This window comes from Microbacterium schleiferi, from assembly GCF_020781975.1.
Classification (GTDB): domain Bacteria; phylum Actinomycetota; class Actinomycetes; order Actinomycetales; family Microbacteriaceae; genus Microbacterium.
Genome location: NZ_JAJGNI010000002.1, coordinates 115344 through 171346, shown reverse-complemented (window position 1 = coordinate 171346; position 56003 = coordinate 115344). Strand labels below are relative to the sequence as shown.

Genomic DNA, 56003 nt, shown 5'->3' with positions numbered 1-56003 from the left:
GCAGGCGGAACTCGATCAGCAGGCTGCCCGTAACCGCGCCCGCAGCTACCGGCCGGCAGAAGGCCTTGAACCCGAGTTCGAGGGTCTGCCGCTGGACCCTGATCCGGTTCCCGGTGCTCCGTTCCTGTTCACGATCTCGGGTCTTGCCGACGAGGCGGACGCCGATGTTCCGGCGCTTCCGCCCCTGAGCCCCGAGGCGAAGGCGGCGCTGCGCCAAGAGGTCGGGCTGGCCGACGACTATGCCAACATGATCGGGCGGGATGTCTGCACGATCCTGCTCCATCATCGACTGCGCATCCAACAGGGAGTCAGCCAGTACGTCGAGCCGCAGATCACGGCGATGCTCGACGATCTCGCCCGGTCGCTGGACGCGCCCTTCGATCCTCGTGACGCCGTCGGGGAGTGATGGCTCTACGGTGACCGGACGCGTCGTCGCGCATGGCTGCGGCCTAGGGTGGATGCCATGACCGACGGCACAGCGATGAATCAGGCGCTGATTCTGTTGATCCCCGTCTCGGTGACGATGATCGCCCTGTACGTCTGGTGCGCCCTCGCACTCGGGGCTGTCTTCGCGAAGTCGGGTGAGCCGCGTTGGAAAGCGTGGGTCCCGTTCCTGAACATCGCAGCGTTGCTCGTTCTGGGAGGCATTCCGGGATGGTGGGTCCTGCTGCTGGTGGTCCCGGGGTTCGGCGCTGTCGCTGTCTGGGTTCTCATGATCGTCGCCGCGCATCGCATCGGACTCTCCTTCGGGTATGGGGGAGGGATGACGGTGCTGGCGGCTCTGCTGCTGCCCGTGTGGGCGACGGTGCTCGGTTTCGGATCAGCGCGCTGGATCGGACGGGAAGGCCGCCGCCGTCGTGGCACGGCAGCCGATGCTGGAGTGTTCGGTGCCTCCGACGCTGGCGGGGGGAGAGCGGCGTCAGCGCCACCGCCTCCACCAGCCCCGCCTGCCGTCTCCCCGTTCGCCCCACCGCCCCTCGAGCCTTCTGCGCCCGTGGAATACGCTGACTCGCGATCGCATGCGGAGGAGTCCCGCGCCGACGACGACGGATGGGACCTGCTCTCCGCGTTCGCCGAGGCCGAGCAGAGTCCGCCGGCATTGGTGCCTCCCGTCGCGCCGGCTGCGTCGCCGTCGGCAGAGGTGCCCGAGGAGGCACGGCAGGTGCCGGCATCCAATACGCGGGAGCCGGCGCCATCCGCTCCCGACGAGCCGGCAGCACGGGACGAACCCGCTGCTGCCCCTGAACCCGCCGCTGCCCCCGAACCGTTCGCGCCGCCCGCGCGTGCTGCGCGACCTCCCGAGACCGGTGCTACGGGCCTGGCGCCGGCGGCCGACGCGGATGCCCCCGGCCGCGTGCCGGCGGGTGAGCCGATCGATGATGTGACGGATGCCGTTCCCGGCGCACCGGCGCCGGTTTCGGCGGTCAGCGGTCGGTCGCCCTATGAGGACGCGCCCCTGTTCCCGCCGGTTGCCGACGGCGAACACTGGGCGACGGGGCCGGACGCAGAGCCCTTCCCCGAGACCTCGGGTGCAGTTTCGGCGATCGTCGGTTCCCCGGTGGCGGGATCGCCGCGAATGGCGCGATCGGCGGTGTCATCATCCGCTGACGCCGACGGTGACTTCGACGCGACGCTGCTGGCCCACCGCAATCGTCAGCGGTGGTCGCTCGTGACGGCGGCGGGCGACGAGTTCGAGTTGCGCGCGCAGGTCGTCATCCTCGGGCGGCGCCCGTCACCCGACCCTGCTCACTCGGGCGCGCAGCTCGTGGCACTCGATGACGTCACGGTCTCCAAGACACACGCTCGGTTGGAGTTGCGCGGCGAACAGTGGCACGTCGTCGATCTCGGGTCCACGAACGGCGTCGTTGTGATTTCGGTCACGGGGAGCGAGCTCGAACTCGCTGCCGGAGGGGAAGCTCCGGCCGGGGAACGGATGCTGCTCGGCGACCTTGAGTTGCGACTGGTCCGCGCGTCGCGTTGACAGCAGGGTCGAGAATGTTCTGCGTTTGACCGACCTCCGAAAACCCGCGTATCATTGATCGGGTGTGCGCCTGCGCGCCACTTGTGCTGCGCCTCGGTGTATCGCAAGGCAAGCGCGGTCCGCACATCAGGGAACGGCCTGCGAACAGGCCACCCCCACGGCATATCCACCACACGACTCGCGACAGACTTCTGGCGCGCCGGTGGATCTGTGGTGAAACCACGAGCTGTCACCGTGCAGCACAACCAAGGAGAAAACGTGCCAACCATTCAGCAGTTGGTTCGAAAGGGACGGTCGCCCAAGGTCAGCAAGACCAAGGCCCCCGCACTGAAGTCGAACCCGCAGCAGGCCGGGGTCTGCACCCGCGTCTACACCACCACCCCCAAGAAGCCGAACTCGGCGATGCGCAAGGTCGCTCGTGTGAAGCTGCGTAACGGCACCGAGGTGACCGCCTACATCCCCGGCGAGGGCCACAACCTGCAGGAGCACTCGCTCGTGCTGGTGCGCGGCGGCCGTGTGAAGGACCTTCCCGGTGTGCGCTACAAGATCGTCCGCGGCGCCCTGGACACCCAGGCTGTCAAGAACCGCAAGCAGGCCCGTAGTCGCTACGGCGCGAAGAAGGGCTGAGAAAAATGCCTCGTAAGGGTCCCGCCCCCAAGCGCCCCGTCGTCAACGACCCGGTCTACGGCGCTCCGATCGTCACCCAGCTGGTCAACAAGATCCTCGTCGACGGCAAGAAGTCGCTCGCCGAGTCGATCGTGTACGGCGCTCTGTCGGGTGTCGAGTCCAAGAACGGCCAGGACGCTGTTGCCACCCTCAAGAAGGCGCTCGACAACGTGCGCCCCACCCTCGAGGTCAAGAGCCGCCGCGTCGGTGGTTCCACCTACCAGGTTCCCGTTGAGGTCAAGCCGCACCGTGCGAACACCCTCGCGCTGCGCTGGCTTGTCAGCTACGCGAAGGGTCGTCGTGAGAAGACGATGACCGAGCGCCTGCAGAACGAAATCCTGGATGCCTCGAACGGCCTCGGTGCCGCGGTCAAGCGCCGCGAAGACACCCACAAGATGGCCGAGTCGAACCGCGCATTCGCCCACTACCGCTGGTAACACCCCTCCGCCGTTCCCGCAGGCCACGAACCTGCGGGAACGGCAGAGTCCGCGACATCCCTCACCACACGTAAGGACATCCCGTGGCACAAGAAGTGCTCACCGACCTGAACAAGGTCCGCAACATCGGCATCATGGCTCACATCGACGCCGGCAAGACGACGACGACCGAGCGCATCCTCTTCTACACGGGTGTCAACCACAAGATCGGTGAAACTCACGACGGCGCTGCCACCACCGACTGGATGGAGCAGGAGCAGGAGCGCGGGATCACGATCACCTCCGCGGCAGTCACCTGCTTCTGGGAGGGCAACCAGATCAACATCATCGACACGCCGGGTCACGTCGACTTCACCGTCGAGGTGGAGCGCTCGCTGCGCGTCCTCGATGGCGCAGTCGCCGTCTTCGACGGCAAGGAGGGCGTTGAGCCCCAGTCCGAGACGGTGTGGCGTCAGGCCGACAAGTACAACGTCCCCCGCATCTGCTTCGTCAACAAGATGGACAAGCTCGGCGCGGACTTCTACTTCACCGTCGACACGATCGTCAGCCGCCTCAAGGCCAAGCCGCTCGTGCTGCAGATCCCGATCGGGGTCGAGAACGACTTCGTCGGTGTCATCGACCTCATCTACAAGCGTGCGCTGGTGTGGCCCGGTGACGCCAAGGGTGACGTGACGATGGGCGCGAAGTACGAGATCCAGGAGATCCCGGCCGACCTCGTCGAGAAGGCCGAGGAGTACCGCGCGAAGCTGCTCGAGGCCGTCGCCGAGACCGACGACGAGCTGCTCGAGAAGTACTTCGGTGGCGAGGAGCTCACCCCCGAAGAGATCAAGGGTGCTGTTCGCAAGCTCACGATCGCCGGTGAGGCCTACCCGGTGCTCTGTGGTTCCGCGTTCAAGAACCGCGGTGTGCAGCCGATGCTCGACGCTGTCGTGGACTACCTCCCCTCGCCCCTGGACGTCCCCTCGATCGAGGCCCACGACCCCAAGGACGAAGAGAAGATCATCGAGCGTCACGCCGACCGCGAGGAGCCGTTCGCTGCTCTCGCGTTCAAGGTCGTTTCGCACCCGTTCTTCGGACGCCTGACCTACATCCGCGTGTACTCCGGTCACCTCGACTCCGGTTCTGCCGTCGTCAACTCGACGAAGGGCAAGAAGGAGCGCGTCGGGAAGATCTTCCAGATGCACGCGAACAAGGAGAACCCGGTCGAGTCGGTCACCGCTGGTCACATCTACGCGGTCATCGGCCTGAAGGACACGACGACCGGTGACACCCTGTCGGATGCCGACAACCAGGTCGTCCTCGAGTCGATGACGTTCCCGGAGCCGGTTATCGAGGTCGCCATCGAGCCCAAGACGAAGGCCGACCAGGAGAAGCTGGGTCTCGCGATCCAGAAGCTCGCCGAAGAGGACCCCACGTTCCGCGTCGAGCAGAACTCGGAGACGGGTCAGACCGTCATCAAGGGGATGGGGGAGCTTCACCTCGACATCCTCGTTGACCGCATGAAGCGCGAGTTCAAGGTCGAGGCCAACGTCGGCAAGCCGCAGGTGGCCTACCGCGAGACGATCCGCAAGGCCGTCGAGCGTCACGACTACACGCACAAGAAGCAGACCGGTGGATCGGGTCAGTTCGCGAAGATCCAGTTTGCGCTCGAGCCCCTCGAGGTCACTGCCGAGAAGATCTACGAGTTCGAGAACAAGGTCACCGGTGGCCGCATCCCGCGCGAGTACATCGAGCCCACCAACCAGGGCTTCCAGGACGCGATGAACGTCGGTGTCCTGGCCGGCTACCCCATGGTCGGCATCAAGGCGATCCTGAACGACGGCGCGTCGCACGACGTCGACTCGTCGGAAATGGCGTTCAAGATCGCCGGTTCGATGGGCTTCAAGGAGGCCGTCCGCAAGGCGAACCCCGTCATCCTCGAGCCGCTCATGGCGGTCGAGGTGCGTACTCCCGAGGAGTACATGGGTGACGTCATCGGTGACCTGAACTCCCGTCGCGGCCAGATCCAGTCCATGGAGGATGCCGCGGGCGTCAAGGTCGTCCGTGCCCTGGTTCCCCTGTCGGAGATGTTCGGCTACATCGGCGACCTGCGCTCGAAGACCTCGGGCCGCGCGGTCTACTCGATGGAGTTCGACAGCTACGCGGAGGTCCCCAAGGCCGTCGCCGACGAAATCGTCCAGAAGAACAAGGGCGAGTGATCGCCCACGGATGCCGCGCCCGCGGCATCCGGTTCTTCGGGGTTACAACTTCACACCAGAAACACACACACCCTCTCGCCTAGACTGAGAGACATCCCCGTAGAGTGCCGGTCGCAATCCAGCGCCCGGAGCTTCTACATGACCGTCCTGAGGAGGACCCAGTGGCTAAGGCCAAGTTCGAGCGGACCAAGCCGCACGTGAACATCGGAACGATCGGTCACGTTGACCACGGCAAGACGACGCTCACCGCGGCGATCTCGAAGGTGCTCGCCGACAAGTACCCGTCGGCCACCAACGTGCAGCGTGACTTCGCGTCGATCGACTCGGCTCCCGAGGAGCGTCAGCGCGGTATCACGATCAACATCTCGCACGTCGAGTACGAGACCCCGAAGCGTCACTACGCACACGTTGACGCCCCGGGTCACGCTGACTACATCAAGAACATGATCACCGGTGCTGCCCAGATGGACGGCGCGATCCTCGTGGTCGCCGCCACCGACGGCCCGATGGCTCAGACCCGTGAGCACGTTCTGCTCGCCAAGCAGGTCGGTGTTCCTTACCTGCTCGTTGCGCTGAACAAGGCTGACATGGTCGACGACGAGGAGATCCTGGAGCTCGTCGAGCTCGAGGTCCGCGAGCTGCTCTCGAGCCAGGACTTCGACGGTGACAACGCTCCCGTCATCCGTGTCTCGGGCCTGAAGGCTCTCGAGGGTGACGAGCAGTGGGTCAACTCGATCGTCGAGCTCATGGAGGCCGTCGACGAGTCCATCCCCGACCCGGTGCGTGACAAGGACAAGCCGTTCCTCATGCCCATCGAGGACGTCTTCACCATCACCGGTCGTGGCACCGTCGTCACGGGCCGCGCCGAGCGTGGCACTCTCGCGATCAACTCCGAGGTCGAGATCGTCGGCATCCGCCCGACGCAGAAGACCACGGTTACCGGTATCGAGATGTTCCACAAGCAGCTCGACGAGGCGTGGGCCGGCGAGAACTGTGGTCTGCTTCTTCGCGGCACCAAGCGCGAGGACGTGGAGCGCGGCCAGGTCGTCGTGAAGCCCGGTTCGGTTACCCCTCACACCAACTTCGAGGGCACGGCGTACATCCTGTCCAAGGACGAGGGTGGCCGTCACAACCCGTTCTTCACGAACTACCGCCCGCAGTTCTACTTCCGCACCACCGACGTGACCGGCGTCATCACGCTGCCCGAGGGCACCGAGATGGTCATGCCCGGTGACACCACCGACATGACGGTCGAGCTGATCCAGCCCATCGCCATGGAAGAGGGCCTCGGCTTTGCGATCCGTGAGGGTGGCCGCACCGTCGGCGCCGGCACGGTCACGAAGATCCTGAAGTAATCTTCGGAATCTCTCGACAGGGGTCGCTCGCGTCATGCGGGCGGCCCCTGTCGTCATACTGGAAACCCCCTGCTTCGGGGGTTGTGTCTCGGGGAGCACTTTGTTTCGAACCGGTGAACATTGCGTCCCGTTTCACGGCTCCGATTGTGGTATTCGCGAAACTGTGGGTAGCCTGGGAACAACTCGGGGAGGACGAGGGCTGTTCCAGGCAGCGATGGCCTCCGCGCAAAACGCCCCCCACGCCGCATGTCGGCAATAAACCAAACAGACTTTTTCTACGTCGGGGAGACACTATGAAGAGCCTACGTACCAAGATCGCGGCGGTCGCAATCGCTATCGTCGCTCTCGTTGCCGCACCTACGGCAGCGATGGCCTACACGCCCGTTGGGCCGTCCGGCGCGACGACAACGATTCCGGCCGGCGGGTCGGCGACGTTCCTGTTCGACTTCAGCGGCACCGGCACCGTCACCTACACCCTGACCGGTGAGGGCGTCGGGCCGGGCAGCCTCGCCATGGTGAAGGCTGCGCCGACCTCTACCCAGGTTTCCAAGGCCGTGGGCGAGACCGTCACCGTCACGCTTCCGTCGAACGCCACGGGGACCTACACGCTTGTCGGCACGCTCGGCAGCGAGTCCATCACCCTCACGATCAACGCGACGCTCGCCACGACAGGTTTCGACGCGAGCTCGATGCTCGGCGTCTGGATCGGTGGCGGCGTACTGCTGCTCGGCGGTGTGCTCGTCACGGTCTTCGCGGCTCGCCGCGAGCGTCAGGACGCCTAACCGCAAAGCTTTGCCCAAGAAGCCCCCGCACTTCGGTGTGGGGGCTTCCTGCATCCCCATCACTTTCCCGCGAGTTGTCCTTCGCTGACGCGAGTTGTCCCTGGCTGACGCGAGTTGTCCCTGGCTGACGCCAGTTGTCCTTTGCTGACGCGAGTTGTCCTTTGCTGACGCGAGTTGTCCCTCGCTGACGCGAGTTGTCCCTGGCTGACCGGCCCGAGTAGGTCGACGAGCCGTCCCCGATCAGCTCCTCCCCACCTGCAGCCCCAGCGGCAATACTTCTCGCGCGTGGCGCACTCCCGCGCGAGTGGGTAACGACGGTGCACCGTGGATGCCATGACTCGTCGCCGTCCACCAGCGCAGCTGTTCAGCCTCTCGGATACGGACATCGGGCTGCCGCGTCGCGGGGTGGCAGGGAAGCGCCTCGCTTCCCTGCGTCCTGGCGCGCTCGTCCTGGCTTCCGATTGGGATGCCGTCTACGCGGAAGAGCGCCTTCGTTTGCGCGCGCTGGCCGTCGACGGCCGTCGACGTACGCGATCGGGAGCTTGGTCACACGCCACCGCTGCTGCTCTTCACGGGCTTCCGCTCTACCGGACCGGCACGAATCGGGTTTCGATGACCCTGTTCGGTGAACATCCGCGCCGGAACGGATCCGACGTGACGTGGCACTTCGCGCCGCTCGACGAGAGCGAGATCGTTGAGCGGGAGGGGATGCGCGTCACGAGTCTCGATCGAACTGTCTATGACGTCATCCGCACGGAGTCGTTAGAAACCGCCGTGGCTTGCTTCGATGCGGCGCTCCGGCTGGCCGGGTGGGATGAGACAACGAACGAATATGACCACGCCGCCGCCGAGGAATGCCGCGCCCTCGTCCGCGCTCGTGTCTTCGCCAACCCGGGCGCCCGCGGCATCATCCAGGCGCGATTCGTCACGCGCTTTGCGGACGGACGTGCCCAACTTCCGGGCGAGAGCGTGAGCAGGCTCTGGATGGCTCAGCTCGGCATCCGCAAACCCGAACTGCAATACCGGGTGGCACTGGGCGGTGGGAAGTACGCGTTGCTCGACTTCGCGTGGCCGGATGCCGGGCTCTGGTGCGAGTTCGACGGTGAGGTGAAGTACAGCGATGGCGACATCCTGCGGGGCCGTCACCGCGACGACGTTCTTGCTGCGCAGGCGGAGCGTGAGCGCAAGATTCGAGCGGCGACCGGATGGCAGCCATACCGGTGGGGCTTCGAACAGATGCAGTGCTTCGACGAGTTCGTGGAGTATCTGCGGGAGATCCGGCTCTACCCGGCACTTCGCGCAGAGTGACAGCGCGGCTGACTCAAGGACAACTCGCCTGGGTGAGTGACAACTCGGCTGAGCGAAGGACAACTCGGCCGGGGGAGGGACAACTCGGCTGGGGGAGGGACAACTCGGCTGGGAAGGTTTCGAGCTCACGGATCGAATCCGGCGCGAGTTTGCGACACGCCCGGGATGCACGTAGACTGTTCAGGTTCCACATTCCGGTGCGCACTGCTGTGCGCCTGGATCACTGCCAGGGCAGTGCATAGAACGCGCGGAAGCGCAGAGTCTAGGCCGCGGGCAGCAGAACACGTTTCCCACACAGCATCCCTGCTTGCCAGGGTGACACGCGTGCGTGTCGTGCGGGACCGGATGCGCGAGCGTCCGGGTTGACATCAGAACAGCGGTGCAGCATCCGCAACATGCATCCCCATGCAGCGGAGTGAAGTGCCACGGCGTGCAAGCGCCACGGTGCGTCCAATGCCCGTGCCCCGAACCGATCGGGGTTCAGAGGTAAGACGCGAGAAAGAGAGTGAGCAGACAATGGCGGGACAGAAGATCCGCATTCGCCTGAAGTCGTACGACCACGCGGGGCTTGACAGCTCGGCGCGCAAGATCGTCGACACCGTGACCCGAGCGGGCGCGACGGTCGTAGGACCCGTGCCGCTTCCGACCGAGAAGAACGTCGTGTGCGTCATCCGGTCGCCCCACAAGTACAAGGACAGCCGCGAGCACTTCGAGATGCGCACCCACAAGCGTCTGATCGACATCATCGACCCGACGCCCAAGGCCGTCGACTCGCTGATGCGCCTTGACCTGCCGGCCGACGTCAACATCGAGATCAAGCTCTGAGGACCTCGACCATGGCACACATCAACGAAAAGGTTTCCAAGGGCCTGCTGGGCACCAAGCTCGGCATGACCCAGGTCTGGGACGAGAACGGCAAGCTCGTTCCCGTCACGGTCATCGAGGTGGCCCCCAACGTGGTCACCCAGGTTCGCACGCCCGAGAAGGACGGCTACAACGCCGTGCAGATCGCGTACGGCCAGATCGACCCCCGCAAGGTGAACAAGCCGCTCTCGGCTCACTTCGAGGCCGCCGGCGTCACCCCGCGCCGCCACCTCGCCGAGGTGCGCACGGCGGATGCTGCTGACTACTCACTCGGTCAGGAGCTCACCGTCGACGGCGTGTTCGAGGCGGGCCAGCTCGTCGACGTCGTCGGCACGAGCAAGGGCAAGGGCACCGCGGGTGTCATGAAGCGTCACAACTTCAAGGGCGTCTCGGCCTCGCACGGTGCGCACCGTAACCACCGCAAGCCCGGTTCGATCGGCGCCTCCTCGACCCCCAGCCGCGTGTTCAAGGGCATGCGGATGGCAGGTCGCATGGGTGGCGATCGTGTCACCGTGCTCAACCTCACCGTCCACGCAGTCGACGCCGAGAAGGGTCTGCTGCTCGTCAAGGGCGCTGTCCCCGGTGCGCGTGGTCGCATCGTCTACGTCCGCAACGCAGTGAAGGGTGCCTGATCATGGCTGACTCGACTCTCGCGCTCGACGTCCACAAGGCTGACGGCAAGAAGGCCGGCTCGGTTGAGCTGCCCGCCGCCCTGTTCGACGTCAAGACGAACATTCCGCTCATCCACCAGGTCGTCGTTGCGCAGCGCGCCGCGGCTCGCCAGGGAACACACTCGACCAAGCGTCGCGGTGAGGTCTCGGGTGCCGGTCGCAAGCCCTTCAAGCAGAAGGGCACGGGTAACGCCCGTCAGGGTTCGATCCGCGCGCCGCACATGACCGGTGGTGGCATCGTCCACGGCCCCAAGCCCCGCGACTACGGCCAGCGCACGCCCAAGAAGATGATCGCCGCCGCGCTCCTCGGTGCGCTGAGCGATCGCGCTCGCGGTGACCGCCTGCACATCGTCGACTCGTTCGGCATCGAAGGCGCTCCGTCCACGAAGGCTGCTGTCGCGGTCCTCGGCAACCTCGCCCCGGCGAAGAACGTGCTCGTGGTCGTCACCCGCGACGACGAGACCAGCATCCTGAGCGTCCGCAACCTCGCGTACGTGCACGTGCTCTACGTCGACCAGCTCAACGCCTACGACGTGCTCGTCTCGGACGACATCGTCTTCACCAAGGCTGCCTACGACGCGTTCGTCGCGTCGAAGACCGTCTCCACCCAGGAGGTCTCCGCATGACCGCTGTCAACAAGGACCCGCGCGACATCATCCTGAAGCCGGTCGTCTCCGAGAAGAGCTACTCGCTCATCGACGAGGGCAAGTACACGTTCCTCGTGGACCCGCGTGCGACCAAGACCGAGATCAAGCTCGCGATCGAGAAGATCTTCGGCGTCAAGGTGGCGTCGGTCAACACGATCAACCGCGTCGGCAAGGCCCGTCGCACCCGTTTCGGCATGGGCAAGCGCAAGGACACCAAGCGCGCCATCGTCACGCTGAAGTCGGGCTCCATCGACATCTTCACGGCAGTCGGCTGACAGTCGGGATAGAGGACTAGAGACATGGCAATTCGCAAGTACAAGCCCACGACCCCCGGTCGCCGCGGCTCGTCGGTGGCGGACTTCGCTGAGATCACCCGATCGACGCCCGAGAAGTCGCTCCTTCGTCCCATCGCGAAGACCGGTGGCCGCAACAACCAGGGCCGCATCACCACGCGTCACATCGGTGGCGGACACAAGCGTCAGTACCGCGTGATCGACTTCCGTCGTAACGACAAGGACGGCATCAACGCCAAGGTCGCGCACATCGAGTACGACCCCAACCGCACCGCGCGCATCGCGCTGCTGCACTACGTCGACGGCGAGAAGCGTTACATCCTCGCTCCGAACAAGCTGCAGCAGGGTGACATCGTGGAGTCGGGCGCCTCGGCCGACATCAAGCCCGGCAACAACCTGCCCCTGCGCAACATCCCGACCGGTACCGTCGTGCACGCCATCGAGCTGCGCCCCGGCGGCGGCGCGAAGATGGCCCGCTCGGCAGGAGCAGCGGTTCGCCTTGTCGCCAAGGACGGCCCGTACGCGCAGCTTCGTCTGCCCTCGGGTGAGATCCGCAACGTCGACGCACGCTGCCGCGCAACCATCGGCGAGGTCGGCAACGCCGAACAGTCGAACATCAACTGGGGTAAGGCCGGCCGCAAGCGCTGGAAGGGCGTGCGCCCGACCGTCCGCGGTGTCGCGATGAACCCGGTCGACCACCCGCACGGTGGTGGTGAGGGCAAGACCTCTGGTGGTCGTCACCCCGTGAGCCCGTGGGGTCAGGCGGAGGGCCGTACGCGCCACGCCAACAAGGAAAGCGACAAGCTCATCGTCCGCCGCCGCACGGCCGGCAAGAAGCGCAAGTAGGTAGGAACAGAAGATGCCACGCAGTCTCAAGAAGGGCCCCTTCGTCGACGAGCACCTGCTTCGCAAGGTCGTCTCCCAGAACGAATCGGGTTCGAAGAACGTCATCAAGACCTGGTCGCGCCGCTCGATGATCATCCCGGCCATGCTCGGGCACACCATCGCCGTGCACGACGGTCGCAAGCACATCCCTGTGTTCGTGACCGAAACCATGGTCGGCCACAAGCTGGGCGAGTTCGCGCCCACCCGCACCTTCCGCGGCCACGAGAAGGACGACAAGAAGGGCCGCCGCCGCTGACGCGGGGGCGCAAGAGGAGAGAGAAATGGTGGAGTCCATCGCACGCGTGCGACACATCCGCGTGACCCCTCAGAAGGCTCGTCGTGTCGTCGCGCTCATCAAGGGCAAGCAGGCCGAAGAGGCCCTTGCAATCCTGAAGTTCGCGCCGCAGGGTGCGAGCGAGCCGATCTACAAGCTGGTCGCTTCGGCCATCGCGAACGCTCGCGTGAAGGCCGACAACGAGGGCACCTACTTCGACGAGGGTGCGCTGTTCGTCAAGAACGCGTACGTCGATGAGGGAACGACGCTCAAGCGGTTCCAGCCGCGCGCGCAGGGTCGTGCATTCCAGATCAAGAAGCGCACCAGCCACATCACGGTTGTCCTCGCGACCCCCGAGGTTGCTGAGACCGCGCCCGCTACCCAGAAGAAGGCGAGCAAGTAATGGGACAGAAAGTCAACCCGTACGGCTTCCGCCTGGGCATCACCACCGACCACGTGTCGCGGTGGTTCTCGGATTCGACCAAGCCGGGTCAGCGCTACGCGGACTACGTGGCCGAGGACATCAAGATCCGTCGACTGCTGAAGACGCAGCTCGACCGTGCCGGTGTCAGCAACATCGAGATCGAGCGCACGCGTGACCGCGTCCGCGTCGACATCCACACCGCCCGCCCGGGCATCGTGATCGGTCGCCGTGGCGCCGAGGCCGAGCGCATCCGCGCCGACCTCGAGAAGCTCACCGGCAAGCAGATCCAGCTGAACATCCTCGAGGTCAAGAACCCCGAGGCCGACGCTCAGCTGGTCGCTCAGGGCATCGCCGAGCAGCTGTCTGCTCGTGTCGCATTCCGTCGCGCCATGCGTAAGGGTCTGCAGGGCGCGCAGCGTGCCGGCGCCAAGGGTGTCCGGATCCAGGTCTCGGGTCGCCTCGGCGGCGCGGAGATGAGCCGGTCGGAGTTCTACCGTGAAGGTCGTGTGCCCCTGCACACCCTGCGCGCGAACATCGACTACGGCTTCTACGAGGCCAAGACCACCTTCGGCCGCATCGGCGTGAAGGTCTGGATCTACAAGGGCGACCTCACCAACAAGGAACTGGCCCGCGAGCAGGCGAACCAGAAGCCCGCGCGCGAGCGTGGTGACCGTCGTGGCCCCCGTCGCGACAACCGCGCCGCTGAGGCCCCGGTCGCAGAAGGAGCGTCGGCATAATGCTCATCCCCCGCAAGGTCAAGTACCGCAAGCAGCACCACCCGGGTCGCGATGGCCAGGCCACCGGTGGCACGAAGGTGTCGTTCGGTGAGTTCGGCATCCAGGCCCTGACCCCCGCTTACGTGACCAACCGTCAGATCGAGTCCGCTCGTATCGCGATGACCCGTCACATCAAGCGTGGTGGAAAGGTGTGGATCAACATCTACCCCGACCGTCCGCTGACCAAGAAGCCTGCCGAAACCCGCATGGGTTCGGGTAAGGGTTCGCCGGAGTGGTGGGTCGCAAACGTCAAGCCGGGTCGCGTCCTGTTCGAGGTCGCCGGCGTCAACGAGCAGCTCGCTCGTGAGGCCCTGACCCGTGCCATCCACAAGCTGCCCCTGAAGGCACGCATCATCAAGCGCGAGGAGGGCGACGCGTAATGGCGATCGGCACCAAGACGCTCGCCCCGAGCGAGCTCGACACGTTCGAAGACCAGCGCCTGGTCGAGGAGCTGCGCAAGGCCAAGGAAGAGCTGTTCAACCTGCGCTTCCAGTCGGCCACCGGCCAGCTCGACAGCCACGGCCGCATCCGTGCGGTCAAGCGCGACATCGCGCGGCTGTACACCGTCATCCGCGAGCGCGAGCTCGGCATCCGTGCCACGCCCGCTCCCGTCGAGAAGGCGACCAAGGCTCGCAAGACGAAGGCCGCGAAGTCGGATGACGACGCCGCCGCCAAGGAGGAGGCTGAGTGATGGCCACCACAGAGAACACCACTGAGAAGGCTCCGGCCAAGAAGGCTCCCGCCAAGAAGGCTCCGGCCAAGAAGGCTCCGGCCAAGAAGGCTGCCGAGGAGGCCGTTGTCGAGGCTCCGGTCGAGGCCGGCCACGAGCACTCCGAGCACGACGTTCGTGACCCCAACGCCCGCGGTTACCGCAAGTCTCGCCGTGGCTATGTCGTCTCGGACAAGATGGACAAGACGATCGTCGTCGAGGTCGAGGACCGCGTGAAGCACCCCCTCTACGGCAAGGTCATCCGCCGGACCTCGAAGGTGAAGGCGCACGACGAGGCGAACACCGCGGGTGTCGGCGACCTGGTCGTCATCAACGAGACCCGTCCGCTGAGCGCGACCAAGCGCTGGCGTCTGGTCGAGATCCTCGAGAAGGCGAAGTGATCTCATGATTCAGAACGAATCCCGCCTCAAGGTGGCGGACAACACTGGCGCGAAGGAGCTGCTGACCATTCGTGTGCTGGGCGGCTCGAACCGTCGCTACGCGGGTCTCGGCGACATCATCGTGGCAACCGTCAAGGACGCGATCCCCGGCGGCAACGTCAAGAAGGGCGATGTCGTCAAGGCAGTTATCGTGCGCACCGTCAAGCAGACCCGTCGTCCCGACGGCTCCTACATCAAGTTCGACGAGAACGCCGCCGTCATCCTGAAGAACGACGGGGAGCCCCGCGGCACCCGCATCTTCGGGCCGGTCGGCCGTGAGCTTCGTGACAAGAAGTTCATGAAGATCGTCTCGCTGGCCCCGGAGGTCATCTGATCATGGCGAACATCAAAAAGGGCGACCTGGTTCAGGTCATCTCGGGCCCGACGCCCGAGCGCGGCGGTGACCGCGGCAAGCAGGGCAAGGTCCTCGAGGTCCTTGTCGAGCAGGACCGCGTGATCGTCGAGGGCGTGAACTACGTCACCAAGCACGTGCGCGTTGGCCAGACCCAGCGCGGCACCAAGACCGGCGGGCTCGAGACGATCGAGGCGCCCATCCACATCTCCAACGTCCAGGTCGTGGACCCCGAGACGAAGAAGCCGACCCGTGTCGGCCACCGTGTCGAGGAGCAGGTCAAGGACGGCGTCAAGCGCACGGTTCGCGTGCGCTATGCGAAGAAGTCAGGTAAGGACCTCTGATGAGCACCACCACTGCTGCGCCCGCTGGCAAAATCCAGCCGCGCCTGAAGCAGAAGTACAACGGCGAGATCAAGAAGGCGCTGCAGGACGAGTTCGGCTACGCGAACGTCATGCAGATTCCTGGCCTGGTCAAGGTCGTCGTGAACACCGGTGTCGGCGAGGCAGCTCGCGACAGCAAGGTGATCGATGGTGCGGTCGACGACCTCACCAAGATCACCGGTCAGAAGCCGGTCGTCACGAAGGCTCGCAAGTCGATCGCGCAGTTCAAGCTGCGTGAGGGTCAGGCCATCGGCGCGCACGTCACCCTTCGCGGTGACCGTGCGTGGGAGTTCATCGACCGCCTCGTGAGCCTGGCACTGCCCCGCATCCGTGACTTCCGCGGCCTGTCGGACAAGCAGTTCGACGGCAACGGCAACTACACCTTCGGTGTGCAGGAGCAGTCGATCTTCCACGAGATCAACCAGGACAAGATCGACCGCGTCCGCGGGTTCGACATCACGATCGTGACGTCGGCGAAGACGGATGCCGAAGGTCGCGCTCTGCTGCGTCACCTCGGCTTCCCGTTCCGCGGTACCGAGCAGCAGGCCTGATCCACTCTTGATGTCCCGGGACCTCCGGGGCATCACCACCACAGGTCGGCGTCCGCGTAACGGGCGTCGAAACCTGGTGAACGAAAGAAGAACCCCATGACCATGACAGACCCGGTCGCAGATATGCTGACCCGGCTGCGCAACGCGAACTCGGCGCATCACGACTCCGTGTCGCTGCCGAGCTCCAAGCTCAAGACCCACATCGCCGAGATCCTCAAGCAAGAGGGTTACATCTCGGACTGGTCGGTCGAGGATGCCCGCGTGGGCCAGACCCTGACCATGACCCTCAAGTACGGCCCGAACCGGGAGCGATCGATCGCGGGCATCAAGCGCGTGTCGAAGCCCGGCCTTCGCGTGTACGCAAAGTCGACCGAGATCCCCACGGTTCTCGGCGGACTGGGTGTTGCGATCCTGTCCACCTCCTCCGGTCTTCTCACCGACCGTCAGGCCGAGCAGAAGGGCGTGGGTGGGGAAGTCCTCGCCTACGTGTGGTGATCTGACATGTCGCGTATTGGACGTCTTCCCATCGACATCCCCGCTGGCGTGACCATTACGGTCGAGGGCCAGGATGTCGCCGTCAAGGGCCCGAAGGGTGAGCTGTCGCTGACCGTCGCGCGCCCCATCGAGGTCAAGGTCGAAGAGGGCCAGGTGCTCGTCACCCGTCCCGACGACGAGCGCGAGTCGCGGTCGCTTCACGGCCTGACCCGCACCCTGATCAACAACAACATCATCGGCGTGACCCAGGGCTACACCAAGGGCCTCGAGGTCGTCGGCACCGGTTACCGCGTTGCCCAGAAGGGCAGCTCGATCGAGTTCGCCCTCGGCTTCTCGCACCCCGTGCTCGTCGACCCGCCCAGCGGGATCAGCTTCACGGTCGAGGGCAACAACAAGGTCACCGTGAGCGGCATCGACAAGCAGGCCGTCGGTGAGGTTGCTGCCAACATCCGAAAGATTCGCAAGCCGGAGCCCTACAAGGGCAAGGGCATCCGCTACGCCGGCGAGGTCGTGCGTCGCAAGGCCGGAAAGGCTGGTAAGTAACCATGAGCGTCAAGACGAAGTCCGACGCCCGCGCGCGTCGCCACACCCGTCTTCGCAAGAAGGTCGTCGGCACCACCGAGCGTCCGCGCCTGGTCGTCACCCGCTCTGCCCGTCACGTGTTCGTGCAGGTCGTGGACGACAGCAAGGGCCACACGCTGGCCTCGGCATCCACCCTCGAAACCGACCTGCGGTCGTTCGACGGTGACAAGACCGCCAAGGCCCGCAAGGTCGGCGAGCTCGTCGCTGAGCGTGCGAAGGCAGCCGGCGTCGCCGACGTCGTGTTCGACCGTGGCGGCAACCGCTACGCGGGGCGTGTCGCGGCTATCGCCGACGGCGCCCGCGAAGGAGGTCTGAACCTGTGAGCGAGAACAACAACCCCGTGGAGAACGACGTGACCACTGCCGAGGGCACCGAGCAGGCTGCCGATGCCACTGCGGCCGAGGGTACTGCTGCGACCACCGAGCGCGAGCGCGAGCCGCGTCGCGGTAGCCGCGAGCGCAACCCCAACCGTGACCGCAACTCGCGTGACCGTGGCGACAACCAGTTCCTGGAGCGTGTCGTCACCATCAACCGTGTGTCGAAGGTCGTGAAGGGTGGACGTCGCTTCAGCTTCACCGCCCTCGTGGTCGTCGGTGACGGCAACGGTGTGGTCGGCGTCGGCTACGGCAAGGCCCGTGAGGTTCCTCTGGCGATCTCGAAGGGCGTCGAGGAGGCCAAGCGCAACTTCTTCCGCGTGCCGCGCTCCGGATCCACCATCCCGCACCCCGTGCAGGGTGAGGCAGCAGCCGGCGTGGTGCTCCTGCGTCCTGCAGCTGCCGGTACCGGTGTTATCGCCGGTGGTCCGGTGCGTGCGGTGCTCGAGTGCGCCGGTATCCACGACGTGCTCTCGAAGTCGCTCGGCTCCTCGAACACGATCAACATCGTCCACGCGACGGTCGAGGCTCTTCAGCAGCTCGAGGAACCGCGTTCGGTTGCCGCGCGCCGTGGTCTTGACTTCGACCAGGTCGCGCCGGCCCGTCTCGTTCGTGCCGAAGCTGAGGCTACGGCCGCACAGAAGGTAGGTGCCTGATGGCTGCTCGGCTGAAGGTGACCCAGGTCAAGTCCAAGGTGAGTGAGAAGCAGAACCAGCGTGACACGCTGCGCTCGCTCGGTCTCAAGCGGATCGGCGACTCGGTCGTCCGTCCCGACGACGCGCAGACGCGCGGCTACGTCAAGACCGTCGCTCACCTCGTGAAGGTTGAGGAGATCGACTAATGGCAGACAACGAAAACGTCGAGGCTGCAGAAGCAGTAGCCGCGGCGCCCAAGAAGGCCCCGGCCCGCAAGGCTCCGGCCAAGGCTGCTGCCGACGCGCCCGCCGAGAAGAAGGCGCCTGCGCGCAAGGCTCCGGCCAAGGCCGCAGCTGACAGCGACGCCTCGGCCGAGAAGGCGGCTCCCGCCAAGAAGGCTCCGGCCAAGGCTGCAGCGAAGAAGGATGTCGCACCCGCGACCCGTCCCGGTGTGCTCAAGGTGCACCACCTTCGTCCGGTCCCCGGCGCCAACACGGCGAAGACTCGGGTGGGCCGCGGTGAGGGTTCGAAGGGTAAGACCGCAGGCCGCGGTACCAAGGGTACGAAGGCCCGCTACCAGGTCAAGGTCGGTTTCGAGGGTGGGCAGATGCCGCTGCACATGCGCACCCCGAAGCTCCGTGGCTTCAAGAACCCGTTCCGCGTGGAGTACCAGGTCGTGAACCTCTCGACGCTGGCTGAGCTCTACCCGAAGGGTGGAGAGGTCACCGTGAGTGACCTCGTGGCCAAGGGTGCAGTTCGCAAGAACGAGAAGGTCAAGGTCCTCGGAGACGGTGACATCTCGGTCAAGCTCACCGTGACCGTCGACAAGGTTTCGGGTTCGGCCGAGCAGAAGATCGTCGCAGCCGGCGGGTCGGTCGCGACCGCCGCCTCGGCAGAGTAGTACCTGGAAAGAGGGGCCGGAGATATCTCCGGCCCCTCTTTCGGTTAGCCTGGACGTTGGCGCGCCCGAGCGTGTCGGCATCCCCCTTGGAGGAATCCTCTTGTTCAGCGCCATCGCGCGGGTGTTCCGCACTCCCGACCTTCGTCGCAAGATCGGGTTCACCCTGGCCATCATCGCCCTGTATCGCTTCGGTGCGCACGTCCCGACGCCGTTCGTGGACTTCCCGAACGTACAGCAGTGTCTGCGGGACTCCACCGGCACTGAGGGTCTGCTCGCTCTCGTCAACCTGTTCTCCGGTGGTGCTCTGCTCCAGCTGTCGATCTTCGCGCTGGGCGTCATGCCCTACATCACCGCGACGATCATCGTGCAGCTGCTGCGCGTGGTCATCCCGCACTTCGAGGCGCTCTACAAGGAGGGGCAGGCGGGGCAGGCCAAGCTCACGCAGTACACCCGCTACCTGACGATCGCGCTCGCGCTCCTGCAGTCGACGACCCTGGTCACCGTTGCCCGCAGCGGTCAGCTGTTCGGAACGTCGAACGTGCCGGAGTGCCAGCAGCTGCTGACCAACGACGCGTGGTGGGCGCAGTTGCTCATGATCATCACGATGACCGCAGGTACCGGCCTCATCATGTGGTTCGCCGAGCTCGTCACCGAGCGCGGTATCGGCAACGGGATGTCGATCCTCATCTTCACTTCCATCGCTGCCGCCTTCCCGGCCTCGCTGTGGGCGATCTGGCAGTCGCGTGGGTTCGAGACGTTCTTGCTCGTCGTCGCCGTCGGCATCGTGGTCGTCGGCCTTGTGGTGTTCGTCGAACAGTCCCAGCGCCGCATCCCGGTGCAGTACGCCAAGCGGATGGTGGGCCGCCGCACCTATGGCGGAACCAACACGTACATCCCGATCAAGGTCAACATGGCCGGTGTTGTGCCCGTCATCTTCGCGTCGTCGCTGCTGTACATCCCGGCGCTCATCGCCCAGTTCAACCAGCCCGCCGCGGGGGAGACCGCCGCCCCGTGGGTCGTGTGGATCAGCAACAACCTCACCAACGGTGACAGCCCGATCTACATGATCGTGTACTTCCTGCTCATCGTCGGGTTCACCTACTTCTACGTCGCGATCACCTTCAACCCGGTTGAGGTCGCCGACAACATGAAGAAGTACGGCGGGTTCATCCCCGGCATCCGTGCGGGGCGCCCGACTGCCGAGTACCTCGACTACGTGCTCACGCGCATCACGCTTCCCGGTTCGATGTACCTGGGTCTGATCGCTCTGCTTCCGCTGTTCGCGCTGGCGCTGGTCGGCGCGAACCAGAACTTCCCGTTCGGCGGTGCCTCAATCCTGATCATCGTGGGTGTGGGTCTTGAGACCGTGAAGCAGATCGACGCACAGCTGCAGCAGCGACACTACGAAGGGCTCCTCCGATGACGCGCTCCGCCGACCTCCCCTCCGCTCGCCTCTTGATCGTCGGGCCGCAGGGCTCGGGCAAGGGCACGCAGGGGGTTCGCGTGGGCGAAGCGCTGTCGATTCCCGTGATCTCGACCGGGGACGTCTTCCGCGCCAACGTCAGCGCGGGAACCCCTCTCGGCCAACAGGTCAAGGCGATCATCGAAGCCGGCGACCTCGTGCCGGATTCGCTGACCAGCGAGATCGTGCGCGACCGTCTGACGCAGGATGACGCGAGCAACGGCTTCCTTCTCGACGGGTATCCGCGCAACCTCGGCCAGGTCGGCGACCTCGACGCGTTCCTCGAGAGCCGCGGCGAGTCGCTGGATGCCGTCATCGAGCTTTCCGTTCCGCGTGATGAGTCGATAGCGCGACTGACACAGCGCGCCATCGACCAGGGCCGGACCGATGACACCGAAGAGGTCATCGCCAACCGGCTCGCCATCTACGAGCGCGAGACAGCTCCCATCCTCGATGTGTATCGGGAGCGCGGGATCGTCGACGCGATCGACGGCGTCGGATCGCTCGACGAGATCGCAGACCGCATCGCCGCCGCCCTCGCGGCGCGCGGCATCACCGGCTGACCGGGCGTCGTGCTGCGTCGATCGATCTACAAGACCCCCGCTCAGCTGCGAGCGATGGTCGAGCCGGGGCTGATCACCGCCGCCGCCCTGGATGCGGTTCGTGCGCTCGCCGCGCCGGGAGTCACGACCCTCGAGCTTGATGCTGCGGCATCCGCCGTGATCACCGGTCGTGGGGCGCGTTCGAACTTCCAGCTCGTGCGCGGGTACCGCCACACGGTGTGTGCGTCGGTGAACGAGCAGGTCGTCCACGGCATTCCGGGTGACTACGTCTTACAGCCCGGTGACATCCTCTCGGTGGATGCCGGAGCCGAGTATCACGGGTGGAACGGGGACTCCGCGTTCACTGTCGTTCTGCCCGATCCGGAGCGGCCGGACCTCGTCGCTGCTCGGCAGCGGCTCTCCGATGTCACGCGAGGATCGCTGTGGGCCGGAGTCGCCGCCCTGGCATCGGCATCCCACGTCGGCGAGGTCGGCGCGGCGATCGAAGGATACGTCGAGGCGAACGCCCCCGAGGGCGGGTACGGCATCCTGCGCGACTACATCGGCCACGGCATCGGGCGCAAGATGCACGAGGCGCCGCCGGTGTTCAACTACCGAACCAGTGATCCGGGCGCCGAGGTGCGACCGGGGTTGGTGCTCGCCATCGAGCCGATGGTGGTCGCCGGCGATCAGGCGACGTTCGTCGAAGATGACGATTGGACAGTGTCGACCGTCGATGGCACAGACGGCTCACATTGGGAACATAGCGTTGCCGTGCACGATGGTGGTATCTGGGTGCTCACGGCACCCGATGGCGGCGCCGCGGAGCTTGCTCCGTTCGGTGTCATCCCGCAACCGATCGCAGGGGCCTGAGCGGCGCACGCTGGCAGGCCCGACGGACACACAGCATCCGGAGGAAGCAAACATGGCAGCTACCGCGAAGTCGAACAACTCTTTCGCGATCTGGGTCAGCGTCGCGGTCGTCGCGGTGCTGGTACTGGTCGGAGCTCTCGTCGTGTGGATGAACAACACGGCATCGGCTCCAGGGCCCGTTCCGGCTGCCGCGAACATCAACACCGAGACCGGTGGGATCGCGGTCGGCACCGGTTCGAACTCCGTCGACACCTACGTCGACTTCATGTGCCCCTACTGCAACCAGTTCGAGCAGGCCGAGGGCGAGACCATTCGGCAACTCATCGATGACGGGTCGATCACGCTGAACGTCCACCCGGTCTCGATCCTCGACCGGGTATCGCAGGGCACCCAGTACTCCACGAGGTCGGCCAGCGCCGCCTATTGCGTTGCGGAGTCGGATCCGGATGCGCTGCTGGACTTCATCACTGCCATGTACGCCCAGCAGCCGGCCGAGTCCTCGCCGGGACTGACCGACGACGAGATCGTTGCGATCGCTGAGGGCGCGGGAGCCACGAACTCCAGCTCCTGCATTACGGATGGCACGTACATGGACTTCGCAACCACGATGACGCAGAACCTGCCGACGAACCCTGCCACGGGCGGGGCGAGCACGCCGACGCTCGTCGTCAACGGAGAGTACGTGACGGTGACCTACGACCCGCAGACCGACATCGTCGCTCGCTTGAACTGAGCGCGAACAGGACCACGCCGCCGAGCGCCCGCAGCAATGGGCACAGACACAGCACCCGTAGGACGACACCATGGCAGCGCCTGCAAAGAAGAACAGCTATCTCGCCATCTGGATCAGCGTCGCGGTGGTTGCGGCACTCGTTCTGGTCGGCGCGCTCGTGGTGTGGATGAACAACACCGCTGCGGCTCCGGGTGCTGCACCCGAGGGGCCGGGCATCGACTCGTCGACCGGCGCGATCGCGGTGGGCAGCGGGCCTGACGAGGTCGATGTGTGGTTCGACTTCTACTGCCCTCACTGCCAGGACTTCGAGGACGTCTATGGCCCGACGCTGGATGAACTCGTCACCTCGGGCGACATCACCCTGAACCTGCATCCCGTTGCGTTGTCGGGACTGAACGCGGCATCCGGCACCGACTTCTCCGAGCGTTCGGCCAGCGCGCTCTATTGCGTCGCCACGCAGGACACTGACGCTGCTTTCGCGTTCACCCAGACGCTTCTGACTGCTGACGTCACCGGCGCGGGATGGACGGATGACGAACTCATCGCGCTGGCTGCCGACTCCGGGGTGACCGGGATCGACGAGTGCGTCACCCAGCGCACGTACGTCGACTTCGTCGACGCGCAGACCCGGGAGATCCCTGCGAGCCCTCAGGGCGGGCAGGGAACGCCGACGCTCGTGATCAACGGCGAGTACATCAGCCTCACCGGTGACGTAAACGCCGACATCGTCAACCGATTGAGCTAAGACCCCCTCACGCGCGACGCCCCCGCGGACTTCGGTCCCGGGGGCGTCGCGCGTGCCGTCGGTTGGCCGCGACGCGCCGGTTCGGCGGGGCGACTCCCCGTGACTACTCGCGGTTTTGGATGCGTTCACCTGTGCGTTGACTTCGGTGGCGAGGCTGGCGGGGCGCCACCGCGCTGAGGCAACGTCAGCGAGTTCGGCGCACCATCCCTTGCACCGATTCGCAGGAGTACTCGTCATGCGCCGACGCCTTGCCGCCGCCCTGTCCGTGATCCTTGGGCTCTCGTTTGCCGTCGCCGTTCCTGCGGCTGCGTCGGCTGAACCGATTGAGGTCCCGCCGGTGGTGATCAACGAGATCCAGCCGGATGACCCGCAGGATGCTGCCGACTGGGTGGAACTCGCCAATACCGGGCAGGCCGATGTCGACCTCGCCGGCTGGAAGCTGCGCGACGACAAGAACGAGAGCACTATCGCGTCGGGCTACGTCGTTCCCGCCGGCGGATACCTGGTGCTCTCCGAGGATGCCGGGTTCTCGTTCGGCCTCGGCAAGAGCGGTGACGAGGTCCACCTGCTCCTCCCTGACGGCACTGTCGTCGACGAGTACGCGTTCACGGAGCTGCCCCCCGGTGCGTCGAACGCCTCCTGGGGCCGGTGCCCCGACCTGACCGGAGACTTCGGACCCACTGCAGCCCAGACCCCGGGCGAGGCGAACTCCTGCGCACCCGATCCCGCGACCTCTCTTGTGATCAACGAGGTCGAATCCGACGGCGGCGACCCGGCCGACTGGATCGAACTGGCGAACACGTCCTACCTTCCCGTCGACGCAAGCGGGCTCATCCTGCGCGACAACGACGACACCCACACCTTCACGATCCCGACGGGAACCACCATCCCCGCTTACGGCTTCGCCGCCTTCGTCGTGGATGCGGGGCCGTCCGCTTACGGCCTCGGCAAGGCGGACTCGGCGCGCCTGTTCGCCGCTGATGGGACCACGCTCATCGATCAGTACTCGTGGACCGCGCACGCCGCGACGAGCTACGGGCGCTGCCCCGATGCGACTGGTGAGTTCGAACTGACGGCATCCGTCACTAAGGCCGCCGCGAACGACTGTGCGCCGGCAGACGGCGGGGACACCCCTGTGGCTGGCGCTGACGCCATCTGGGTCAACGAGATCGAGTCCAGCGGGGGCGACCCGGGCGACTGGGTAGAGCTTGTGAACACGTCGGACACGGATGTCGATCTCGGCGGTTGGATCCTGAAGGACGACAAGGATGACCACGCCCTGACCATCCCGGCTGGCACGACGATCGCCGCGGGTGGCTACACCGTCATCTACACCGACCTCCCGGGTGACGGGTTCGGGCTCGGGAACGGGGATGCGGCGCGACTGTTCCTGCCCGACGGCGTCACCCCTGTCGACAGCCACTCGTATCCCGCCCACGCGCAGCGCACGACCTGGGGTCGCTGCCCGGACGGTGCCGGCGAGTTCGTCGAGACCTACAGCTCGACTCCAGGCGCTGCGAACGACTGCTCGCCGATCCGCATCAACGAGGTGGACTCGAAGGGCGCTGAGCCCGTCGACTGGATCGAGCTGACCAACGCGGGTCCGGACGCCGTCGACATCTCCGGCTACATCCTGCGGGACGACAACGACGACCACGCCGTCGTCGTGCCGAATGGAACCACCCTGCAGCCCGGCGCCTTCGTGGCCATCGACGTCGACGTCACGGGAGGCTTCGGCCTCGGCGGTGCTGACGCAGCGCGCCTGTTCGCGCCCGACGGGACGACGCTGCTGAACCAGATGAGCTGGAGCGAGCACGCCGAGACGTCGTGGGCGCGCTGCCCCGACGGCCTCGGCGAGTTCGAGGTTGCCGCGTCGGTGACCAAGGGTGCTCCGAACGACTGCATCGGCCTTGTCGCGGCAACGCCGTGGCCGGGCGACGCGGGTGTGACTGCAGTTTCGGCGCCGGATGCCTTCGGCGAGGACATGAGCGGCCTGGCCTATGAGGCGACCGCTGAGGGTCGCGGGACGCTCTGGGCCGTGAACAACGGCACGGGAACGCTCTTCCAGCTCGAGTGGAACGCCGAGGCCGGGCAGTGGATCAGCCCGAAACAGGGTGAGTGGGCGGCGGGCAAGGTCCTGCGCTACCCCGGCGGTTCCGGTGCCGTGGATGCCGAGGGTGTGAGCCTCGTCGCGGGCACCTCGGCGGGCGGGGTGTACGTCGCGTCGGAGCGGGACAACACGGCCAGCGACGTCAGCCGACCCTCCGTGCTGCGCTTCGATGTGTCGGCATCCGGAACCGAACTTGTCGCGACCGACGAGTGGAACCTTGCAACCTTCCTGCCGGCTCTCCCCGCCAACGGCGGGCTCGAGGGCGTCACGTGGGTCCCGGACTCGGTCGTGGTCGCACAGGGATTCGTCGATAGCAGCACCGGCAAGGCGTACGACCCGGCGACCTACGGCGCGCACGGCGATGGCCTGTTCTTCGTCGGCGTTGAGGGAACGGCGCGCATCTACGCCGTCGCGCTTCAGGAAGCGGGAGCCGCGAGCATCGTCGCCACGATCGATCCGAAGCTCTCGGTGGTGGCCGACGTCACGTGGGATGCGGCATCCGGAACCCTGTACGCCGTGTGTGATGACGCGTGCGGTGGCGAGATCCACGCGATGCGGATTGCCGCGGACGGCGTCTATGCCGGAACCTTCCAGAACGTCGCGGCCTACCTCGCGCCGGCTGGCATGCCCGCCAAGGCCGGCAACGAGGGCTTCGCGATCGGTACGTGCGAGAACGGTGTCGCGCCGGTCTTCTACGCCGACGACAGCGAGACCGACAAGATCTCGCTGCGCGAGGGCCGGATGTACTGCGGGGCCTACCACGGCGGCGATGACGTGCTCCTGAACCTCCTGAACATCAATGACTTCCACGGTCGCATCGACGGCAACACCGTGAAGTTCGCGGGCACGATCGAGCAGCTGCGCGCCGCATACGGCGACGACAACACGCTGTTCCTCTCGGCCGGTGACAACATCGGGGCGTCGCTGTTCGCCTCAGCGTACGCTGATGACAAGCCCACGATCGACGTGTTGAACGCACTGGGGCTGGCCGCATCCGCTGCCGGGAACCACGAGTTCGACAAGGGCTCGGCTGACCTGCTCGGTCGGGTCACGGATGCGGCGCAGTTCCCGTACCTGGGCGCCAACGTCTATGCGAAGGGGACACAGGATCCGGTGCTGCCCGAGTATGGGACGTTCGAGGTGGAGGGACTCGCGGTCGCGGTGATCGGTGCCATCACCCAGGAGACGCCGTCGCTGGTCTCGCCCGGTGGGATCGCCAGCCTCGATTTCGGTGACCCCGTGGATGCTGTGAATCGGGTGGCCGCGCAGCTGACCGACGGTGACGAGGGCAACGGCGAAGCTGACATCATCATCGCCGAGTACCACGAGGGTTCGATCGACGGGGTGAAGGAAGGCGCGTCGATCGAGGACGAGATCGCTGCGGGCGGAGCGTTCGCGAAGATCGTGACGCAGACCTCGGCGGCGGTGGATGCGATCTTCACCGGCCACACGCACAAGGAATACGCGTGGGACGGCCCCGTTCCCGGTTCGGACCGGACGCGTCCGATCCTGCAGACCGGTTCCTACGGCGAGAACATCGGCCAGGTTCGGCTCTGGATCGACCCGGTCACGGGCTCTGTGAACGACTACGACGTGCGCAACGTGGCGCGCACGACATCCGCCGATGCGACCCTGACTTCCGCGTACCCGCGCGTCGCTGCCGTCAAGACGATCGTGGATGCCGCGCTCGCGCAGGCGGATGTCGTGGGTTCGCAGCAGGTCGGCTCGGTCACCGCCGACATCACGACGGCGTTCGTGGGCGACAAGCGGGATGATCGGTCATCCCAGTCGACGCTCGGGAACCTGGTTGCGGATGCGCTGGTGGCTTCGCTGTCGTCGGCCGACCGTGGTGGGGCGGAGATCGGTTTGGTCAACCCGGGCGGTCTGCGTAACGAGCTCTACTACGGCGAGGACGGGGTGATCACGTACGCGGAAGCCAACGCGGTGCTGCCGTTCGTGAACAACCTGTGGACCACGACGCTGACCGGCGCGCAGTTCAAGGTCGTGCTGGAGCAGCAGTGGCAGCCCGACACCGCGTCGCGTCCGTACCTGCAGCTGGGTGTGTCGGAGAACGTGTTCTACACGTACGATGCGTCGCTTGCCAAGGGCGACCGGATCACCGGGATCTGGATCGACGGGCAGCCCATCGTGATGGATGCCGAGTATCGGGTCGGGTCGTTCAGCTTCCTGCTGCAGGGCGGCGACAACTTCACGGTGCTCACGGAGGGAACCGACACCCGTGACTCCGGTCTGATCGACCGCGACGCGTGGATCGACTACCTCAAGAACAACTCGCCGCTGTCGCCGGACTTCGCCTCCCGCAGCGCCCAGGTGACCGGGGTCCCCGCCACGATCGAGCAGGGCGAGACGTTGAACGCGACGGTGTCGGGACTCGACATCCGCTCGCTGGGCGCTCCGGCGAACACGACAGCGCTCGTGTCGATTGAAGGCAGCAGCGCCGTCTTCGACCCGGTACTTATCAACGGCGGCGCCGCGCAGATCAGCATCACCGTGCCGAAGGACGCTCCCCTGAACTCGGCGCTTGTCGTGAACGCCGAGCCATCGGGAACCGGGGTGCGGATTCCGTTGACGGTCACGGGAACGTTCACGCCGCTACCGCCCACGGGTGGCACCACCCCGCCCGCGGAGACGGACTTGACCCCGCAGACGCAGGACGCGATCCAGCCGCAGGGTGGGACGACCTTCAAGCAGGGACAGACGGTGACGGTCACGGTCGGCACTCAGTATGCGGGGCAGACTGTGGAGGGCTGGATCTTCTCGACGCCGACCTACCTCGGTACATCCGTGGTGAGCGCCGCGGGAACCGCGACCTTCACGATCCCCGCAGGAATGCCGGTCGGCACCCACCGCCTGGTGGTCACCGACTCGACCGGTGCGGTGATCGGGTGGGTCTACGTCCAGGTCGAGGCGCTCGCCGCGACCGGCGGCACGGTCGCGGCGACGGGGGTGCCAGTGCTGCCCTGGGCTGCTGCAGTCATCGTTCTCGGCCTGGCACTTGTCGTCATCCGTCGCCGCCGGGGAGGCCGAGCGGAGGGCTGACCCACCGGCGCACCATCCCCTTTCGCCGAACCCACACCTTTTCGCTCGAGCCCACAGGTATCTGTCGCGAGATCCTGTGGGCTCGGCGAGAGAGGTGTGGGTTCGCGGCTGGTGGTGATTGGGCAGTGCGCTCCTCCCCAGGGGTGGAAGGGCGAGCGGATGCCGCAGGTGTGCGCAGCGACGCGTGAGGGGCTGCGCGCGCAGGCGAGACTGCGGGCATGGATGTCGTACCGCCGAGCTCCGATCGGGTCTGGGACGCGCGTGCGGCGATCCTCACGCGCGAACGGCTCGAGCGCGAGAGCGCAGCGGCGACCATCGCCGCGCAGCATGCGGATGGCGAGCTGATCCGGCTCCATTCGGGGCGCTACGCGCGAGCCGCTGACGCGCAAGGATTCATCGAAGACAGGCATCTACGGACGATCGCGGCGGTGCACTCGCGGCGACAGGCATCCGCTGCGCCGTTCTCGCACGCGTCGGCGGCGGTGCTCTGGGGATTGCCCCTCTTTCGGCACGTTCCTGAAGCCGTACACGTCAGCGACGCCCACCACAACGGTGTCGTGCGGCATGCCCGGGGCGTAGCCCGACACGAGGTCAGCGTGCCGGACGATGACATCGTGGTGATCGGTGGCATTCCGTGCACGTCCCTCGAGCGCACGGTGTTCGACGTTGCGCGTACCCTGCCGCTGGCTAGTGCGGTGGCCGTCGCGGATGCCGCGCTGCGGCTGGTCGCGTGGGATCCCGAAGATCGGGTCTATGACCAGGGTGCAGCCTCGACATGGGCTACCGCGATGGAGGAGCGTATCGCCCGCGCGCGGGGAGCACGTGGCATCCGTCAAGCGCGGTGGATCATGGCCTTCGCAGACGGGCGCGCGCAGCTACCCGGTGAGAGCATGAGCAGGTTGCTGCTGCATGACCTCGGGTTTGCTAGCCCGCGGCTTCAGGTGCGGCTCGCCGACTCGTCCCACCTGTACTTCGTCGACTTCGGGCTGGACGACGCGAAGGCATGGGGCGAGTTCGACGGTGAGGGCAAGTACACGGATGCGCAGTTTCGTGGCGAACGCACACCGTGGGAGGTGGTGCGCGCGGAAAAGGAGCGCGAGGACTGGATCCGCGCGACCACCCACCGCCCGCTGGTTCGGTGGGGGATGCAGCACCTCGCTTCGCCGGTCACGCTCGGCCGGCGGTTGGCCGAGTTCGGCATCCGTCCTCCGCGCTAGCCCCGCGCCCCGCGGCATCCGACTTGTGTTCGTGAACCCACACTTACCGCGCCGAACCCACACGCTATGTCCGTCGGAACATGTGGGGCGGACGCGAAACGTGTGGGTTCGCGCCCCGGGGAGCACCCCGACACGCCCGAGGTTGCCGGGGTGTTCACTATCACGTACTATTGATCTTTGGTGCTTTGCGCCTGCCTTGGCGTGTCCGGGCAGAGCGGACCGGCACCGACTCCCATCCACCGCAGACCGACCGGTCTGCATAAGCGTGAGCGAGGCTATGGCCAAAAAAGACGGTGTCATCGAGATCGAAGGCACAGTGTCCGAGGCGCTGCCCAACGCGATGTTCCGCGTTGAGCTGACCAACGGACACAAGGTGCTCGCAACGATCTCGGGAAAGATGCGGCAGAACTACATCCGCATCATCCCCGAGGACCGCGTCGTCGTGGAGCTTTCGCCCTACGACCTCACCCGCGGCCGCATCGTCTACCGCTACCGCTAGGCCGGTCGAGAAGTAACGCCCCGGGCATCCGTGCCCGCCCGGCGAAGACAGCGAACAGGAACATCATGAAGGTCAACCCCAGCGTCAAGCCCATCTGCGACCACTGCAAGGTCATCCGCCGCCACGGCAACGTGATGGTGATCTGCAAGTCCAACCCGCGCCACAAGCAGCGCCAGGGCTGAGACGGATGCCGTTCCGGCGGCCCCAGGACTCATAACTCAATACACACAGGCAGGGTCAGAACCCGCATCCGGATGCCGGGTGCAGGGGACACCTCGGGACGAAGGCCCGGGCACCGATTCTGCTCCACACCTTCGACATACTCCGCGGGGAAACCCGGGGGAAAGAGAGAACCGACATGGCACGTCTTGCCGGTGTCGACATCCCGCGCGATAAGCGCGTGGTGATCGCCCTCACCTACATCTACGGCATCGGCCGTACCCGTTCGCACGAGATCCTCGCGGCGACCGAGATCAACGAGGACATCCGCGTGAAGGACCTCAGCGACGACCAGCTCGTCGCCCTCCGCGACTACATCGAAGGCACCTACAAGGTTGAGGGTGACCTTCGCCGTGAGGTTGCCGCCGACATCCGCCGCAAGGTTGAGATCGGCTCCTACGAAGGCCTGCGCCACCGCCGCGGCCTGCCGGTGCGCGGTCAGCGCACCAAGACGAACGCGCGTACCCGCAAGGGCCCGAAGCGCACCGTCGCCGGCAAGAAGAAGGCCGGAAAGAAGTAAGGCGCGGAAGGTTTAGGAGAAAACGCACATGGCTACCCCCAAGTCCGCAGCGCGCAAGCCGCGCCGCAAGGAGAAGAAGAACATCGCCGTGGGCCAGGCCCACATCAAGTCGACGTTCAACAACACGATCGTTTCGATCACCGACCCCTCGGGCGCGGTGATCAGCTGGGCCTCCTCGGGTGGCGTCGGCTTCAAGGGTTCGCGCAAGTCGACGCCCTACGCCGCCGGCATGGCAGCCGAGTCTGCTGCCCGCCAGGCGCAGGAGCACGGCGTCAAGAAGGTCGACGTCTTCGTCAAGGGTCCGGGTTCGGGTCGTGAGACCGCGATCCGTTCGCTGACGGCCGCTGGCCTCGAGGTCGGCTCGATCCAGGACGTCACGCCCCAGGCGCACAACGGCTGCCGCCCGCCCAAGCGCCGTCGCGTCTGACGACAGCCCCGTTCCGGGCCGGCTCACAGCCACCCGGGTGAAGCACTTCGGGTGCCGGGGCGTGCGTTACTGCGCTGCGCCTCGGCATCCCGCGAGAAAAACTCAACACCTCACCCATTGCACGTGTCATATAGCGGGCACGTGATCGAAAGGAACACATCGTGCTCATCGCACAGCGTCCCACTCTGACCGAGGAGAAGATCGGGGAGTTCCGCAGCCGTTTCGTCATCGAGCCGCTTGAGCCCGGCTTCGGTTACACGATCGGTAACGCGCTGCGTCGCAGCCTCCTGTCGTCGATCCCCGGCGCCGCCGTCACCAGCATCCGCATCGACGGCGTGCTGCACGAGTTCAGCACCATTCCGGGTGTGAAGGAGGATGTCACCGAGATCATCCTCAACATCAAGCAGTTGGTCGTCTCCTCCGAGCGCGACGAGCCCATCACGGCTTACCTGCGCAAGACCGGCGCCGGTGAGGTCACCGCCGCCGACATCTCCGCACCCGCCGGTGTCGAGGTCCACAACCCCGAGCTTGTCATCGCGACCCTCAACGAGACCGCGAAGTTCGAGCTCGAGCTCACCATCGAGCGTGGCCGCGGCTACGTCTCGGCGACCCAGAACCGCAACGAGTACGCCGAGAGCGGTCAGATCCCGATCGACTCGATCTACTCGCCGGTGCTCAAGGTCAGCTACCGCGTCGACGCGACCCGTGCCGGTGAGCGCACCGACTTCGACAAGCTCATCCTGGATGTCGAGACCAAGCCCTCCATCGCACCGCGCGACGCCGTGGCCTCCGCCGGTCGCACCCTGACCGAGCTGTTCGGCCTCGCCCGCGAGCTGAACGTCGAGGCCGAGGGTATCGAGATCGGCCCCGCGCCGGTCGAGACCGTCATGTCGAACGAGCTGTCGATGCCGATCGAAGACCTCGACCTGTCGGTCCGGTCCTACAACTGCCTCAAGCGCGAGGGCATCAACACCGTCTCGGAGCTGGTCGCCCTCTCAGAGACGCAGCTCATGAACATCCGCAACTTCGGCCAGAAGTCGGTCGATGAGGTTCGCGACAAGCTCATCTCGCTCGGGTTGAGCCTGAAGGACTCGGTTCCCGGGTTCGACGGCGCGCACTTCTACGGCGGCTACGACGACGAGACCGTCTGACCGGTACCCGAAACGGATGCCGCGGCATCCTGACCGACTTTCCCTGGAGTAACTGACATGCCCAAGCCCACCAAGGGTCCCCGCCTCGGAGGCGGCCCCGCCCACGAACGCCTGCTGCTCGCGAACCTCGCCGCGGCGCTGTTCACGCACAAGTCGATCAAGACGACCGAGACGAAGGCCAAGCGCCTGCGTCCCCTCGCCGAGCGCCTGATCACCTTCGCCAAGCGCGGTGACCTGCACGCCCGTCGCCGGGTGCTCTCGGTCATCGGTGACAAGGAAGTCGTGCACATCCTGTTCGCCGAGATCGCGCCGCTGGTCGCCGAGCGTGAGGGCGGCTACACCCGCATCACGAAGGTTGGCAACCGCAAGGGTGACAACGCCCCGATGGCGGTCATCGAGCTCGTGCTTGAGCCGGTGAACCCGAAGCCGAAGTCGGCGAAGAAGGCTGCTCCGGCCTCCGCTGCGCCGGCCGCGGAGGAGGCTCCCGCCGAGGAGACGCCCGCCGAGGCTCTGGCGCCCGAGGTCGAGGAAGAGTCCACCGACGAGGCAGCTGCGGCAGGCGCCGAATCGCCCGAGGAGGGCGAAGCCGCTGAGGCCGCCGCCGAGGATGCCGTTGTCGACGCTCCCGCCGAGGACGACGCCAAGTAATACCCGGGTCCCAGACCCGCCGAACCCACACCTTCGCGCGCGAACCCACAAGGTTTCTCGCGCGGATCGTGTGGGTTCGGCGTTTTCGTGTGGGTTCGGCGCTTTGGCGGCGGCGCGTAGGGTGGGACGGTGAACGAGAGCACCGCCCCTGCACCGATCCCTGAGAACGCCACGCCGAGTGATGCGCGGCCGCTGTCAGAGCGTGTCGGAGCGCCCGAGACCGTCGATGAGATCCAGCATCCGGATGTCGCCACCTGGCGCCCCGCGACCCGGGCGGACCTCGACGAGATGGTGGCGCTCGTAGACTCTTGCGACAGGGTCGATCATCCGACGTGGTTGACGCCGCGCGAGGATGTCGAGGAGATCTTCGAGCTCTCACATATCGATCCGGAGCTTCACACGAGACTCGGCTTCGCCGCCGACGGCGAACTTGTCGCCATGGCAGGCATCCTGGTGCATCCGTCGCAGGACAAGCATGTGTACGTCTATTGCACCGGCATGGTGCACCCGCGGTGGCGCCGCCGCGGTGTCGGCACGCAGGTGCTGCGCTGGGAGTACGAGACCGCCCAGACCGAGCTAGCGCGGACGGATGCCCGGCTTCCGGGTGCGATCTTCCTTCACGCGTACGAGCACGACGCTGAGGCTCGCGCGCTGGGTGCGCGGCGCGGGATGCCCGAGGAGCGGTGGTTTACGACGATGCTTCGCGACCTCAGCGACCCGATCCCCGAGGTGCCGCTGGATGCCGGATCCCCGGCCCTGCGGATCGAGACCTTCGGCCCGCAGTGGCGGGATGCGACCCGTGTGGCGCGCAATGATGCCTTCCGTGACCACTGGGGGAGCCTGGAGACGCCGCCGGAGCGATGGGAACGGTTCGTCAGCGGTTCGCAGTTCCGCGACGACCTCTCGCGCGTCGTGGTGGACGGCGACCGCGTGGTGGCGATGGCTTTGGCTACCGTGAACGAGGATGACTGGGAGGTGCAGGGCTATACATCGGCCTACGTCGCGCTGATCGGTGTCGTTCGCGACTATCGCGGCAGGCGGCTCGCCCCGGCGGTGATCACGGCCCTGCTCACGGCGGCACGGGATGCCGGACTTGAGAAGGTCAACCTTGACGTCGACACCGAGAGCCCGACTGGAGCTAACAGTCTCTACGGCCGGCTGGGGTTCGAGGCCACGGACCGCGAGGTTGCCATGGTCGCCCGGTTCTGAACGGCGCCCGTTCCCTCAGCCTGACCTGGCTAGCGTCCGGCTAGACCGCTCAACCCACGCGTTCCTGCGCGAGCCCACAGGATTCGTCGCGCGGAAGCTGTGGGCTCAGCGCAAATCGTGTGGGTTCGGCGGGAGGTCGGGGCTCCGCGGGAGGGGGCTACTGGGCGATCCGCGCCTCCTCGCGGGTGGCCTCACGGTAGGCCCGGGTCTCGATGAGGTACGCGTCGATCGCGCGTTGGTTCTCGGACTGGCGGATCGCAGCGAGCACGGTGTCGGCGTAGATCTGGCCGCCCGAAGTGCCGGGGTGGATGCGGTCGCCGGCGAGGTAGTCCACGTGGGGGTCGATGGCGCTCGCCCAGTCGGCGACCAGAGTGCCCGGGTGGGCGGCGGCAAACGCGGTGATGTCGCTGTTGACCCCGGGGATCCAGTCGCGGGGCGCGTAGGCGTTCACGAGCACAAGGGTCCTGTCGGGCCCGGCGGTTGCAGCGATCCGCTCGTAGGCATCCCGGCTGATCGGACCGTTCGTGCCGAGAGCGACGACCACGTAGCGGCCCAGCTGCCCCGCGGCGGCGAATTGGTCGACGATGCCGGGGCCCGCCCATGAGGACCGCGAGACTGCGGCATCCACCCGGATGCCGGGAAGCGTCTCGTACAGCGAGGGTGCGGCAGCGAGCATGACCGAGTCGCCGACGGCGGTGACCTCGCCGCCCGAGATCGGCGTCGGTGACGGCGCGGGCGGCCGGACGGCTCCATCGGCGAGGGCGCCAGCCGGTGCCGGCTCATCGGGTTGCGGTCGGGTATCTGCCGACGGCGTCGGGCTGGCGGATGCCGCATCAACGGCTGCCTGCCCTTCGGCGACGACTGCTTCGCCGGATGACACGCTCGCACCGGTGGTGGCTGCCGCTACCGTCCCGAACACCAGGGCAGTTGTGGCAAGGCCCCCGACGACGGTGCCCCACAGCGCCCCGGCATCGACGCCGACCCGTGCGCGTGCCGCGCGCCAGGTGCCACGGAAACCGAGGCGCCGCACCGGTGTCTCAAGGAATCGGTAGGAAGCCTCCGCGATGACCACGGTGAGCGCCAGCGTCACAAGGCCGACCCATACCGGTACTCCCGCTTCCGGTGCGGTGCCCTGCACGGCGGCGACCAGCAGGACCAGGAGGGGCCAGTGCCACAGGTACAGGCCGTAGGAGCGTTCACCGATCCACCGCAGCGGACGCGCATCCAGGGCCGGGCCGAGGCCGGCGTGCGGCCAGACGGCAGCGACGATCGCGATACCCGTCAGGGCGCTCGCGGCGGCGATGGTCAGCGGAAAGGTTCTGACGGAGTCGGTGGGTGCGAGCAGGGACAGCCCGACGAGGCCGATCACAGCGGCCGCGCCGAGGATCGTGGCGCCGCGACGGACTGTCGTGCGCTGCATCCAGAGCGTGGGCGCCGCCAGGGCGCGGTGGAGGACGAAGGCGAGTGCGACGCCGAGGAGGATGCCGAACGCGTGCGAGTCGGTGCCGTAGTACGCGCGGCTGACGTTGCCCGTCGCCGACACGATGTCGCCCATCCATACGGCGGATGCTGCAGCCAGTGCGCCCGCCGCAGCAACCCGCGCCCACGTGCGCGGCAGCAGCAGGATCAGGGGGAGCGCGAGCGGCCACAGCACGTAGAACTGCTCTTCGATGCCGAGTGACCAGAGGTTGCGGAAGAGCTCCGGGCTGGTGGCGCCGAAGTATCCCTCGCCGATGAAGATCGCGATCCAGTTGTAGCTGAAGGTGAGGGCACCGGCGATCTGGGCGCCCAACCGGACGAGAACATCACCGCCGACGACCCAGGCTGCGCTCGAGCACACGAGCAGCAGCAGGACCAGCGCAGGCAGGAGGCGTCTGGCTCGCCGACGCCAGAACCCGACGAGGCTGATCCGGCCGGTCGCGTCGCGCTCACGAAGCAGCAGGGTCGTGATCAGGAACCCACTGATCACGAAGAAGACGTCCACGCCGATGAACCCGCCGACGAACCACCACTGTGGGAACAGGTGGAAGACGACCACGAGGATGACAGCGAGGGCACGGAGGCCATCCAGACCAGGAAGTCTGGGGCCTGAGGTGGCACCAGGGATGGCACCGTGGCGGTCGGTGTGGAGGGGGCTGGACAACGGCGGCTCGGTCGGGCGATGCGGGTTCGGGTACCCAAGTCTACGTCCGGGCGGCGCGAGTTCCCTGGGGCTGCGCCGGGTGCTGATTAGGCTGAAGACGTGCGCATCCGGCTCGACATTTCCTACGACGGTTCGCACTTTCGCGGGTGGGCGCGGCAGCCGCATCAACGGACGGTGCAGGGAACGATCGAGGGTGCGATTTCTCGCGTGCTGGGGGGAGATCCGAGGCTGGTCGTGGCGGGTCGAACTGACGCCGGAGTGCACGCGAGCGGCCAGGTTGCTCACCTGGATCTCGACGACGGACAGGCCGCACGGCTCGCTTCTTCGCGCCGGCGCACGGAGGATGACGACGTCGTAGCAGCTCTCGCCCGTCGCATCCGGGGCGTGCTCGGCGCCTACGCCGATGCCGCGGTGACCCGCACCTCGATCGCACCGGACGGCTTCGATGCGCGGTTCTCGGCGGTATGGCGTCGCTACGAGTATCGCGTTGCTGACGATTCGGTTCCCTACGATCCGCTGGAACGTCACCGCACCACCGTGGTGCGCGGTGAGCTCGATGTCGCCGCGATGGATGCCGCAGCCGGCGCCCTGCGGGGACTCCACGACTTCGCTGCGTACTGCAAGCCGCGGGAAGAGGCCACGACGATCCGCACACTGCTCGATTTCGGGTGGGTGCGCGAGGCATCCGGCGTGCTGGTTGCCACGGTTCGGGCTGACGCGTTCTGCCACAGCATGGTGCGCGCCCTGGTGGGCGGGTGCGTCGCGGTCGGTCAGGGGCGACTCGGCGTTGACGACCTCGTGCGTATCCGCGACGAGCTGGCTCGAGTACCCGAGGTCAAGGTGCTCGCTGCCCGCGGGTTGACCCTCACCGAAGTCGGGTACCCCGCCGATGACCTGCTTGCGCACCGAGCGTCGCAGACCCGCGCACGACGGGACCTCGACGCGGACTGAGGGTCGCAACGCCGCGGATGCGTAGACTGATCCCACCCCCGCGCGGGGGGTGATTCATGATCCCGAGGGGGGATGGAGATGAAGGCCGTTGGTCGCAGCGACGCGAGCGTCGGCATCCGTGGTCGTTCGGCGAGAGCTCTCGCGAGGGCGGGTGTGATCGCCGGTTTGGTCGTCCTGCCGATCGCGCTCGCCGGATGCGGCCCCGCTCCGTGGAACAACTGGGGCTACGAGACCTCGAGTCCGACGCCGACCTCCACCCGGCAGACCGTCGCCCCGCCGGTGAAGAACGATCTGTCCAGCGGCGCAACGCAGCGAGACCTCCAGGCCGGGGCCGTGAAGGCAACCGTCGACTACTGGTCGACGCTGTCGATGGACAAGTGGACAGCCGACGCGCTCAAGCCGATCAGCCTGTCACTGATCACGACGATTGAGCCCAACGACGGCCAAAAGGTCTACCTGCAGCGGGCGACGATGGTCGCGGTGCCCCAGAGCGACACGGGAGACCTTGCTCCCCTGGATCCGCAGGTGGATGCTGCGAGCGTCAACCCCGGTTATCTCGTGCTCTCGCCCTACAGCTACTCACAGAACTTCACCGTCGGTCCGGTGCCGTCGAACGCGATCTCGGTGACAGTCCAGTTCACGTACGACTTCCTCGTGCAGACGACCCCGACCTCGAACGAATACGCGAAGCAGACGGCATCCGACACGCTCACCATCGCGATCGCGCAGCAGTAGCGCTTCCGATCCGCGAACCCACACGTTCGCGCGCGACCCCACACGCTTCGGCGTGCCAGACGTGTGGGCTCGGCGCGGAAGGTGTGGGTTCGGCGGGATGGGTGTCGGGTAGGGCAGTAGCGTTTCTGGTCAGGCGGTAACGCGCTCCCAGCGGTCGCCACCCTGCGCCCGGGCCGTAGCCGCGGCCTCGGCCGTGGTGGCAAGCAGAGCGTCCAGGTCGAATCCTGCCGTCGCGACGCTTGCCCAGCCGATGCTGGCTGAGGTGGTCACGGTGATGGGGGCCGCGGGGTCACGCACGGCGATTCGCCTCAGCACATCCCGTACGAGGTCCCGGATGACTGCCTCGGGACGCGAGATCAGCACGATGACTGCGCTGTCGGGGGCGATCGCGATGTCGGCATCCGTCGGGAAGACGGCAGTGACGCGCGCCTGGATGTCGCGAAGGAGCCGACCGAAGATCGCCGGGCCTCCCGCCTCTTGCAGGTCTTCGGCGTCGTCGAGTTCGATGCGCAGGAGCGACCAGGTGTCGGCATCCCGCGCTGCGGCGCGTTCGAGACGCTCGCGGGCCGTCCCGACGAACCGACCCCAGTCGCCCTGTGGCGCGCCCGACTGGATCGCTCGCGACCCCGGGGTGACCAACGGCACCAGCGACACCAGGGCGCACACCATGTAGACGAGCATCCCGATGGAGTTGAAGATGCGTGTCGAGGCGAAAGCTTCAGCCGTCGAAAGCGGGGTGAAGAGGGCACCGATGAGCACCGTGACGCCAGCGAGCGCGTAGACCGCCGAGGCGACGACGATGGGCCACAGCAGACGCTCGGACCGTTCCGGGATGCGCCGCCACTCGAGGAGGAACAGCACCCCGAAGATGCCGGACACGAAGAACATGACACGGTAGGCCAGTCCGAACCAGGCCGACTCACCCGGCGCGAGGAGCGCGAGGATCGACGCGGCGGCGACGAGAGCGCTGATCCACGCGTAGGTGCGCACTTTGCGGTGGGCGCGCAGTCCCGACCACAGCAGCGCCGGGGCACCCAACAACAGACCCATCGACCCTCGTCGCAACTCCTCGGATTCGGCCGCGGTCGCGGCGAGGTAGCCGTAGCAGGCCACCATGATTCCCATGAACGTCAGCGACCACAGGAGTGTGGACCGGCGGGGTCTTGCGAGAAAGGCCAGCCCCACGAACAGGATCGTGCCGAGGGTCGCGATGGTCGCGTGGGCGATGCCGATGTTCGCGCCGCCGAGGTCGGGCCAGGGCAACTCACCAGGTGCGGGAAAGATCATCACGACTCCGGAGTGACGGAACGGGGAAGGCGGAGAGTCACCGTCGTGCCGTGACCGAGTTCGCTGGTCACCGTGAGGGTGCCGCCATGGGCGGTCGCGATCTCGCGCGCGATACCGAGCCCGAGACCGGTGCCGGGTGCCTGTTCCTGGGCGCGGGTGCTGCGAAACAGCGGGTCGAACACGTGCTCCAGGTCCTCGGAGGCGATGCCGATACCGGTGTCGGTGACCACGATCACGGCGGTGTCGCCATCCAGGGACGCCGAGACCCGCACGGATCCGCCTGCCGGCGTGTACTTGACGGCGTTGCTGACGATGTTGTCGAGGACCTGCCGGAGGCGGAACACGTCGCCATCCATCCGCAGGTGCGCGGGAAGATCGGTTTCGAGCGTCACGCGCTGTTCGCGCGCCGACGCAGCGAAAGCTTCGCTGACGGCGGCGAGCATCGGGACGAGGTCGAAGGAGCGGCGGTCTTGGGTGGGGGTGAACCCGCTGCGTGAGCGTTGCAGCATCGTCGAGGCGATACCCAGCATCCGTTCGCTGGCCGAGAGGATGGTCTCGAGGTGCTCCCGAATCTTCGGAGTCAGCTCGTCCTCTTCTTCGAGTGCGAGGTCGGCGTGGCCGATGATGACGGTGAGCGGATGCCGCAGCTCGTGGGAGGCCACCGCGGCGATACGCTCGCGCTCGCGCTCGGCCTCGGTGACGGCGGTGATGTCGTGGGCCACGAGCATCGTGGACGCGGAGTCGTCGGCTGACGAGGTCAGCGGCATGGTCGTCACCGAGAGGGCGTGCCAGGTGCCCTCGGCGTCGAAGAGCCAGACACGGGCATCCTCGAAGATCTCGCCGCGCTGCGCACGCGCGAAGGTTCGCTCGGATGCCGGAATCGCCGTCCCCTGAAGGGACGCGTACTCGACTGATGTGGGCGGAGAACTCGGGTCGTTGAGGTTCGTGCCGTAAAGGCGGTCGTACGTGGTGTTGGCAGCGAGCAGAGACCCGTCACGGGCGAAGCGGAGGATGCCGACATCCACGCCGTTGATCAGCTCGATCGTGCTGCGCTCGGCGTTCGAGACCCGGTCGAGCGTCGTCTCGAGACGCCGCGTCTGGCCGAGGAGCAAGCGCTTGAACGCGCGCGTCTGGCGCATCGTGATGCTCGCGGTAACCCCCAGGAACGTCACGCCCAGGAGCACAGTGAACAGTTCCACGGCGCCGGGGGGCTCGGCCGAGGTCGCCGCCTCAATCAGAAGAGAACCGGCGATGGTTGCGACAGCAGCACCGAGTGCCCAGCGCGAGAAGTGCAGGCCGATCCACATGATGGGGAAGACCCAGAAGAAGCCGAGCGGCAGGATCGAGGATGCCGCCATGAAACCGACGGCGACGATGTCGGCGAAGGGGATGACCAGCGGCAGCCACCGGGGCATCCGCGCCCAGGGGGTTACGAGAGTCACGGCGGTGGCCAGGATGACGATCGCCACACCGGTGAGCATGAGCCACGACGTGAACAGCTCCGGCTCGTAACCGAGCGACACGACCGAGATGATGATGATCGAGACGCCCAGGGAGAGCTGCGTGAGCCAAATAGACCTCACTCGCACTGTCGCGCCGTCGACGTCGCGGAATTGCGCGTCTCTTGCGCTCACCTTGTGCTCCCCCTTAGACAGCGTTGAGTTCAGGCCTTTGTTCGTATCGTATACTTCCAGCGCATCCGGCTTGTGGAACCCGCCATGAGCCCGAGAAAACCGCGGAAAATCAGCCCTCGCTGCCCTGCACGTCGGCCCGCTCAAGGAGAAACCATGGCCACCGCCCCGCAATCGTCGCGCGTCGTGCGCCGCGTCGTGCTCGGTGCCGCCGCACTGGCTTTGGGCGCCTCGTCCTTGACCGGATGCCAGCAGATCGCCGAGGCCTTCAATTCGATCCAGGGCGAAGCGCCGGGCACAGCATCGACGGCGACGCCGGTGCCGCAGCCGGTCTCGACAATGGCGACGATGGACTTCGACTCGCTGTTCTCGTACGACGGGTCTGTCTCGCTCACGACGGATGTCGCGTCCGATCTGGAAGTCGTTCTCGATGTGTGGGCTGCCGACCCGAAGCGCACGCGCGAGTGGACGCCGAACAATGAGAAGGTGTTCGGGTTCGCGATCAACGCGTATGACCGTCGCGTCGATGACAAGGCGGTGTTGACACAGAAGCGCCGCGTCTACATTTCGTCGATTTCGATCACGTCGCAGACCGCGCAGACCTCGGGGATGGTGCAGCAGCCGTTCCAGTTCGCCGCCGACCCGCGCACGCTGGTGCCGCCGGACACGCTGCGCTCTGACCGCGGCCTGCTGCTCAACAGCTATCAGGGTGGTCTGCTCGTACCCGAGACGACGATCTTCATGCTTCCGGCCGATACGTACGGCATCACGCTGCAGTTCTCGTTCGGCATCTACGTCGAGGGCACCGCCAACGACGACGCCTCGTTCGCGCAACAGACGATTTATCAGTACCTGCCGATCGCGATCTACAACGATCAGGGCACGCTGAACATCGTGTCCAACGAGCCGACCACCGCGCCGCAGGGCTGAGCGGGAGCCGGACCGAGTCAGCTGACGACGCCGCCTGCCGGCCGGGTCTTGAGATCACTCGTGGCGGTCGGGGCGGCATCGGGCCAGACCGCGGCGAGTTCTGCCTCGGAATGCAGCGTGTAGCGCGTTATGCGGATCTCGATCGCTTCGCGGTAGTCGAGGTTCGGCACGGCGTGGGCGGTTGCCGCCTTCACGACGCTCTCCAGGTTCTCGATCCGCTGGTCTCCGGGAAGTGCGACGACATGGCGGCCGACGCGGCCGCGATGTGCGGCGTCGGGAAGGAGCTCGTGAAGAGACATCGCCGCAGCGCGATCCACGGCTGTTGCTGCGGGGCCACCGAAGGCGGCGCGGATGAGACTGAGGTCGGGGACCTCGACGTCGTAGACGGTCACCGCGCCGTGGGAGGCGATGTCTGAGCGCAGCGCATTGATGAGGTGCTCGATCTGCCGTGCTCGAGTCTCCAGCGCGCGGTCGCTCCACCACACCGCCACGCAGAGGGTTACCACGAGCAGGATGCTGAGAACTGATGCCGTCAGGGGTGAGAACACCGTTTGAAACGCGGGGGAGTCCTCGCCGACGGCGAAGAACATGAACGTGCGGATCGCCGAATACACGGCGTAGACGGCGAAGATGACACCGATCAGTCGGAAGGCTGCGATGTCGCGCGCCGGCGGGCGGAAAGCCTCGATCGCGACCCCTCCGCATCCGACGGCCACCAGGATCAGCCGCAACACGAAGCCGTCGGTCGGGCCCCCGATGACGGCGGTCACTGTCGCGCTCGCGATGAAGGTGGCCGCGACCGCCACCGACACCACCCAGCCGGGGGTGATCGAGGTGTCTCGCAGTTGTCGCATCCCCGCCCAGAAGTAGGCGGGTCCGCCGACGAGCGCCGCGTTCGCCGCCCCGATGATGATCGGCATCGGCTGATCCGGCACCAGTGCGGATGTGATGCCGGCGACGACTCCGCTCAGGGCTGCGGCGGCAGCGAAGCGCAGAAAGTACCGACGGGCAGCGCGCCCACCATTGGGGAGAGGCTTGCCGGGCAACTGGATGAGGGCCGGTGCGGCGATCACGAAAGCGATCGCCAGGACGGCAGACAACTCCAGTACACTCATTCTGCGCTTCTGTTTCTCGGGGCCTCGGGTATTCACCGGAGGCTTTCTTGAGGAAAACCTGAGGTGATGCTCTTCGACAACAGACCGGATGCTTGAGCCGAGTGTAGCAGTGTGGTAACAGCACTTCGGTTGGCGCGCGGATTGAGGGAAGGAGCGTGCTGATGTCCCACTGGGAAGCCCCGTACGTTCCTCCGTACCCGCAGCAGAATCAGCCCGCGATCGGGCAGTATCCCGGTACGGCTTACGCGGGTCAGCAGTACCCGGGGCCGCAGTACGCCGATCCGGCATACGGCCAGCAGCCATACGCTCAGCCCTCGTACGGCGACCCCCGGTTCCCGAACGCGCAGGTCGAGACCTCGCACGCGGAGTTCACTGACGAGTTCGAGTCGGTGCTGGAGCGCATCTCGGTGCACCGGTCCACCATCGGATGCGTCATCCCCTGCTACAACGAGGAAGAGTCGATCGCGGGGGTGCTCGAGGGTCTGCTGCACCAGACGCGCGTGCCCGACGTCATCCACGTCGTCGTCAACAACACCACTGACGCCACAGTTGCTATCGCTTCGCAGTACGCCGGCCCGCACCAGGTGGTGACAGACCTCGGCGAGCAGTTCACCGAGGTGTTCATCCACGACATCGGCAAGAACCCCGACAAGAAGGTCGGTGCGCTGAACTACGGCTACGCCCTTGTCGAGGGCTACGACTACCTGCTCGGTGTCGACGGCGACACCATCGCTGACGAACGGGCGGTGGAGTACCTCGAGACCGAGGCCGTCGGTGACTCGCGGATCGGTGGGATCTCGGCGATCTACACGATCGATGACCGCCCCATCAAAGGCCTGATCGGCAAGTTCTTGATCGCCGGTCAGCGCACGCAGTTCGCGGCGTTCAACCTGCAGAATCTGCTGCGCGGACGCAACATGGCAGTGCTCGGCGGCCAGTTCTCGATCTTCTCGACGGCGGCACTGCGCGATGTGATGCGCGCCAACCACCAGAGCACGCCATGGGTGAAAGACAGCGAGGTGGAGGACTCCCTGCTGTCGCTGCAGATCAAGAGCGCCGGCTACCTCACCAAGATCAGCCCGTACGCACGGGCGAGCGTGGGCGGCATGACGACCCTCAAGGGGTACGACGCGCAGCAGGTGAAGTGGACCTACGGCGCGATCGAGCTCATGTGGCCCGGCCAGCGCGGCGACACCAAGGGGCAGCCCTTCCACCCGAACCTGCGCCTCCGGTGGTTCGAGAACTTCGGCATGCTCACGAACCTGTTCGTGCGTGTTGCGTTCTTGACGCTCCTGGCAGCATCGCTTTCGATCAACGCGTTCGTCTTCTCGCCCTGGTGGCTCATTCCGCCGCTGGTGGCGACGCTGCTGAACCTGCGCGTGGCGCTGACGATGAAGTACGTGAACCAGCGAGACATCCTGTTCTCGGCACTCGTGTTTCCGGCGGAGATCTTCATGTGGATCCGGATCGGCCACTTCCTGCGGTCGTGGTCGTCGTTCCTCTCGCGCAAGAAGGTCGACAACTGGGCTGCTCAGGCGAAGGCCGAGCGTGGTGGCGGTGTGTCGCTCGGGCACTGGGTGCCCATGATTCTGCTCGTGATCACGGCGATCGCGATGGCCTTCATCTGGTCGCTACTTGACCCCGTGGTGCAGTCGTCGATCCTGTGGGTCGGCTGGCCGATCGTCGGTGTGGTCACCGTCATCCAGACCCTGCTCATGGCGTTCAAGCTCTTCCGCCGCCAGTACGGCTACAAGGTCTGACGGGCTCGCGCGCGAGCCCGGGCCGGGTTACTGGCCCGGCGGCGGCGCGACGTTCTCGGCTGTCATCCGGTAGCCGACGCCGCGCACGGTCTCGACGTAGCGCGGGTTGTTCGGATCGTCGCCGAGCTTTCGGCGCAGATTCGTCATGTGCGCTTCGATGGCGCGCTTGTCGGCATCCCCGACGAAGTACGACGTCACGTATGACTCGCCGCGCAGCACGAGCGTCAGGTCGGCCTTGCTTCGCACCCGGCGCTTGGATTCCATAAGCGTCGCCAGCAGCTCGAACTCCGTGCGTGTGAGTTCGACCTCACGGTTGCCGACCAGCACGATCCGCGAGTCCGGGTCGAGCACGAGGTCACGGTGGACCAGAGTGTGAGGTCCGAGGTGGTGACCACCGGGACCTGGGGCCGGGGCGTTCGGTGGTGTGCGTGCCACCAACTGAGATCCGGGAGGCTGCTGGTTGCCGCCGGCCCCCGGCGGGTCGACCGGAGCCTGCGGCGTCGGCGGATAGTACGGCTGTGCGCCTCCGGGCTGCGGATAACCGGGGTGCTGAGCGGGGTAGCCGGGCTGGGGTGGGGCCTGGGTCGGCTGTTGCCCTGCCGGGTAGGGAGCCTGTGCCGGATGCTGGCCCGGGGCCTGGGCGGGGTCGCCGGGCGTGACGGCTCCGGTCGCATCGATAGTGGCGAACGGTTGCTGCGCTGCCGGCGGCACGGCGCTGGGCGCAGCGGGCTGGGTAACGATGGCGGGTCGCGCGCCCGGGAACGAGGGCCCCGAGGGTGCCTGCGCGGGCGGCTGGGCTGCAGTCGGTGTCTGGCGCGGGCGGCGCAACAGCGCTTCGATCCGTGCCCGCAGTTCCCGCGGGCGGAACGGCTTGACGATGTACTCGTCGGCGCCGGCTCCCAAACCCAGGACGACGTCAGCCTCGTCTTCGAGGCCCGTGAGCATGATGATGTAGGTGTCGCTCTGGGCGCGGATGCGGCGGGCTGCCTCGAACCCGTCGATACCGGGCATGTTCACATCGAGGGTCGTGATCAGTGGCTGGTAGGAGAGGACGGCACGGACACCGTCGATGCCATTGCCCACCGAGACCGTCGAGAACCCGGCCGCCTCGAGTGTTTCGGCGAGGATATGCCGGATCTGCGGATCATCCTCGACGATGACGGCGGTCTTGCTCACCCCCGCGTCAGTGCTCATGCTCGATTGTCTCTTTCGCGTCGGGCTGGGTCGAGTATCCGAGCCGCGCAATCCCAGGCATGCGCGGCCGACCCTCTTGATCGTACACAGGCGGGCAGACCGGGGGCGCGGTCATCCGTCGGCGTGCCACGGTGGCCTGCGTGCTGAGCGCGCCGCCCTCAGGGGAGCGTGACGTTGCGGGTCAGCTCGACCGCGGACTGGGGCCACCATGCGCCGGCTACCGGTCCGCCGTTGCAGGTGCCGTCGCTTTCGCCTGGCGGCTTGATCCAGAGGTTCGTGTCGACGACGTCGTCGCCGTAGGTGCCGCCGGGAGCGCCGATGAGCCTGCCCGGGGGGTTGCACCACTCGCCGTTGGAGCCGGCTCCGTTGCGAGAGGTGTCAACGATCGCGTGGAGACCGCCGGTCAGGCCAGAGAGCTGGTGGGCGTAGTCGAACTCGATCGCCGTGTCGTTGTAGTTCGAGACGTTCGTCGCGAAGCCGCGGATGACATCGTTCATGCCGATGCCGTTGATGAGCTCGGCCATCTGCGAGGCCGGCAGCCAGGTCGAGTGACCGCCGTCCACATAGATCCAGGTGTTCGTCGAGGCAAGTCGGGTGATCGCATTCCGCAGCTGCTCCGTGCGCTCGGCGGTGTTTCCGCACTCGGGGGCGAGGGCCAGGCTGTCGGGTTCGAGGACGACGGTTTTCTGGATGTCGGGGGCCGAGTGCAGGGCCTCGCCGATGATCTGCGTCCACTCGGCGTAGGCTGCATCGTCCAGTCCGCCCGCGGAGAGGCCGGCGCTGCAGTCGCGCTCGGGAAGCCCGTAGACCACGATCGCCAGCGCCTTGCCCTGCGTGCGGGCCTCGCTCAGGAGATTCGTCATCCGCGCGCCGATCTCACTCACCGGATCGATCTCGGGGGTCAACCAGTAGGCGGTGGGCTGGGCTGCCAGGTAGTCGGTAGCGGCGAACTCGTCGGTCCCCTCGGCGAGGCCCGGCAGTGCGAGGGCGGCTTTCGACTCCTCCGGGGCGATGATCGTCGTCCCGACTGCCGGAGCGGTAGCGGTCAAATCACGCACCCAGTGATTCAGGAACATCCAGACGGTGGCGGCGATGGCTGCCACGAGAACGACGCCGACCGACACGATCGTCGCGATAGCCCACCCGGGCAGGATCTTCGGCTGTGATTCCGGGCGCGCCGCGGCGGACTCGGGCTGTTCTTGCACCACGTGGGCGCGTCGGGAGGGCACGACCAAACTCTAGCGGAGGGCTTCGGAGGATCCCCGTGAACCCCCTCCTGCGGTGAAGAGATCGCAAACGCTGGGGATATGTCCAGCGGAGCGCACGCGGTCGGCATCCGTGCCCCTCTATCGTGGGGAGTGGCATGAAGGTCATCTCGTACAACCTGCGCAAGCACCGTGCGGCAACCGAGCTGCGAGAGCTCGTCGAGCGCCACGGTGCCGATCTGCTGTGCCTGCAGGAGGCCGACACGACCGACATCCCCGATGACATCGGTGGGCTCGTGCTCGCCGACTCGACCCAGCGCAATCGCCTGGGTCTTGCCGTCTACTACCGCCAGAACACGTATCGCGCCGTCGATGTGCGAGCGATCGCGCTGAAGAAGTCGCTGCACGATCGGGTTCTCAAGCCCGCCGAGGAACGGATGCTGGGGGTTCGTCTGCACGACATCGACACCGGCAACGACATCGTCATCGCGTCCTTCCATGCGGCGCCGCTGACGGCCCTGAACTCGTTGCGTCGGCATCAGATCCGCACGGCTCTGACCGAGCTCGACCTGTTGGGGGAGGGGCTTCCGAAGCTCATGGTCGGCGACTACAACTACCCCGTGTTCAAGGAACGCCTCGGGCAGCACGTTCGAGACCAGGGGTACGAGCTGAATCTCAGCGACTCCCGCACGTATACGCGGTATCGGTTCTTTCGCGGACACTACGACTTCGCGACATCCGTCGGTTTCACGATCGATACCGTACGGACGCTGCCGCAGGGGCTCAGCGACCACCTGCCGATCCTCGTGACGGCCGAGCCGACACCGGGTTCGGGTGCAGCGTCGACGGATGCCGCGAGCGGCGTCGCCTGACACAGGCGCGTGACGTGGCGCGCGGCTCACGCCGGCGCGTGCTCAGCGGATCGCTGCCGCGTAGTGCATGAAGGCTGCGTAGACGAGGACGCCGACTCCCGAGGCCAGGAGCGCGACACCGATATAGAGGAGCCAGTTGCGGGACTTGCGGGGGCCTCGCGGTTCGTAGGGGCTGCTCATGATGCCCGATCCTAGCCAGATCGAGCCGAGCGCGAGTGACGTGCGTGTTACAGGAGGGTTATCCCTCGTCTGTCGAGCCCGTGAGCGGGCATGCTCCCGCAGCCACGAGGCCCGTGCCACCGATCGTCGGTGTCATGAGGGCTTCGAGCGTCGGGGTCGGCGGTGTGCGGACCTGGATGGTCGCGGTAGCCGCTTCGCCGGGGTTGAGGTTGGTCTCCCAGATCAGCACGTCGCGACCGTCGTGGGTGCCGGTTCCGAACACTGTCGCTGCTCCCTCGTCACCGGCGACGCTCGAGATGACCTCGGATCCGGTCGGAAGGTACAGGTAGGCGATGGTTCTCGTGATCCCGGCAGGTACGCCGAAGTTTCCGCCGCCGGTGATGTATTCGGGGAGGCTGGTCGCGGCATCCGCGGGAGCCGTGCTGTGGAGGGTGACCGACACCGTGGCGAGGGGGTTTTCGCGGAGGTATTCACCGGGACGGAGGTTCTGCGTGAAGGCGGTGCTCGCTGCGCACCAGCCGACTGACGCCGTGGCCTCGGTGTAGTAGTCCATCTTGGAGCCCGTGCCGTCGTTCAAGTACACGCCGAACTGTGTGCGGGTGTCGTCGGTGACGGGCAGGCCGCCCTGGATGGTTGCGCCGTCGAGGATCGCCTGCTCGGCCGGGTCGGCGCTCCACATGAACAGTCGGCGTTCGCTGCCGGCGCGGGCGAGCGCCTGGATGAGCCCCGCCGGCTCTGCTGCGCCGTCGGCGATCGTTTCGAAGACGACGGCGGCTGTGGCGGCGAAGAACGCGTCCTGGTCGCGGGGGTCGGGGTACCGCTGGTACACCTCGTTGAGTAGCAGCGGCACGGCGTTCTCGCTCGTGAGCTGTTCGCCGGTCGGGAGCGTGATGGGGCCGGTGGCCTCAAGCAGGTACGAGAGGGTGACGGGGTCCAGGGCGAAGACGCCGTCGACAGCCACGCCCGTCTCTCGGAGCCACATTTCGCGGGCCAAAGGGCCGTCGATCGTGTAATCGGGGATCTGGGTCACGTTCTGGATGTAGACGCCGGGCTTGTCAACGAAGATGCCGAGGATCTCGTCCGACAGGGGAAGCACGGGGTCGGCGTATCGCGTGAAGTCGGACGAGGAGCCCTGTCCGGTCAGGTCCATGCGGCCGCCATCCGTGTGGATCATCGCCATTGCTCCGACGATGCCGCCGAGCGACCGCCACTCCGCGTTGTTCTGGAACATGACGAGGTAGTTGCGGGGGCCCTCCGCGCCGAGAGCGAGGGGGAGGAGCTGGGAGGTGCGGCGCAGCGCGTCAGCCGCGGTGAGACCGCTCGTCAAGAGGTTGCGCACCTCGGTGACAGGGGCTGCGAGGGGAGCCAGGAGTTCCGTCGTATCGATCGCGTTGACCGATGCCGACGCCTGCCGCAGGCTGTCGGTCGCCGTGGTCGCGACGTCCGAGAGGCTCGCGATGGCGGCGACGTCGAACGCCCCGCCCGCGGGCCGCAGCGTGTCGAGCGAGAAGCTCGACGCCGCTTGCGCGAGCGGTTCGACGGCGGTGGTGGCGACATCGTCGACGGATGCGATGACTGTCGCCGTGGCGGCCAGTTGCGGTCCGATCCACGGCAGGTGCTCGGCGGCGCCCCACACCGGGTCGGAGGTGAGCGAGCGGGCCGCCGAAGTGTCGGCGGTCAGGGCCGGTACGATCTCGGCTGCCGCGGCAGGGTCGGTGAGGGAGTCTCCGAGACTCGCGGCTGCGCGCTGGGCGTCAGCCACGTGGCCGTACGCGAGCGCGCCTCGGACGCCGATCCACGCCGCCCCCGCGACGCCGAGGATCAGGATGGCGCCAAGGACCGAGGCGAACACGATGCCGGCCGTGCGTTCGCGGCGGTGACGTTTGCGAGACCGTGCGCGGCGGGACTTCTCGGCATCCACCGCACGGCGGGTCGCAGCGATCTCGGAATCGTCGCTGGCGGCGGTGTTGTTGTCGGCGCGCCTAGGCGCGGCGGTGTCGTTGTCGGCGCGCCCAGGCGCGGCGGTGCTGTTGTCCTCGCCGAGGGTCGGGTCGGGGTCCGCGCCCGCGGGGGTGGCCGGCTCGTCATGCATGGGTCGCGTGCCCTCCTGTCCTCAGGGAAGCCTATTCGTCCGTACCCGAGTACACGATGAGAGGCAACCGCATGACGCGCCGTCCCAGGCGCCCCCTAGGGTGGGGAGCTGGGCGACGAGCTGACTGACGAAGGGATCGGGGCCCATGGTGACGGCGAACGCGACGACCCAGCGTGTCTGGGTGGACGCGGCGGCGACCCCAGACACGGCCGCCGGGCCTGTCGGCTGGATGGATGTCGTGACCCTGGCCGAGAAGGCAGTCGGCGTGACCTTCTCCTACGATCCGTCCTACCTCGCCCGACCGGACGCGTACGCGGTGTCGCCGGAATTGCCGCTGGAGTCAGGCCCTCGGGCGCTCGGGTCGATGCCCGGAGCGTTCGTGGATTCCAGCGCAGATTCGTGGGGACAGAAGCTGATCCGCAGGCAGCTGCGCGCCGAGGGGGCGACCTTCCTCTCGGAGGTCGATGCTCTCGTGGCGGTGTCGGATGAGGCGCGCACTGGCGCGTTCCGGTTCCGTGAGCATGCGGGTACGGGCGAGGAAGAAGCGTACGTCGCCGACCGTGCCGCCCGGGTTCCGGTCGTCCTCGACCTGCGCGACCTGCGGTCGGCTGCGGATCGGACGCGCGCAGGTGTCTCCTCGAGCGAGCAGGCGATCGCCGAGCTTCTGGATGCCGGCACGGCGGTGCTCGGAGGGGCAAGGCCCAAGGCCCTCGTGCGGCGGAAGGGTCGGGCGCTGCTTGCGAAGTTTCCGGCACCGGATGACGAACACGACGCGATCCGGTGGGAGGCGGTGTCGCTGCACCTCGCTCATGCCGCCGGGCTTGCCACCTCCCGGGTGCGCACGATCGAGATCGGAGAGCATGCGGTGTTGCTGGTCGATCGATTCGATCGCGTCGGGAAGGTCGATTCCGCGGCGCCGGATCCGACGGCAGGGGAGTTGCGGATCCCCTACTGGTCGGCGCGGACCGCGACCGGCGATGGGCGGGACTACCTGGATGTCGCGCGAGTCATCCGTGGCATGGACGCGCCTCGCGACGTCATCCGTGCCCAGCTGCGGGACCTGTGGCGGCGGGTGGCGTTCGCCGTCGCCGTGCACTGCACCGACGACCACCTCCGCAACCTGGGATTCCTGCGGCGCGAGGCGGCATGGCGGCTGTGTCCAGTGTTCGATGTCGAGCCCGATCCGGTGCAGGAGCGGCTGCGTTCGACCGCGATCGTCGGGGTGGTCGATCCGGATGCCGCGCCGGCGGCCCTGGTCGCGCTCGCCGGGGAGCTCGGGATCAAGGCGTCGTCGTGGCGGCGGTCGCTGGCTCAGGTGCTTGTCGCCGTGGAGTCGTGGCCGGATGTCGCGAGGCGGGTGGGCCTTGCCGAGGACGAGTTCGCCGCGATGGATGCCGCGATCGGTCATCGCCGGGACGCGCTCGCCGCGCTGCTGGCGTGAGCTGGCCCGCGCCGACGGATCAGGCGATGGTGAGCGGCGCGATGACGGCGGCCACGAGTTCGCTCGGATCGCGAACGAGCGTGAAGTCCCCGGCATCCGGAACGACGCCAGGCGCGGCGTACCCCAGCGTGACGATACCCGGCTGGCTCGTGCGGGCTCGCGAGACGAACGCTTCGATCGCGGCAAGGTCACTGTCGGGGACGATGCCGAACACCAGCGCGGTGTAGGTGTCAGCCGACAGGTAGGCCAGAGCGGCATCCGCGTGATTCGTCTTGGTGACGGTGGTGCCGAGCTTTTGCAGCGCGATGGTCTCGGACATGCTCGTGTCGGGGTCGTCGTCGACCCACAGCACGCGTCCCGGGTGCACGCGCTCGGGGAGCTTCGGTGTGACGCCGGGGCCCTGGCCGCGGGCTGCATGGGCTTCGCGCAGCTGCGTCGCGACCGCTTCGCGGTCTTCGGGTGCGAGGGTGATCTCGATCGTCGAGAGTCGCTGGGCCGGGACGCGGACGGTGGAGGTGCGGCGGATCCAGAGGATGACGCCCACGAGAGCCATCACGATGATCACCCCGACGAAGCCGAGGGCGAGCGTCACGAAGCCGGTGTCGATCTGCATGAGGTCAGTATGCCCGGTCGGTCGTGCGGTGCGCGGGGACAACTCGGGCGTGGGAAGGACAACTCGCCTGGATGAAGGACAACTCGCGTGGATGAAGGACAACTCGCCTGGATGAAGGACAACTCGCCTGGATGAGGGACAACTCGCGTGGACGAGGGACAACTCGCATGAATAGGGTGAGGGCATGACCGAGAATGCTGCGAACGGCGAGCCATCCTCCCCCGGAACTTCCGCGACGATCGTTGTGGGTGCGACGAGCAAGCCTGGCTCGCGGCGCGCCATCGAGTGGGCTGTCGAGCGCGCGGTGAGCACCGGTGCTCGCCTGGAACTGTTCTCGGTGATCGGCGGCGCCGTGGGTGCTGTCGGTGAACAGGAGGTCGTGCAGCGCGCCGTGGACTACGAAGAGGCCTTTCTTCGTAACGAGGCGGCGAGCCTGTCTGCCCGCGGCATCGATGTTGCGGTTCGGGTGACGAACGGAAACCCGACGAAGGAGCTCGTCGAGGCGTCAGCGGATGCCGGGCTTCTCGTGATCGGCAGTGATCACACCGGCGGCACCGACAAGCACCGCGGGCCGCACGGGACGCGAATCGTGGCAGGAGCGCACTGCCCCGTCGTCGTCGTGCCCGACATCGACACGACCGGACGCACGGGCGTGGTTGTCGGCGTCGATGGTTCGGAGGTTTCGCACGCGGCTCTGGCGTTCGCCGCCGCCGAGGCCGCACGATTCGCCGAGCCGCTGACCGTCGTGTCGACGTGGATGCCTGTCGTCTACACCGGCGATATCGCCCCGTACCCCGACATGTACCTCACTGATCTGCAGGGCACAACCGAGGCGTTCGCGCAGTCGATGGCCGATGAGGTGCGAAAGGACCACCCGAACCTCGAGATCGTCGTGCACGTCGACGAGGGGGACCCCGCTGCCGTGATCACGGAAGTGGCGGCATCCGCTCGTCTTGCCGTCGTCGGGACGCACGGGCGTACCGGGCTGGCCCGGTTCCTTCTCGGGTCGGTCAGCACCCAGGTGCTTGACCACCTGACGACGGTCACTGCAGCGGTCCGCTAACGGCAAAGCCCCCGGCTCGATCTGGGGGGCTGTCGAGCCGGGGGCTGTACGCGAGACGCGTACCTTCGCGGCGGATGAGTGACCCGAAACACTCAGCGCGCGGTCTTGCCACGATGAGAATGGCACGGTTCGCGACTTCGTGCCGGGGGATTGTCAACTGCGCGTCCCGGATGCCATAATCCGCCGCGCGGGCAGGTGGGTCAGCGGCCGAGCAGCCTACCGACCACGCTCGGAAGCTCTCCCGGGGTGGTGACCACCTGGTCGTGAGGCAGCTCGGGTGCACCGGGTCCGGTCACGATGGTGCCGGGGGCGTACGCAATCGTCGGGACCCCCGGATAGTTGCGGCGTACCGTGCGGATGAAGTCCGCGGCGGTCATCACGTCGCCCTCGCGGCCGCAGTCGGTGACGACTAGGAGGTACTTCTCTGCTGCGAGGTATGCCAGCGCAGCTTCGCAGTGCCGCGCGACGGTGACGGTGAGGCCCATGCGGTGCAGGGCGACGACGTCGGGGACGTGGCTGTCGGGATCGTCGTCGACCCAGAGCACGCGGCCGAGACGGAAGACCGACTTCTGCGGCGCGCGCGGCGGCGCGACGTAGGGCTGCTGGGGGACGCCCGCCGCCTGTTGCGGCGGGTCGGGGGTCGGTGCGGCCTCCGGGCTCAGGGATGCTGCCGGGATGGGCTCATCCACGGGAGGGGAGGGAGGTTGCTGCTCCGGAGCCGGCGTGGGCGCGAGCGCGGTCGGAGCGGGGCCGAAGGCGGCGCTTGCCACGGTGACCGGTTGCGCTGACGGGTTGGGGGCGAAGACGTACTCGATGGTGCCCTCGTCGACCCGCGGTGCCTGTGGCGCGGTGGCAGGCGGCGCGGTGACAGGGGGCGCGGTAACCGGGGGAGCAGTGAACTGAGGTGCCTGCGGCTGCTGCTGGTACGCCGCGGTGGGTGCCGTGTAGGGATGCGACATCGGCGTGCCGACAGTGTTTCGCGGCGCGGTTACGGTGCGGACCGTGCCCGTCGTGACAGCGGGGGTGCTCATGTCGGGGTACCGCGGCATGCGCTGTGCGGGCTCATGACGATCGGAGGTCGCTTCTGCTTTGTTGCTCTCCCACATCGCCCAGCCCACGACGAGTCCCAGCACGGCAACGACGCCGAAGCCGATCATGAGGGTGATGAGTGAATTACTGTCCATGTTCGAACCTGGTGCTGAGTCAGGGTGAGCCATGTTGCACGCTCTCGGGTTGACCACTATTGTCTGCGATCCGCGTAGTGCGGCACGACAAACTGTGCGAACTCTCATCTAGCGCACGAGAGATCCCCGGCTTTTGCGTCGTTTCCGGACGATTCCGGACGTGAAAGCTACGTCGGACGACGTCGTTTCGCCGGGTTAGGCGGTGCGACTGTTACGACCGCGAGCCCAGTACGCGATGGTGGCAGCGGCCATGATCGCGAGCATCACGACCGTGGTGAGGCTGGCCTCCAGGCCGAACAGGCCGCCCGAGACGAGGGGGTTGGCATCCGTCGTCTCGACGACCGCCAAGAGCGAGTTCTCTGCGGGGATGCCCGACACCGGGATGCCGAAGAGGCTGTTCTGTGCCCAGTTCCACACGGCGTGGAACGCGATGACCCCCCAGAGGCCGCCTTCGCTGAGCGCCCAGAACCCGAGCAGCAGGGAGACGAGAATGAGCGAGAGGACCGAGAGGATGTTCATCCCCGTGTTGAGGGAGTGCGCGAGCGTGAAGAAGACGGTCTGGGCGATCATCGCGGCGAGGATGCCGAAGCGCGGCATCCAGGACTGGATGAGGTACCCGCGGGAGATGAGCTCTTCGGCGCCGCTCTGGATCGAGAACCCGACTAACGCGAAGATCACCCATCCGAGTGCGGTCCAGGCGGCGTAGCTGCCGTCGGGAGTCTGGAGGAACTCCATGTTGCCGGTGAGGACTGCCACGGCGACGGCGAGGGACATCGCGCCGAGTGCGATCGCGGCTCCTCGCGCGATCTGCAGCGGGGCGCGGGAGGGGGAACGGAAGCCGATACTCGCGAATGCCCGCCGTTCCTTGAATCGCAGCCAGACCCACAGCAGGATCCAGACCGACAGAAAGGCCAGGCTGCTGATGTTGGTGAGGCCGAGGGCTGTGATGCCGGGGATGAGGGCGAGCAGGATGCTGGTGGCCATGACCGACGCGAACAGGACCACCGCGACGATCGAGCCGACAAGCGGCCCGGTCGGTCGCTGCGCTTCGCGCATTGCGCCGGCGAAACTGTCACGTCGTGTTTCGGTCACGGGGCCTCCCAGGTCGGCGGTCCCGACCGACCCTAGCGAATGGAGGCGGGGTGGCGCAGGGCTTGTGGTGCGGCTGCCTCCTCGGCTAAGGCGACCCGGGCGGTCATCCGCGCCCTG

61 protein-coding genes (2 of these 61 cut by a window edge) are annotated in these 56003 nt (G+C 66.8%); 49 read left to right on the top strand and 12 right to left on the bottom strand.

The features are described 5' to 3' along the window. The 42 genes from LL236_RS03105 to LL236_RS02900 form a co-directional block, all read left to right on the top strand. Positions 1-406, top strand: the 3' portion of a protein-coding gene (locus tag LL236_RS03105) for a spermidine/putrescine ABC transporter substrate-binding protein (RefSeq protein ID WP_228177330.1). The gene continues 251 nt to the left of window position 1, outside the view; only the last 406 of its 657 coding nucleotides appear in the window; the start codon falls outside the window, past its left edge; it ends in the stop codon at positions 404-406. Positions 407-463: 57 nt separating this feature from the next. Continuing rightward, positions 464-1981 (top strand): DUF5684 domain-containing protein, encoded by a 1518-nt coding sequence (locus LL236_RS03100; protein WP_228177329.1) that lies wholly within the window; start codon positions 464-466, stop codon positions 1979-1981. Between the two features lie 258 nt (positions 1982-2239). Further along, positions 2240-2608: a 30S ribosomal protein S12 gene (rpsL, locus tag LL236_RS03095; protein ID WP_013584051.1), complete on the top strand. Its 369-nt coding sequence runs from the start codon at positions 2240-2242 to the stop codon at positions 2606-2608. Positions 2609-2613: 5 nt separating this feature from the next. Beyond that, positions 2614-3084, top strand: a complete 471-nt coding sequence (gene rpsG, locus LL236_RS03090) for a 30S ribosomal protein S7 (protein ID WP_228177328.1) — start codon at positions 2614-2616, stop codon at positions 3082-3084. Between the two features lie 83 nt (positions 3085-3167). Then, on the top strand, positions 3168-5282 hold the full coding sequence (gene fusA / locus LL236_RS03085; RefSeq protein WP_228177327.1) for an elongation factor G: 2115 nt from the start codon (positions 3168-3170) through the stop codon (positions 5280-5282). Positions 5283-5443: 161 nt separating this feature from the next. Beyond that, a complete protein-coding gene (tuf, locus tag LL236_RS03080; protein ID WP_195692931.1) occupies positions 5444-6637 on the top strand; it encodes an elongation factor Tu in 1194 nt (397 codons plus the stop codon). A 293-nt stretch (positions 6638-6930) separates the two neighbouring features. Continuing rightward, a complete protein-coding gene (locus LL236_RS03075) occupies positions 6931-7419 on the top strand; it encodes an LPXTG cell wall anchor domain-containing protein (protein WP_228177326.1) in 489 nt (162 codons plus the stop codon). Positions 7420-7752: 333 nt separating this feature from the next. Continuing rightward, positions 7753-8727, top strand: coding sequence for a hypothetical protein (locus LL236_RS03070; RefSeq protein WP_228177325.1), 975 nt, complete (start codon positions 7753-7755; stop codon positions 8725-8727). 516 nt (positions 8728-9243) lie between these two features. Further along, the gene (gene rpsJ, locus LL236_RS03065) at positions 9244-9552 is read left to right on the top strand and encodes a 30S ribosomal protein S10 (protein ID WP_013584016.1); all 309 of its coding nucleotides are present in this window, start codon (positions 9244-9246) and stop codon (positions 9550-9552) included. 11 nt (positions 9553-9563) lie between these two features. Next, the gene (rplC, locus tag LL236_RS03060) at positions 9564-10223 is read left to right on the top strand and encodes a 50S ribosomal protein L3 (RefSeq protein ID WP_228177324.1); all 660 of its coding nucleotides are present in this window, start codon (positions 9564-9566) and stop codon (positions 10221-10223) included. Between the two features lie 2 nt (positions 10224-10225). Then, positions 10226-10888: a 50S ribosomal protein L4 gene (gene rplD, locus LL236_RS03055; protein ID WP_228177323.1), complete on the top strand. Its 663-nt coding sequence runs from the start codon at positions 10226-10228 to the stop codon at positions 10886-10888. Continuing rightward, positions 10885-11184 (top strand): 50S ribosomal protein L23, encoded by a 300-nt coding sequence (gene rplW / locus LL236_RS03050; RefSeq protein WP_195692935.1) that lies wholly within the window; start codon positions 10885-10887, stop codon positions 11182-11184. Before rplD ends, rplW begins: the two co-directional genes overlap by 4 nt. A gap of 24 nt (positions 11185-11208) precedes the next feature. Then, entirely contained in the window at positions 11209-12048 is an 840-nt protein-coding gene (rplB, locus tag LL236_RS03045; RefSeq protein WP_228177322.1) for a 50S ribosomal protein L2, read from the top strand. A 13-nt stretch (positions 12049-12061) separates the two neighbouring features. Beyond that, a complete protein-coding gene (gene rpsS / locus LL236_RS03040; RefSeq protein WP_194423760.1) occupies positions 12062-12343 on the top strand; it encodes a 30S ribosomal protein S19 in 282 nt (93 codons plus the stop codon). A 25-nt stretch (positions 12344-12368) separates the two neighbouring features. After that, positions 12369-12764, top strand: coding sequence for a 50S ribosomal protein L22 (rplV, locus tag LL236_RS03035; RefSeq protein WP_228177321.1), 396 nt, complete (start codon positions 12369-12371; stop codon positions 12762-12764). Then, entirely contained in the window at positions 12764-13522 is a 759-nt protein-coding gene (gene rpsC, locus LL236_RS03030; RefSeq protein ID WP_195692938.1) for a 30S ribosomal protein S3, read from the top strand. Before rplV ends, rpsC begins: the two co-directional genes overlap by 1 nt. Next, positions 13522-13941: a 50S ribosomal protein L16 gene (gene rplP / locus LL236_RS03025; protein WP_195692939.1), complete on the top strand. Its 420-nt coding sequence runs from the start codon at positions 13522-13524 to the stop codon at positions 13939-13941. The genes rpsC and rplP overlap by 1 nt, the downstream gene beginning before the upstream one ends. After that, positions 13941-14252, top strand: a complete 312-nt coding sequence (gene rpmC, locus LL236_RS03020; protein ID WP_228177320.1) for a 50S ribosomal protein L29 — start codon at positions 13941-13943, stop codon at positions 14250-14252. Before rplP ends, rpmC begins: the two co-directional genes overlap by 1 nt. Continuing rightward, on the top strand, positions 14252-14671 hold the full coding sequence (gene rpsQ, locus LL236_RS14975; RefSeq protein ID WP_228177319.1) for a 30S ribosomal protein S17: 420 nt from the start codon (positions 14252-14254) through the stop codon (positions 14669-14671). The genes rpmC and rpsQ overlap by 1 nt, the downstream gene beginning before the upstream one ends. A gap of 4 nt (positions 14672-14675) precedes the next feature. Next, positions 14676-15044, top strand: coding sequence for a 50S ribosomal protein L14 (gene rplN, locus LL236_RS03010; RefSeq protein ID WP_228177318.1), 369 nt, complete (start codon positions 14676-14678; stop codon positions 15042-15044). A gap of 2 nt (positions 15045-15046) precedes the next feature. Next, positions 15047-15406, top strand: coding sequence for a 50S ribosomal protein L24 (gene rplX / locus LL236_RS03005; protein WP_228177317.1), 360 nt, complete (start codon positions 15047-15049; stop codon positions 15404-15406). Next, the gene (rplE, locus tag LL236_RS03000; protein WP_228177316.1) at positions 15406-15996 is read left to right on the top strand and encodes a 50S ribosomal protein L5; all 591 of its coding nucleotides are present in this window, start codon (positions 15406-15408) and stop codon (positions 15994-15996) included. Before rplX ends, rplE begins: the two co-directional genes overlap by 1 nt. A gap of 96 nt (positions 15997-16092) precedes the next feature. Beyond that, on the top strand, positions 16093-16491 hold the full coding sequence (gene rpsH, locus LL236_RS02995) for a 30S ribosomal protein S8 (protein WP_179430951.1): 399 nt from the start codon (positions 16093-16095) through the stop codon (positions 16489-16491). Between the two features lie 6 nt (positions 16492-16497). Further along, positions 16498-17034, top strand: a complete 537-nt coding sequence (gene rplF, locus LL236_RS02990) for a 50S ribosomal protein L6 (protein ID WP_228177315.1) — start codon at positions 16498-16500, stop codon at positions 17032-17034. A 2-nt stretch (positions 17035-17036) separates the two neighbouring features. Then, complete coding sequence (rplR, locus tag LL236_RS02985) at positions 17037-17396, top strand: 50S ribosomal protein L18 (protein ID WP_228177314.1); 360 nt, start codon at positions 17037-17039, stop codon at positions 17394-17396. Between the two features lie 17 nt (positions 17397-17413). Beyond that, complete coding sequence (rpsE, locus tag LL236_RS02980; protein ID WP_374197998.1) at positions 17414-18103, top strand: 30S ribosomal protein S5; 690 nt, start codon at positions 17414-17416, stop codon at positions 18101-18103. Further along, entirely contained in the window at positions 18103-18288 is a 186-nt protein-coding gene (gene rpmD / locus LL236_RS02975; RefSeq protein WP_023954062.1) for a 50S ribosomal protein L30, read from the top strand. Before rpsE ends, rpmD begins: the two co-directional genes overlap by 1 nt. After that, entirely contained in the window at positions 18288-18983 is a 696-nt protein-coding gene (rplO, locus tag LL236_RS02970; RefSeq protein ID WP_228177313.1) for a 50S ribosomal protein L15, read from the top strand. Before rpmD ends, rplO begins: the two co-directional genes overlap by 1 nt. A 100-nt stretch (positions 18984-19083) precedes the next feature. After that, positions 19084-20406 (top strand): preprotein translocase subunit SecY, encoded by a 1323-nt coding sequence (gene secY / locus LL236_RS02965; protein WP_228177312.1) that lies wholly within the window; start codon positions 19084-19086, stop codon positions 20404-20406. Next, complete coding sequence (locus tag LL236_RS02960) at positions 20403-21008, top strand: adenylate kinase (RefSeq protein WP_228177311.1); 606 nt, start codon at positions 20403-20405, stop codon at positions 21006-21008. The genes secY and LL236_RS02960 overlap by 4 nt, the downstream gene beginning before the upstream one ends. A gap of 9 nt (positions 21009-21017) precedes the next feature. After that, positions 21018-21860, top strand: coding sequence for a type I methionyl aminopeptidase (map, locus tag LL236_RS02955; RefSeq protein ID WP_228177310.1), 843 nt, complete (start codon positions 21018-21020; stop codon positions 21858-21860). 52 nt (positions 21861-21912) lie between these two features. Continuing rightward, positions 21913-22593 carry a DsbA family protein gene (locus LL236_RS02950; protein WP_228177309.1) on the top strand — a complete coding sequence of 227 codons (681 nt, stop codon included), beginning with the start codon at positions 21913-21915 and terminating at the stop codon, positions 22591-22593. Between the two features lie 70 nt (positions 22594-22663). Next, positions 22664-23338, top strand: a complete 675-nt coding sequence (locus LL236_RS02945) for a DsbA family protein (RefSeq protein ID WP_228177308.1) — start codon at positions 22664-22666, stop codon at positions 23336-23338. 235 nt (positions 23339-23573) lie between these two features. Beyond that, positions 23574-28508 (top strand): lamin tail domain-containing protein, encoded by a 4935-nt coding sequence (locus tag LL236_RS02940; protein ID WP_228177307.1) that lies wholly within the window; start codon positions 23574-23576, stop codon positions 28506-28508. Between the two features lie 218 nt (positions 28509-28726). Further along, positions 28727-29725, top strand: a complete 999-nt coding sequence (locus tag LL236_RS02935; RefSeq protein WP_228177306.1) for a hypothetical protein — start codon at positions 28727-28729, stop codon at positions 29723-29725. 277 nt (positions 29726-30002) lie between these two features. Next, entirely contained in the window at positions 30003-30224 is a 222-nt protein-coding gene (gene infA / locus LL236_RS02930) for a translation initiation factor IF-1 (protein ID WP_013583992.1), read from the top strand. A gap of 65 nt (positions 30225-30289) precedes the next feature. Next, positions 30290-30406, top strand: coding sequence for a 50S ribosomal protein L36 (gene rpmJ, locus LL236_RS02925; RefSeq protein WP_022893853.1), 117 nt, complete (start codon positions 30290-30292; stop codon positions 30404-30406). Positions 30407-30582: 176 nt separating this feature from the next. Further along, on the top strand, positions 30583-30963 hold the full coding sequence (gene rpsM, locus LL236_RS02920) for a 30S ribosomal protein S13 (protein ID WP_228177305.1): 381 nt from the start codon (positions 30583-30585) through the stop codon (positions 30961-30963). Positions 30964-30991: 28 nt separating this feature from the next. After that, a complete protein-coding gene (gene rpsK, locus LL236_RS02915) occupies positions 30992-31390 on the top strand; it encodes a 30S ribosomal protein S11 (protein ID WP_228177304.1) in 399 nt (132 codons plus the stop codon). Between the two features lie 161 nt (positions 31391-31551). Beyond that, positions 31552-32541, top strand: a complete 990-nt coding sequence (locus LL236_RS02910) for a DNA-directed RNA polymerase subunit alpha (RefSeq protein WP_228177303.1) — start codon at positions 31552-31554, stop codon at positions 32539-32541. A 57-nt stretch (positions 32542-32598) separates the two neighbouring features. Beyond that, entirely contained in the window at positions 32599-33189 is a 591-nt protein-coding gene (gene rplQ / locus LL236_RS02905; RefSeq protein ID WP_228177302.1) for a 50S ribosomal protein L17, read from the top strand. 129 nt (positions 33190-33318) lie between these two features. After that, positions 33319-34398 carry a GNAT family N-acetyltransferase gene (locus tag LL236_RS02900; RefSeq protein ID WP_228177301.1) on the top strand — a complete coding sequence of 360 codons (1080 nt, stop codon included), beginning with the start codon at positions 33319-33321 and terminating at the stop codon, positions 34396-34398. A 157-nt stretch (positions 34399-34555) separates the two neighbouring features. Here the strand turns inward: LL236_RS02900 and LL236_RS02895 are convergent, their stop codons facing one another. Further along, positions 34556-36541: an acyltransferase family protein gene (locus LL236_RS02895; RefSeq protein ID WP_228177300.1), complete on the bottom strand. Its 1986-nt coding sequence runs from the start codon at positions 36539-36541 to the stop codon at positions 34556-34558. A gap of 99 nt (positions 36542-36640) precedes the next feature. Here LL236_RS02895 and LL236_RS02890 point away from each other — a divergent pair, with 99 nt between their 5' ends. Together LL236_RS02890 and LL236_RS02885 are read left to right on the top strand one after the other, a co-directional pair. Continuing rightward, positions 36641-37492, top strand: a complete 852-nt coding sequence (locus tag LL236_RS02890) for a tRNA pseudouridine synthase A (RefSeq protein WP_228177299.1) — start codon at positions 36641-36643, stop codon at positions 37490-37492. A gap of 78 nt (positions 37493-37570) precedes the next feature. Beyond that, positions 37571-38227: a hypothetical protein gene (locus tag LL236_RS02885; protein ID WP_228177298.1), complete on the top strand. Its 657-nt coding sequence runs from the start codon at positions 37571-37573 to the stop codon at positions 38225-38227. Positions 38228-38356: 129 nt separating this feature from the next. On the opposite strand, the gene LL236_RS02880 is transcribed toward LL236_RS02885, so the two are convergent. Both LL236_RS02880 and LL236_RS14970 read right to left on the bottom strand, forming a co-directional pair. Next, complete coding sequence (locus tag LL236_RS02880) at positions 38357-39514, bottom strand: hypothetical protein (protein ID WP_228177297.1); 1158 nt, start codon at positions 39512-39514, stop codon at positions 38357-38359. Next, positions 39514-41148 carry a sensor histidine kinase gene (locus LL236_RS14970; protein WP_228177296.1) on the bottom strand — a complete coding sequence of 545 codons (1635 nt, stop codon included), beginning with the start codon at positions 41146-41148 and terminating at the stop codon, positions 39514-39516. Before LL236_RS14970 ends, LL236_RS02880 begins: the two co-directional genes overlap by 1 nt. A 153-nt stretch (positions 41149-41301) precedes the next feature. On the opposite strand from LL236_RS14970, the gene LL236_RS02870 reads away from it, so the two are divergent. Continuing rightward, positions 41302-42075 (top strand): fructose 1,6-bisphosphatase, encoded by a 774-nt coding sequence (locus LL236_RS02870; RefSeq protein ID WP_228177295.1) that lies wholly within the window; start codon positions 41302-41304, stop codon positions 42073-42075. Between the two features lie 17 nt (positions 42076-42092). Here the strand turns inward: LL236_RS02870 and LL236_RS02865 are convergent, their stop codons facing one another. After that, a complete protein-coding gene (locus LL236_RS02865) occupies positions 42093-43190 on the bottom strand; it encodes a hypothetical protein (RefSeq protein ID WP_228177294.1) in 1098 nt (365 codons plus the stop codon). A gap of 161 nt (positions 43191-43351) precedes the next feature. Here LL236_RS02865 and LL236_RS02860 point away from each other — a divergent pair, with 161 nt between their 5' ends. Beyond that, positions 43352-44950: a glycosyltransferase family 2 protein gene (locus LL236_RS02860; RefSeq protein WP_228177293.1), complete on the top strand. Its 1599-nt coding sequence runs from the start codon at positions 43352-43354 to the stop codon at positions 44948-44950. Between the two features lie 27 nt (positions 44951-44977). Here the strand turns inward: LL236_RS02860 and LL236_RS02855 are convergent, their stop codons facing one another. Both LL236_RS02855 and LL236_RS02850 read right to left on the bottom strand, forming a co-directional pair. After that, positions 44978-46144: a response regulator transcription factor gene (locus tag LL236_RS02855; protein ID WP_228177292.1), complete on the bottom strand. Its 1167-nt coding sequence runs from the start codon at positions 46142-46144 to the stop codon at positions 44978-44980. A gap of 158 nt (positions 46145-46302) precedes the next feature. After that, the gene (locus LL236_RS02850) at positions 46303-47373 is read right to left on the bottom strand and encodes a glycoside hydrolase family 6 protein (RefSeq protein WP_228177291.1); all 1071 of its coding nucleotides are present in this window, start codon (positions 47371-47373) and stop codon (positions 46303-46305) included. A gap of 134 nt (positions 47374-47507) precedes the next feature. Between LL236_RS02850 and LL236_RS02845 the strand changes: the two genes are divergently transcribed. After that, positions 47508-48221: an endonuclease/exonuclease/phosphatase family protein gene (locus tag LL236_RS02845; RefSeq protein WP_228177290.1), complete on the top strand. Its 714-nt coding sequence runs from the start codon at positions 47508-47510 to the stop codon at positions 48219-48221. 42 nt (positions 48222-48263) lie between these two features. On the opposite strand, the gene LL236_RS02840 is transcribed toward LL236_RS02845, so the two are convergent. After that, positions 48264-48401, bottom strand: coding sequence for a hypothetical protein (locus LL236_RS02840; RefSeq protein ID WP_228177289.1), 138 nt, complete (start codon positions 48399-48401; stop codon positions 48264-48266). A gap of 58 nt (positions 48402-48459) precedes the next feature. Next, positions 48460-50493: a DUF4012 domain-containing protein gene (locus LL236_RS02835; protein ID WP_228177288.1), complete on the bottom strand. Its 2034-nt coding sequence runs from the start codon at positions 50491-50493 to the stop codon at positions 48460-48462. A 145-nt stretch (positions 50494-50638) separates the two neighbouring features. On the opposite strand from LL236_RS02835, the gene LL236_RS02830 reads away from it, so the two are divergent. After that, positions 50639-51934, top strand: coding sequence for a type II toxin-antitoxin system HipA family toxin (locus LL236_RS02830; protein WP_228177287.1), 1296 nt, complete (start codon positions 50639-50641; stop codon positions 51932-51934). A gap of 19 nt (positions 51935-51953) precedes the next feature. Here LL236_RS02830 and LL236_RS02825 read toward each other — a convergent pair whose 3' ends face one another. Further along, positions 51954-52547 carry a hypothetical protein gene (locus tag LL236_RS02825; protein ID WP_228177286.1) on the bottom strand — a complete coding sequence of 198 codons (594 nt, stop codon included), beginning with the start codon at positions 52545-52547 and terminating at the stop codon, positions 51954-51956. A gap of 184 nt (positions 52548-52731) precedes the next feature. On the opposite strand from LL236_RS02825, the gene LL236_RS02820 reads away from it, so the two are divergent. After that, complete coding sequence (locus tag LL236_RS02820) at positions 52732-53610, top strand: universal stress protein (RefSeq protein ID WP_228177285.1); 879 nt, start codon at positions 52732-52734, stop codon at positions 53608-53610. A 200-nt stretch (positions 53611-53810) separates the two neighbouring features. On the opposite strand, the gene LL236_RS02815 is transcribed toward LL236_RS02820, so the two are convergent. From LL236_RS02815 to LL236_RS02805, 3 genes are all read right to left on the bottom strand, one after another. Further along, positions 53811-54794: a hypothetical protein gene (locus LL236_RS02815; protein WP_228177520.1), complete on the bottom strand. Its 984-nt coding sequence runs from the start codon at positions 54792-54794 to the stop codon at positions 53811-53813. Between the two features lie 195 nt (positions 54795-54989). Beyond that, positions 54990-55886, bottom strand: a complete 897-nt coding sequence (locus tag LL236_RS14965) for a CPBP family intramembrane glutamic endopeptidase (RefSeq protein ID WP_228177284.1) — start codon at positions 55884-55886, stop codon at positions 54990-54992. A gap of 103 nt (positions 55887-55989) precedes the next feature. Then, on the bottom strand, positions 55990-56003 hold the end of the coding sequence (locus tag LL236_RS02805; protein WP_228177283.1) for a hypothetical protein. The gene runs 961 nt beyond the window's last position; 14 of the gene's 975 nt are visible here — the last part of the coding sequence; its start codon lies off the right edge, out of view; the stop codon is at positions 55990-55992.

Bases quoted from the DNA above. Each gene is read 5' to 3' on its own strand.
- rpsK (WP_228177304.1), top strand. From the start codon at position 30,992: ATGGCTACCCCCAAGTCCGCAGCGCGCAAGCCGCGCCGCAAGGAGAAG.
- LL236_RS02815 (WP_228177520.1), bottom strand. From the start codon at position 54,794: ATGGACAGTAATTCACTCATCACCCTCATGATCGGCTTCGGCGTCGTT.
- rplF (WP_228177315.1), top strand. From the start codon at position 16,498: ATGTCGCGTATTGGACGTCTTCCCATCGACATCCCCGCTGGCGTGACC.
- LL236_RS03070 (WP_228177325.1), top strand. From the start codon at position 7,753: ATGACTCGTCGCCGTCCACCAGCGCAGCTGTTCAGCCTCTCGGATACG.
- LL236_RS02960 (WP_228177311.1), top strand. From the start codon at position 20,403: ATGACGCGCTCCGCCGACCTCCCCTCCGCTCGCCTCTTGATCGTCGGG.
- LL236_RS03100 (WP_228177329.1), top strand. From the start codon at position 464: ATGACCGACGGCACAGCGATGAATCAGGCGCTGATTCTGTTGATCCCC.
- LL236_RS02860 (WP_228177293.1), top strand. From the start codon at position 43,352: ATGTCCCACTGGGAAGCCCCGTACGTTCCTCCGTACCCGCAGCAGAAT.
- LL236_RS02950 (WP_228177309.1), top strand. From the start codon at position 21,913: ATGGCAGCTACCGCGAAGTCGAACAACTCTTTCGCGATCTGGGTCAGC.
- LL236_RS02870 (WP_228177295.1), top strand. From the start codon at position 41,302: ATGGCCACCGCCCCGCAATCGTCGCGCGTCGTGCGCCGCGTCGTGCTC.
- LL236_RS02880 (WP_228177297.1), bottom strand. From the start codon at position 39,514: ATGATCTTTCCCGCACCTGGTGAGTTGCCCTGGCCCGACCTCGGCGGC.
- LL236_RS02820 (WP_228177285.1), top strand. From the start codon at position 52,732: ATGACCGAGAATGCTGCGAACGGCGAGCCATCCTCCCCCGGAACTTCC.
- LL236_RS02835 (WP_228177288.1), bottom strand. From the start codon at position 50,493: ATGCATGACGAGCCGGCCACCCCCGCGGGCGCGGACCCCGACCCGACC.
- LL236_RS02865 (WP_228177294.1), bottom strand. From the start codon at position 43,190: ATGAGTGTACTGGAGTTGTCTGCCGTCCTGGCGATCGCTTTCGTGATC.
- rplR (WP_228177314.1), top strand. From the start codon at position 17,037: ATGAGCGTCAAGACGAAGTCCGACGCCCGCGCGCGTCGCCACACCCGT.
- rplV (WP_228177321.1), top strand. From the start codon at position 12,369: ATGGTGGAGTCCATCGCACGCGTGCGACACATCCGCGTGACCCCTCAG.
- rplO (WP_228177313.1), top strand. From the start codon at position 18,288: ATGGCAGACAACGAAAACGTCGAGGCTGCAGAAGCAGTAGCCGCGGCG.
- rpsG (WP_228177328.1), top strand. From the start codon at position 2,614: ATGCCTCGTAAGGGTCCCGCCCCCAAGCGCCCCGTCGTCAACGACCCG.
- LL236_RS02825 (WP_228177286.1), bottom strand. From the start codon at position 52,547: ATGCAGATCGACACCGGCTTCGTGACGCTCGCCCTCGGCTTCGTCGGG.
- LL236_RS02935 (WP_228177306.1), top strand. From the start codon at position 28,727: ATGGATGTCGTACCGCCGAGCTCCGATCGGGTCTGGGACGCGCGTGCG.
- rplE (WP_228177316.1), top strand. From the start codon at position 15,406: ATGAGCACCACCACTGCTGCGCCCGCTGGCAAAATCCAGCCGCGCCTG.
- LL236_RS02840 (WP_228177289.1), bottom strand. From the start codon at position 48,401: ATGAGCAGCCCCTACGAACCGCGAGGCCCCCGCAAGTCCCGCAACTGG.
- rpsS (WP_194423760.1), top strand. From the start codon at position 12,062: ATGCCACGCAGTCTCAAGAAGGGCCCCTTCGTCGACGAGCACCTGCTT.
- rpsM (WP_228177305.1), top strand. From the start codon at position 30,583: ATGGCACGTCTTGCCGGTGTCGACATCCCGCGCGATAAGCGCGTGGTG.
- rpsJ (WP_013584016.1), top strand. From the start codon at position 9,244: ATGGCGGGACAGAAGATCCGCATTCGCCTGAAGTCGTACGACCACGCG.
- rpmD (WP_023954062.1), top strand. From the start codon at position 18,103: ATGGCTGCTCGGCTGAAGGTGACCCAGGTCAAGTCCAAGGTGAGTGAG.
- LL236_RS02845 (WP_228177290.1), top strand. From the start codon at position 47,508: ATGAAGGTCATCTCGTACAACCTGCGCAAGCACCGTGCGGCAACCGAG.
- LL236_RS02940 (WP_228177307.1), top strand. From the start codon at position 23,574: ATGCGCCGACGCCTTGCCGCCGCCCTGTCCGTGATCCTTGGGCTCTCG.
- rpsQ (WP_228177319.1), top strand. From the start codon at position 14,252: ATGGCCACCACAGAGAACACCACTGAGAAGGCTCCGGCCAAGAAGGCT.
- rplQ (WP_228177302.1), top strand. From the start codon at position 32,599: ATGCCCAAGCCCACCAAGGGTCCCCGCCTCGGAGGCGGCCCCGCCCAC.
- rpmC (WP_228177320.1), top strand. From the start codon at position 13,941: ATGGCGATCGGCACCAAGACGCTCGCCCCGAGCGAGCTCGACACGTTC.
- rplP (WP_195692939.1), top strand. From the start codon at position 13,522: ATGCTCATCCCCCGCAAGGTCAAGTACCGCAAGCAGCACCACCCGGGT.
- LL236_RS02945 (WP_228177308.1), top strand. From the start codon at position 22,664: ATGGCAGCGCCTGCAAAGAAGAACAGCTATCTCGCCATCTGGATCAGC.
- rplX (WP_228177317.1), top strand. From the start codon at position 15,047: ATGGCGAACATCAAAAAGGGCGACCTGGTTCAGGTCATCTCGGGCCCG.
- rplD (WP_228177323.1), top strand. From the start codon at position 10,226: ATGGCTGACTCGACTCTCGCGCTCGACGTCCACAAGGCTGACGGCAAG.
- LL236_RS02855 (WP_228177292.1), bottom strand. From the start codon at position 46,144: ATGAGCACTGACGCGGGGGTGAGCAAGACCGCCGTCATCGTCGAGGAT.
- rpsH (WP_179430951.1), top strand. From the start codon at position 16,093: ATGACCATGACAGACCCGGTCGCAGATATGCTGACCCGGCTGCGCAAC.
- rplB (WP_228177322.1), top strand. From the start codon at position 11,209: ATGGCAATTCGCAAGTACAAGCCCACGACCCCCGGTCGCCGCGGCTCG.
- LL236_RS02830 (WP_228177287.1), top strand. From the start codon at position 50,639: ATGGTGACGGCGAACGCGACGACCCAGCGTGTCTGGGTGGACGCGGCG.
- rplW (WP_195692935.1), top strand. From the start codon at position 10,885: ATGACCGCTGTCAACAAGGACCCGCGCGACATCATCCTGAAGCCGGTC.
- rpsC (WP_195692938.1), top strand. From the start codon at position 12,764: ATGGGACAGAAAGTCAACCCGTACGGCTTCCGCCTGGGCATCACCACC.
- rplN (WP_228177318.1), top strand. From the start codon at position 14,676: ATGATTCAGAACGAATCCCGCCTCAAGGTGGCGGACAACACTGGCGCG.
- LL236_RS03075 (WP_228177326.1), top strand. From the start codon at position 6,931: ATGAAGAGCCTACGTACCAAGATCGCGGCGGTCGCAATCGCTATCGTC.
- rplC (WP_228177324.1), top strand. From the start codon at position 9,564: ATGGCACACATCAACGAAAAGGTTTCCAAGGGCCTGCTGGGCACCAAG.
- rpmJ (WP_022893853.1), top strand. From the start codon at position 30,290: ATGAAGGTCAACCCCAGCGTCAAGCCCATCTGCGACCACTGCAAGGTC.
- LL236_RS02885 (WP_228177298.1), top strand. From the start codon at position 37,571: ATGAAGGCCGTTGGTCGCAGCGACGCGAGCGTCGGCATCCGTGGTCGT.
- infA (WP_013583992.1), top strand. From the start codon at position 30,003: ATGGCCAAAAAAGACGGTGTCATCGAGATCGAAGGCACAGTGTCCGAG.